Annotated in this window: 51 protein-coding genes, 1 tRNA gene, 1 pseudogene and 1 riboswitch (2 of these 54 only partly in view); of the genes and pseudogenes, 12 read left to right on the plus strand and 41 right to left on the minus strand. The window is 71.7% G+C overall.

Features of this window, described 5'->3' with window-relative positions:
- From SSP08S_RS21230 to SSP08S_RS21290, 13 genes are all read right to left on the minus strand, one after another.
- Window positions 1–172: the beginning of a right-handed parallel beta-helix repeat-containing protein gene (locus SSP08S_RS21230; protein ID WP_019069642.1), read on the minus strand. 1,364 nt of this gene lie to the left of the window's left edge; only the first 172 of its 1,536 coding nucleotides appear in the window; its start codon is at window positions 170–172; its stop codon lies beyond the left edge, outside the window.
- Entirely contained in the window at window positions 169–2,136 is a 1,968-nt protein-coding gene (locus SSP08S_RS21235) for a heparinase II/III family protein (RefSeq protein ID WP_019069643.1), read from the minus strand. Before SSP08S_RS21235 ends, SSP08S_RS21230 begins: the two co-directional genes overlap by 4 nt.
- On the minus strand, window positions 2,133–4,322 hold the full coding sequence (locus tag SSP08S_RS21240) for a bi-domain-containing oxidoreductase (protein WP_019069644.1): 2,190 nt from the start codon (window positions 4,320–4,322) through the stop codon (window positions 2,133–2,135). Before SSP08S_RS21240 ends, SSP08S_RS21235 begins: the two co-directional genes overlap by 4 nt.
- A 15-nt stretch (window positions 4,323–4,337) precedes the next feature.
- Window positions 4,338–6,272 carry an asparagine synthase (glutamine-hydrolyzing) gene (gene asnB / locus SSP08S_RS21245; protein ID WP_019069645.1) on the minus strand — a complete coding sequence of 645 codons (1,935 nt, stop codon included), beginning with the start codon at window positions 6,270–6,272 and terminating at the stop codon, window positions 4,338–4,340.
- A 2-nt stretch (window positions 6,273–6,274) separates the two neighbouring features.
- Window positions 6,275–7,795 (minus strand): Wzz/FepE/Etk N-terminal domain-containing protein, encoded by a 1,521-nt coding sequence (locus SSP08S_RS21250; RefSeq protein WP_019069646.1) that lies wholly within the window; start codon window positions 7,793–7,795, stop codon window positions 6,275–6,277.
- Window positions 7,792–9,159 carry a Wzz/FepE/Etk N-terminal domain-containing protein gene (locus SSP08S_RS21255; protein ID WP_019069647.1) on the minus strand — a complete coding sequence of 456 codons (1,368 nt, stop codon included), beginning with the start codon at window positions 9,157–9,159 and terminating at the stop codon, window positions 7,792–7,794. The genes SSP08S_RS21250 and SSP08S_RS21255 overlap by 4 nt, the downstream gene beginning before the upstream one ends.
- Complete coding sequence (locus SSP08S_RS21260) at window positions 9,156–10,421, minus strand: glycosyltransferase family 4 protein (protein ID WP_026178701.1); 1,266 nt, start codon at window positions 10,419–10,421, stop codon at window positions 9,156–9,158. Before SSP08S_RS21260 ends, SSP08S_RS21255 begins: the two co-directional genes overlap by 4 nt.
- A complete protein-coding gene (locus SSP08S_RS21265) occupies window positions 10,411–11,727 on the minus strand; it encodes a nucleotide sugar dehydrogenase (RefSeq protein WP_019069649.1) in 1,317 nt (438 codons plus the stop codon). Before SSP08S_RS21265 ends, SSP08S_RS21260 begins: the two co-directional genes overlap by 11 nt.
- 70 nt (window positions 11,728–11,797) lie before the next feature.
- Window positions 11,798–13,297, minus strand: coding sequence for a sugar transferase (locus SSP08S_RS21270; RefSeq protein WP_078532480.1), 1,500 nt, complete (start codon window positions 13,295–13,297; stop codon window positions 11,798–11,800).
- Between the two features lie 767 nt (window positions 13,298–14,064).
- A complete protein-coding gene (locus tag SSP08S_RS21275) occupies window positions 14,065–15,018 on the minus strand; it encodes an ornithine cyclodeaminase family protein (RefSeq protein ID WP_019069651.1) in 954 nt (317 codons plus the stop codon).
- Between the two features lie 115 nt (window positions 15,019–15,133).
- The gene (locus tag SSP08S_RS64535; RefSeq protein WP_078532481.1) at window positions 15,134–15,352 is read right to left on the minus strand and encodes an SDR family oxidoreductase; all 219 of its coding nucleotides are present in this window, start codon (window positions 15,350–15,352) and stop codon (window positions 15,134–15,136) included.
- 15 nt (window positions 15,353–15,367) lie between these two features.
- Window positions 15,368–15,616, minus strand: coding sequence for an SDR family NAD(P)-dependent oxidoreductase (locus tag SSP08S_RS64540; RefSeq protein ID WP_369407095.1), 249 nt, complete (start codon window positions 15,614–15,616; stop codon window positions 15,368–15,370).
- Between the two features lie 120 nt (window positions 15,617–15,736).
- Window positions 15,737–15,810: transfer RNA gene (locus SSP08S_RS21290), tRNA-Pro, on the minus strand.
- 157 nt (window positions 15,811–15,967) lie between these two features.
- Here SSP08S_RS21290 and SSP08S_RS21295 point away from each other — a divergent pair.
- Both SSP08S_RS21295 and SSP08S_RS21300 read left to right on the plus strand, forming a co-directional pair.
- A complete protein-coding gene (locus SSP08S_RS21295) occupies window positions 15,968–16,675 on the plus strand; it encodes a thiamine pyrophosphate-binding protein (RefSeq protein ID WP_019069654.1) in 708 nt (235 codons plus the stop codon).
- Window positions 16,676–16,727: 52 nt separating this feature from the next.
- Window positions 16,728–17,648, plus strand: coding sequence for a transketolase family protein (locus tag SSP08S_RS21300; RefSeq protein ID WP_019069655.1), 921 nt, complete (start codon window positions 16,728–16,730; stop codon window positions 17,646–17,648).
- A gap of 31 nt (window positions 17,649–17,679) precedes the next feature.
- Here the strand turns inward: SSP08S_RS21300 and SSP08S_RS21305 are convergent, their stop codons facing one another.
- From SSP08S_RS21305 to SSP08S_RS21345, 9 genes are all read right to left on the minus strand, one after another.
- Entirely contained in the window at window positions 17,680–18,039 is a 360-nt protein-coding gene (locus SSP08S_RS21305) for an MmcQ/YjbR family DNA-binding protein (RefSeq protein WP_019069656.1), read from the minus strand.
- A 30-nt stretch (window positions 18,040–18,069) separates the two neighbouring features.
- A complete protein-coding gene (locus SSP08S_RS21310) occupies window positions 18,070–18,609 on the minus strand; it encodes a GNAT family N-acetyltransferase (RefSeq protein WP_019069657.1) in 540 nt (179 codons plus the stop codon).
- Window positions 18,606–19,184, minus strand: a complete 579-nt coding sequence (locus SSP08S_RS21315; protein WP_019069658.1) for a helix-turn-helix domain-containing protein — start codon at window positions 19,182–19,184, stop codon at window positions 18,606–18,608. Before SSP08S_RS21315 ends, SSP08S_RS21310 begins: the two co-directional genes overlap by 4 nt.
- Window positions 19,185–19,219: 35 nt before the next feature.
- A complete protein-coding gene (locus SSP08S_RS21320; RefSeq protein ID WP_019069659.1) occupies window positions 19,220–20,122 on the minus strand; it encodes a LysR family transcriptional regulator in 903 nt (300 codons plus the stop codon).
- A 67-nt stretch (window positions 20,123–20,189) separates the two neighbouring features.
- The gene (locus SSP08S_RS21325; RefSeq protein WP_019069660.1) at window positions 20,190–21,383 is read right to left on the minus strand and encodes a glycine C-acetyltransferase; all 1,194 of its coding nucleotides are present in this window, start codon (window positions 21,381–21,383) and stop codon (window positions 20,190–20,192) included.
- 55 nt (window positions 21,384–21,438) lie between these two features.
- The gene (gene tdh / locus SSP08S_RS21330; protein ID WP_019069661.1) at window positions 21,439–22,467 is read right to left on the minus strand and encodes an L-threonine 3-dehydrogenase; all 1,029 of its coding nucleotides are present in this window, start codon (window positions 22,465–22,467) and stop codon (window positions 21,439–21,441) included.
- Between the two features lie 152 nt (window positions 22,468–22,619).
- Window positions 22,620–22,994: a YybH family protein gene (locus SSP08S_RS21335; protein ID WP_019069662.1), complete on the minus strand. Its 375-nt coding sequence runs from the start codon at window positions 22,992–22,994 to the stop codon at window positions 22,620–22,622.
- A gap of 15 nt (window positions 22,995–23,009) precedes the next feature.
- Window positions 23,010–23,723 (minus strand): SDR family NAD(P)-dependent oxidoreductase, encoded by a 714-nt coding sequence (locus tag SSP08S_RS21340; RefSeq protein WP_019069663.1) that lies wholly within the window; start codon window positions 23,721–23,723, stop codon window positions 23,010–23,012.
- A 171-nt stretch (window positions 23,724–23,894) separates the two neighbouring features.
- Entirely contained in the window at window positions 23,895–24,815 is a 921-nt protein-coding gene (locus SSP08S_RS21345) for a LysR family transcriptional regulator (RefSeq protein ID WP_026178702.1), read from the minus strand.
- 139 nt (window positions 24,816–24,954) lie between these two features.
- Between SSP08S_RS21345 and SSP08S_RS21350 the strand changes: the two genes are divergently transcribed.
- Both SSP08S_RS21350 and SSP08S_RS55635 read left to right on the plus strand, forming a co-directional pair.
- A complete protein-coding gene (locus SSP08S_RS21350; RefSeq protein ID WP_026178703.1) occupies window positions 24,955–25,248 on the plus strand; it encodes a muconolactone Delta-isomerase family protein in 294 nt (97 codons plus the stop codon).
- 30 nt (window positions 25,249–25,278) lie between these two features.
- Window positions 25,279–26,546, plus strand: a pseudogene (locus tag SSP08S_RS55635) (YbfB/YjiJ family MFS transporter).
- Window positions 26,547–26,601: 55 nt separating this feature from the next.
- Here the strand turns inward: SSP08S_RS55635 and SSP08S_RS21360 are convergent.
- The 6 genes from SSP08S_RS21360 to SSP08S_RS21385 form a co-directional block, all read right to left on the minus strand.
- A complete protein-coding gene (locus SSP08S_RS21360; RefSeq protein ID WP_019069666.1) occupies window positions 26,602–27,201 on the minus strand; it encodes a TetR/AcrR family transcriptional regulator in 600 nt (199 codons plus the stop codon).
- A gap of 23 nt (window positions 27,202–27,224) precedes the next feature.
- Window positions 27,225–27,800 (minus strand): GAF domain-containing protein, encoded by a 576-nt coding sequence (locus tag SSP08S_RS21365; RefSeq protein ID WP_019069667.1) that lies wholly within the window; start codon window positions 27,798–27,800, stop codon window positions 27,225–27,227.
- A gap of 61 nt (window positions 27,801–27,861) precedes the next feature.
- On the minus strand, window positions 27,862–28,479 hold the full coding sequence (locus SSP08S_RS21370; RefSeq protein WP_019069668.1) for a GTP-binding protein: 618 nt from the start codon (window positions 28,477–28,479) through the stop codon (window positions 27,862–27,864).
- Window positions 28,457–28,828 carry a DUF742 domain-containing protein gene (locus SSP08S_RS21375; RefSeq protein WP_019069669.1) on the minus strand — a complete coding sequence of 124 codons (372 nt, stop codon included), beginning with the start codon at window positions 28,826–28,828 and terminating at the stop codon, window positions 28,457–28,459. The genes SSP08S_RS21370 and SSP08S_RS21375 overlap by 23 nt, the downstream gene beginning before the upstream one ends.
- Window positions 28,829–28,830: 2 nt before the next feature.
- Window positions 28,831–29,265 (minus strand): roadblock/LC7 domain-containing protein, encoded by a 435-nt coding sequence (locus SSP08S_RS21380; RefSeq protein WP_019069670.1) that lies wholly within the window; start codon window positions 29,263–29,265, stop codon window positions 28,831–28,833.
- 95 nt (window positions 29,266–29,360) lie between these two features.
- Window positions 29,361–31,442 (minus strand): sensor histidine kinase, encoded by a 2,082-nt coding sequence (locus SSP08S_RS21385; protein ID WP_026178704.1) that lies wholly within the window; start codon window positions 31,440–31,442, stop codon window positions 29,361–29,363.
- A gap of 530 nt (window positions 31,443–31,972) precedes the next feature.
- On the opposite strand from SSP08S_RS21385, the gene SSP08S_RS21390 reads away from it, so the two are divergent.
- Complete coding sequence (locus SSP08S_RS21390) at window positions 31,973–32,377, plus strand: hypothetical protein (protein WP_245607930.1); 405 nt, start codon at window positions 31,973–31,975, stop codon at window positions 32,375–32,377.
- A gap of 64 nt (window positions 32,378–32,441) precedes the next feature.
- On the opposite strand, the gene SSP08S_RS21395 is transcribed toward SSP08S_RS21390, so the two are convergent.
- The gene (locus SSP08S_RS21395) at window positions 32,442–33,635 is read right to left on the minus strand and encodes an MBL fold metallo-hydrolase (RefSeq protein WP_019069673.1); all 1,194 of its coding nucleotides are present in this window, start codon (window positions 33,633–33,635) and stop codon (window positions 32,442–32,444) included.
- A 209-nt stretch (window positions 33,636–33,844) separates the two neighbouring features.
- Here SSP08S_RS21395 and SSP08S_RS21400 point away from each other — a divergent pair, with 209 nt between their 5' ends.
- On the plus strand, window positions 33,845–35,023 hold the full coding sequence (locus tag SSP08S_RS21400) for a Glu/Leu/Phe/Val dehydrogenase dimerization domain-containing protein (protein ID WP_019069674.1): 1,179 nt from the start codon (window positions 33,845–33,847) through the stop codon (window positions 35,021–35,023).
- 44 nt (window positions 35,024–35,067) lie between these two features.
- On the plus strand, window positions 35,068–35,682 hold the full coding sequence (locus tag SSP08S_RS21405; protein WP_078532483.1) for a TetR/AcrR family transcriptional regulator: 615 nt from the start codon (window positions 35,068–35,070) through the stop codon (window positions 35,680–35,682).
- 234 nt (window positions 35,683–35,916) lie between these two features.
- Here SSP08S_RS21405 and SSP08S_RS21410 read toward each other — a convergent pair whose 3' ends face one another.
- The 4 genes from SSP08S_RS21410 to SSP08S_RS55640 form a co-directional block, all read right to left on the minus strand.
- Window positions 35,917–36,702 (minus strand): SGNH/GDSL hydrolase family protein, encoded by a 786-nt coding sequence (locus tag SSP08S_RS21410; protein WP_019069676.1) that lies wholly within the window; start codon window positions 36,700–36,702, stop codon window positions 35,917–35,919.
- A gap of 188 nt (window positions 36,703–36,890) precedes the next feature.
- Window positions 36,891–37,802: a M23 family metallopeptidase gene (locus tag SSP08S_RS21415; protein ID WP_019069677.1), complete on the minus strand. Its 912-nt coding sequence runs from the start codon at window positions 37,800–37,802 to the stop codon at window positions 36,891–36,893.
- 4 nt (window positions 37,803–37,806) lie between these two features.
- Window positions 37,807–37,969: riboswitch (cyclic di-AMP (ydaO/yuaA leader) on the minus strand.
- 301 nt (window positions 37,970–38,270) lie between these two features.
- Entirely contained in the window at window positions 38,271–40,343 is a 2,073-nt protein-coding gene (locus SSP08S_RS21420; protein ID WP_019069678.1) for an alpha-galactosidase, read from the minus strand.
- A 121-nt stretch (window positions 40,344–40,464) separates the two neighbouring features.
- The gene (locus SSP08S_RS55640; protein WP_051105951.1) at window positions 40,465–43,599 is read right to left on the minus strand and encodes an AfsR/SARP family transcriptional regulator; all 3,135 of its coding nucleotides are present in this window, start codon (window positions 43,597–43,599) and stop codon (window positions 40,465–40,467) included.
- Between the two features lie 158 nt (window positions 43,600–43,757).
- On the opposite strand from SSP08S_RS55640, the gene SSP08S_RS21430 reads away from it, so the two are divergent.
- Both SSP08S_RS21430 and SSP08S_RS21435 read left to right on the plus strand, forming a co-directional pair.
- On the plus strand, window positions 43,758–44,051 hold the full coding sequence (locus tag SSP08S_RS21430) for a winged helix-turn-helix transcriptional regulator (protein WP_019069679.1): 294 nt from the start codon (window positions 43,758–43,760) through the stop codon (window positions 44,049–44,051).
- Between the two features lie 123 nt (window positions 44,052–44,174).
- Window positions 44,175–45,203, plus strand: a complete 1,029-nt coding sequence (locus SSP08S_RS21435; protein ID WP_019069680.1) for a zinc-binding alcohol dehydrogenase family protein — start codon at window positions 44,175–44,177, stop codon at window positions 45,201–45,203.
- Window positions 45,204–45,587: 384 nt separating this feature from the next.
- Here the strand turns inward: SSP08S_RS21435 and SSP08S_RS21445 are convergent, their stop codons facing one another.
- The 5 genes from SSP08S_RS21445 to SSP08S_RS21465 all read right to left on the minus strand — a co-directional run bounded on the left by SSP08S_RS21445 (window position 45,588) and on the right by SSP08S_RS21465 (window position 52,445).
- Window positions 45,588–46,520, minus strand: a complete 933-nt coding sequence (locus tag SSP08S_RS21445) for a catalase family peroxidase (protein WP_019069682.1) — start codon at window positions 46,518–46,520, stop codon at window positions 45,588–45,590.
- Between the two features lie 180 nt (window positions 46,521–46,700).
- Window positions 46,701–47,276, minus strand: a complete 576-nt coding sequence (locus tag SSP08S_RS21450) for a sigma-70 family RNA polymerase sigma factor (protein ID WP_019069683.1) — start codon at window positions 47,274–47,276, stop codon at window positions 46,701–46,703.
- A gap of 177 nt (window positions 47,277–47,453) precedes the next feature.
- The gene (locus SSP08S_RS55645) at window positions 47,454–47,720 is read right to left on the minus strand and encodes an anti-sigma factor family protein (RefSeq protein WP_019069684.1); all 267 of its coding nucleotides are present in this window, start codon (window positions 47,718–47,720) and stop codon (window positions 47,454–47,456) included.
- Window positions 47,721–47,766: 46 nt separating this feature from the next.
- Entirely contained in the window at window positions 47,767–49,161 is a 1,395-nt protein-coding gene (locus tag SSP08S_RS21460) for an FAD-binding oxidoreductase (protein WP_019069685.1), read from the minus strand.
- Window positions 49,162–49,322: 161 nt separating this feature from the next.
- Window positions 49,323–52,445 (minus strand): AfsR/SARP family transcriptional regulator, encoded by a 3,123-nt coding sequence (locus SSP08S_RS21465; RefSeq protein WP_102133387.1) that lies wholly within the window; start codon window positions 52,443–52,445, stop codon window positions 49,323–49,325.
- A 137-nt stretch (window positions 52,446–52,582) separates the two neighbouring features.
- Between SSP08S_RS21465 and SSP08S_RS21470 the strand changes: the two genes are divergently transcribed.
- From SSP08S_RS21470 to SSP08S_RS21480, 3 genes are all read left to right on the plus strand, one after another.
- Window positions 52,583–52,879: a Dabb family protein gene (locus SSP08S_RS21470; RefSeq protein ID WP_019069687.1), complete on the plus strand. Its 297-nt coding sequence runs from the start codon at window positions 52,583–52,585 to the stop codon at window positions 52,877–52,879.
- A 110-nt stretch (window positions 52,880–52,989) separates the two neighbouring features.
- Complete coding sequence (locus SSP08S_RS21475; RefSeq protein WP_026178707.1) at window positions 52,990–53,784, plus strand: SDR family NAD(P)-dependent oxidoreductase; 795 nt, start codon at window positions 52,990–52,992, stop codon at window positions 53,782–53,784.
- 123 nt (window positions 53,785–53,907) lie between these two features.
- Window positions 53,908–54,705: a tyrosine-protein phosphatase gene (locus SSP08S_RS21480; protein WP_019069689.1), complete on the plus strand. Its 798-nt coding sequence runs from the start codon at window positions 53,908–53,910 to the stop codon at window positions 54,703–54,705.
- An 18-nt stretch (window positions 54,706–54,723) separates the two neighbouring features.
- Here the strand turns inward: SSP08S_RS21480 and SSP08S_RS55650 are convergent, their stop codons facing one another.
- The 3 genes from SSP08S_RS55650 to SSP08S_RS21495 all read right to left on the minus strand — a co-directional run.
- A complete protein-coding gene (locus tag SSP08S_RS55650; RefSeq protein ID WP_019069690.1) occupies window positions 54,724–54,849 on the minus strand; it encodes a DUF6126 family protein in 126 nt (41 codons plus the stop codon).
- A complete protein-coding gene (locus SSP08S_RS21490) occupies window positions 54,846–55,484 on the minus strand; it encodes a helix-turn-helix domain-containing protein (RefSeq protein ID WP_019069691.1) in 639 nt (212 codons plus the stop codon). The genes SSP08S_RS55650 and SSP08S_RS21490 overlap by 4 nt, the downstream gene beginning before the upstream one ends.
- A gap of 74 nt (window positions 55,485–55,558) precedes the next feature.
- Window positions 55,559–56,247 carry the 3' end of an aspartate aminotransferase family protein gene (locus SSP08S_RS21495; RefSeq protein ID WP_019069692.1) on the minus strand. The gene runs 697 nt beyond the window's last position, so the window shows 689 of its 1,386 coding nt (coding positions 698–1,386); the start codon falls outside the window, past its right edge — the gene reads right to left on this strand; the stop codon is at window positions 55,559–55,561.

The raw sequence follows: 56,247 nt of genomic DNA on the forward strand, positions 1-56,247 counted from the left end.
CTGCGGCGGGGTTGGCGCACACCCGGGCCACGGACCGGGCGGCGGACGTGGCCGTGGACGGCGCGGCGTGCGGCTTCGTCGCGGCCGGGGCGCTCGACGTGCTGTCGCAGCCGGTGACCGTCAGCAGGAGCAGCGCCAGCGGTACGACCGCCGGCGCCCAGTGCCGTCTCATGTTCCCCACGCGCCCCCCTGGCCGCGGAACCCGAGCACGGTGGTGAATCCGTCCGTGCCGTCGGCGAATCCGCTGCCGATCAGCGTGGTGGTGGGTTCCTTGCGCCCGAATCCGGCGGAGTACCAGCCCAGCGGCGGTTCGCTCTCGCCGCGGTGCGCCCGCCAGGACAGCTGCTCCGGCAGGTCGAGCACCGCGGAACGCCCCTCGCCGTCCCGGATCCAGGTGAGCACCGCGCGGTGCCCCACCAGGTCCGCGGCGATCGCCGGGCCGAGATGGAACGCCAGTCGCACGTCCCGGCGCGGTCCGGTCACCTCGTCGACGATCTTCAACTCCTGGCTCGCGGCCGTGAGTTCCACCCGGCGGCGGTGCACCGAGCCCTGGTAGCCGTCGTGCTCGGCGGCCCAACGGGCCACCCCCGCACCGGAGTTGTCCACGTCCAGGACGCGGGTGCGGGCGTGCCGGGTCCACAGGAACGGGCCGCCGGACACGGACTGGTCGGCGCCGTCCAGTTCCAGGGTGTTGTGGCCGAGGGTCGACCGGAAGTACCGCCGCCACTCGGGCTGTCCGTGGTAGCAGTACGTCCCCGGGTCGGCGAGCACGTCGATCCCGTCGTGCCTCACCTCAACGGACAGCGCGTCGGCGTGGGCGTGGGCGGCGATGGACAGGAAGCCGTGCGGGCCGCCGTCGCAGCGGCACCAGATCTCCTCCGGGCCGCGCAGGACGGTGAGCCCCGCGTCGGCGAAGCGGTCGGGCCTGGCCGCCGGGCGGGCGGTCGCGTCCTTCGCGTACGGCTTGATGAGCGCGGCCAGCAGTGGGGTACGCACGTCGGTGGCGGTGACCGTCGGCCACCAGTCGAGCCGGCCGAACACGGCGTCTCCGGTGGCCAGGAGCGAGCCCCAGCGGTCGGTGCCCTCGCCGTCCAGGATCAGGCCGAAGCCGTCGTCCGCGTCCCCCTGGCGGGGCGGCCGCAGCCGGTTGTCCACCACGGCCGCGAGCGCGTCGGTCATCCGCAGCAGCACCAGCCGGAGCGACTCGGGCACCGGCACGTCGGCGGCGTCGGCCTCGGCCAGCGCGGCCAGGCCGAGTTCCAGGACGAGTCCGTGGTACTCGGTGGCCAGCTCGCGGTTGAGGCCGGAGTCGAAGGTGTTGGCGCGCAGCTCCCGCTCCAGCGAGCGCAGCGCGTCGGAGCGCCAACGCGCCGAGGAGGGGAACCAGTTGAACGCGCAGGCCGCGGCGAACTGCCCGGCGGTCTCGGCGATGACGTGGTTGTTCGCCGAGGAACCCCGGCTGGGGAAGGCGGCCAGCCAGCGCTGGTGGTGCCAGATCTGGTTCAGCGCGACCGGGTTGTCCTCGAACAGCTCGGCCGCGCCCGGCCAGCCGTCGAGCAGCCGGCGGACCCACACCCAGGACAGCAGCCGGATGCCCAGCTCGATACCGCTGATCCAGTGCACGCCCCGCAGCGGCGGGTTGGCCGCCCACCACGACCGCAGGTGCGCGGCGACACGCTCGGCGTACCGCTCGTCCCCCGTGACCGCGTGGGCGGCGGCGAGCACGGTGAGGTACTGGTGCCGGGACGGCTCCCAGATCTGCTTGATGTCCCCGGCCACGTTCTCGTCGCGGTACGGCACGTCGAAGGCGTAGCCCGACGGGGCCCGGCGCCCGGTCTTCGGGTCGTGGAACCAGTCCGGGTCGACGAGGTCGTCGCGCTCGACTCCGAAGAACTCGGCGTGCCCGGTCATCAGTCGGTCCGCCTCGGCGACAAGGCGTTTCGCGGCGTCCGGCGCCACTTCGGCGACCGTGCCCGCGGGCAGGACCGCGGTGAACCGGGCGCCGGTGATACTCGGGCAGTCCGGCTGCGCCGACCGCCACCGGCGTCTGCGCACGGTGTCGCCCGCCCGGCCCGCGATCTCGCGCGGGCCCATCCGGGAGAGCCGGCGCAGGTACCAGCCCGCGCTCATGGTCATGGCGTCCTCGCCAACATCACCGGAGCACCGGCGCCCAGACCGGTCCCCACGGCGAGGGTGGCCGCCGTGGTGGCGACCAGCGACTCCAGCGGCACCGGCATGGGTCCGCCGGTCCGAACGGCCTTGATGAACGCGGCGAGTTCGGCGTTCTGCCCCTTGTCCCGGGCCTTGGGCAGCCGCGAACTGACCCACTTCTTGGGGCCGTGGACCGAGGCACGCACGAAGTCGTCGAGCTTCAGCACTTTGCCGTCCCCGACCATGTCCAGGGTCTCCTTGGGGAAGCCGGAGGCGCCGGAGGTGACGTAGCTGATGGTGGCGGTGGAGCCGTCCGGGTAGCGCAGGACGACCTGGAGGTCCTCGTTGCCGGGCGCGGCCGTCGCGTACACGGAGACCGGGTCGGCGTCGAGGAGCCAGCTCGCCGTGTCGATGAAGTGGCCGCCCTCACCGGCGAACCGCGAGCCCTCGGCGCCCTGTTGGAGGTACCAGCTGCCGTGCTGGAGCTTGCCCGCGTTGACGAGGTAGCGCAGGCTCGCCGGACCGGTCCGGGCGCCGAACCGCTCCTTGGCCTCCGTCAGCAGCGGTGCGAAGCGGCGGTTGAAGCCCACCTGGAGGCGGTCGTTGCCGGACTCCTCCACCGTCGCGAGGACGCCGGCCAGCTCCTCCTCGGTGAGGGCGAGGGGCTTCTCCACGAACACGGTCTTGCCGGCCAGCAGGGCCTGCCGGGTCAGTTCGGCGTGCGAGCTGTGCCGGGTGACCACGAACACCGCGTCCACGGACTTGTCGCCGAGGACGGCGTCGAGGTCGGTGGTCGCCTTGGCGAAGCCGAACTTCCGCTGCGCGTTGGCCCCGGACAGCGCCGTCGTGGTGACGACGGTCGCCAGCTCGACGCCCTCGCGCCGGGCGAGATGCGGCAGCAGCATCGACGTCGCGTAGTTGCCCGCGCCGACGAACGCGAGGCGCACCGGAGTCTTCGCGGACCGGGCCGGGGTGGACGTCGTCTCGCTGCGGCGGACCGTGGGCACGGCCACCGACGGGGCCACCGGCTCCCCCGCTTCCTCCGTCTGCTCGGGGTAGCGGAACAGCACGGCCACGGCCTTCAACTCGCCGTCCTTCAGCCGCTGGTACGTCTCGACGGCGTCGTCGAAGTCGGCGATGTGGGAGACCAGGGGCTCCACGTCGACGCGGCCCCGGGCGACGAGGTCGAGGAAGCAGGCCAGGTTGCGGCGCTCGGTCCAGCGGACGTAGCCGATCGGGTAGTCGCGTCCCTCCAGCTCGTACGACGGGTCGTAGCGGCCGGGGCCGTAGGAGCGCGAGAAGCGGACGTCGAGTTCCTTCTCGTAGTACGCGTTCCAGGGGAGGTCGAGGCGGCACTTGCCGATGTCGACGACCCGGCCGCGGTCCCGGGCGAGGCGGGCGGCCAGCTCGACGGGCTGGTTGCTGCCGCCGCCGGCGGCCAGGAACACCTGGTCCACGCCGTGGCCGTCGGTGAGTTCGGCGACGGCCGCTTCCACGGCGGCGGAGGCGGGGTCGCCGCAGGCCGCGGCGCCCAGGCGCTCGGCGAGTTCGCAGCGGCTGGGGTCGGGGTCGGCACCGACCACGCGGACTCCGGCGGCGGTGAGGAGCTGGACCACCAGCTGTCCGATCAGGCCGAGGCCGATGACGAGCGCGACCTCGCCGAGCTGCGGTTCGCCCTGACGCACGCCCTGCATCGCGATCGAGCCGACGGTGCCGAAGGCGGCGTGCTGTGGGGCGAGGCCGTCGGGGACCGGGGCGTAGAGGTTCTTCGGGACCCAGTTCAACTCGGCGTGCAGCGCGTGCTCGTTGCCCGCGCAGGCCACCAGGTCGCCGACCTTCACGTCGTCGATCCCGGCGCCGACCTGCTCGACGACCCCGCACAGCGAATAGCCCAGCGGGGTGTAGGAGTCCAGCTTGCCCATCACCTTGCGGTAGGTGGCGGGCAGTCCGTTGGTGGCCACGCTCTGCATGACCTTGGCCACCTGGTCAGGCCGGGAACGGGCCTTGCCCAGCATCGACATGCCGGCCTCGGAGACCTTCATGAGCTCGGTGCCGGTGGATATCAGCGAGTAGGCGCTGCGCACCAGCACCCCGCCCGGCTTGCACCCCGGTACCGGAACGTCGAGCACCGCCAGCTCGCCGCTCTTGTAGTTCTGTACAACCTGCTTCACCAGAACTCCTGATTCCTAAGCCGTCGACCGAGTGCTCTGGGCGGAGCCAGAGGTCGCGTCGCGATACCAGTACTCGAGGGTCAGTACGTGCCACAGATGCTTGGAGTAGTCCGCCTGTCCTGCGGCGTCCTCGGCGACCATCCGGGCCAGCGCGTCACGGCGCAGCAGCCCGGACCGGACGAGCTCGCCGTCGTTGACCACCTCGCGCACCAGCGGTGCCAGGTCCCGGCTCATCCAGGCCCGCAGCGGGGCGCTGAACAGGCCCTTGGGCCGGTACACGATCTCCTTGGGGAGGATCGAGGTGGCCGCCTCCTTGAGGACGGCCTTGCCCTGCCGGCCGACGATCTTGCGGTTGCCGGGTACGGCGAACGCCGCCTTGACGACCTCGATGTCGACGTACGGCGTCCGGACCTCGGTGGAGGCGGCCATGCTGGAGCGGTCCGTGTACGTGAGGTTCAGGCCCGGCAGGAACATGCGGGAGTCGGTCAGGCACATGCGGTTGACGAAGTCGTCGAGGTCGTTGTCCTGGTAGACGTCCGTGTGCTCGGTGATCACGTCGTCGACCGTCCCGGCCAGGTCCGGATCGATCAGCGCGAGCAGCTCGTCCTGGTCGTACATGGTGTAGCTGCGCCGGAACGCGGTCTCCTCCGGCAGATCGGCGAAGGAGAGGAACCGCTTCGCGAAACGCACCGACCGGTAGCCCCGGGTGGCCGAGGCGACCGGCAGCCGGTCCACGACCCCGGACACCCCGCGCCGCAGGGGTCGCGGGACGCGCTGGTAGCGCAGCGCCAGCAGGTTGGCGAAGTGCTTGCGGTACCCCGCGAAGAGCTCGTCGGCGCCCATGCCCGAGAGCATCACCTTGACCCCGGCCTCCCGGGCGGCCATGCAGATCAGGTAGGTGTTGATCGCGGCGGGGTCGCCGATCGGCTCGTCCAGGCTGTACGTCATCTGCGGCAGCAGGTCGAGCACGTTGGGCGCGATCTCGATCTCGTGCAGGTCGACGCCGAACTGCTGGGCGACCTGCCGGGCGTAGCGCAGGTCGTCGGGCATCGCCTCGAACTTGGCGTCCTCGGCGCGGAATCCGATCGTGTAGGCGGAGATCCCCGGCTGGTGGCGGGCCGCCAGCGCGGTGAGATAGCTGGAGTCGAGGCCGCCGGAGAGGAAGGTCGCCACCGGCACGTCGGAGATCAGGTGGCGGCGGGTGGACTCCTCGACGATGGCGGCGAGGTCCGGCCGCTCACCGGCCAGGGCGCGGTCCCGGCCCTCGGCGGCGACGTCCTTCAGGTTCCAGAAGCTGCCGCGCTCCACCCGGCCGTCGGGCCGGCAGCGCAGCCAGCTGCCCGGCGGCAGCTTCTCCGCCTCGCGGAACGCGCAGCGCGAGTCCGGCACCCAGTAGTAGAGGAGGGAGGCCACCAGCGCCGCCTGGTCCACCTCCAGCTTCTTGCCGGTCGCGGCGGCGAGCGCCTTGAGCTCGGAGGCGAACATCAGGCCCTCGCCCCGCCGGAGCAGGAACAGCGGCTTGATGCCGAGCTGGTCGCGGACGAGCACCAGGTCACCGGTGCGCTCGTCGAAGATGCCGAAGGCGAACATGCCGCGCAGCCGGGGCAGACAGTCGGTGCCCCAGCGCCGCCAGGCCTCCAGGACCACCTCGGTGTCGGAGGTGCCGCGGAAGCGGACCCCGGTGGCCTCCAACTCGGCGCGGAGTTCGGGCGCGTTGTACAGCTCGCCGTTGTACGTCAGGGCGAGGCCGTCCGAGACCATCGGCTGGGCGCCGGTCTCCGACAGGTCGACGATGGCCAGCCGGCGGTGTCCGAGCTGCACTTCGCCGTCACCCAGGGGGTGGCCGTAGCGGCCCGAGCCGTCGGGGCCGCGGTGGGCGAGGGTGTCGGTGAGCCGGTCGGTGACGGCCTTGCCGTCCGGCCATCGGTACGTGCCCGCGATGCCACACACGTCTACCGCACCTCCTGGTCGTTGTCCGGGACCCGCGCGGCCCGTATCGGCTGGCGTTCGGTGAGCCGCCTGCCGGTCGCGTTCTGCCAGGTCGGCGGCTCGGTCCGGCCGCGCAGGGCGTTGGCCAGCCCGTCCCACAGGGTGCCGTCGGTCCGGTCGCGCGGATCGGGGTCGATCAGTACGACGCCGATCACCGGGATGCGCTGGTCGGCGAGCTGCCGGGCCACGGTGTGCAGCCAGGCGGCGTTGCCGTGCCCGGCGCGGACGACGAGCACGGTGCGGGTGCCGAGGTACTGGAGGTCGGTCCACGCCGTGCCGGGTGCCACCGAGCCGACGCCGATCCGCTGGTCCCGCGGGGACACGGTCGCGGCCTTCTCGCCGCCGACCACGGTGGGGTCCCCCGGTTTCGGGCGGCGGCCCGAGAGCTGGGTGCCGGGGAGGCCGTCGACGACGGTCACCGGACCGTCCTCCCCCAGTGCCCGGGCGAGACCGAGGGCGATCCCGGCCGTGCTGCGGGCGCAGCCGAGTTCCAGCAGCGACAGCGGTTCCGCCGCGCCGCGCGAGGTGCGGGCCAGCGTGGTGGTGAGGCGTTCGCGTGCCACCCGGGTCCGCCTGCGCTGCCACACCCTGCCGGAGCGGCGGGGCAGTTCGGCGATGACCGAGGCGCCGAGGTTCGCCGCGATGTCCCGGCGCAGCACGGGCCGGTCCGTGACGACCACGCCGACCGCGGCGAGCGCCAGGCCGAGGAAGAGCCCGAGGACGAGGCCGACCACGCCGTCGGTGACGAGCGCCTTGGGCAGCGAGTGCGCCACCGGGCGCGGGGCGTCCACGATCTGGGTGCCGGCGACGAGCTGGGGCGCTCCGACGCGGGCCTCCTCGGCGCGCTGGCCGAAGTCGGAGATCTGCGAGGTGAGTTCGGCCCGCCGGGCGAACAGCGACTCCAGGTTCGCCGCGTCCTTGGGGTCGCTGTCGGGCGACCGGCCGCCGATCGACTTGTTGACGTCGGCGAGCTCCGCCTGCATCCGGGCCTGCTGATCGAGCAGGCCCTGGGCGTTGGCGTTCGCGATGTCGTTGATGCGCTTGGCGTGGTCCGCGACGAACGCCTGGGCCAGTGCCTTGGCCCGGGCCACCGCCTCCGCGTCGGTCTTGCCCGTCACATCGATCTCGAGGACGTTGTTGGTGAGTCCGGTGCCCCGGTAGTCCTTCATGAAGTCCTCGGGTTTCTCCGGGGACTTGAGGATCTTCAGGGCCGCACCGGCGATCCGCGAGGTAGCCAGCAGCTGGGCGTCGGTGCGGATCAGTGTTCCGGTGTCGTTCGGCTGGTCCTCCTGGTGCGCGACCAGCACCTTGGTCACGGCGGCCGGGGCCGGTGGCATGAGGACCGCCACGGCCGCGCCGGCCAGCATCCCGAGGAGCGCCATGGCACCCCACAGGCGGCGGCGTCTGCGCACCGCGACCACCAGTGCCTGGAGGTCGAGGAGCGGGGTGGCGGCCGACGACTCCGAAGTCGTGCTCGTCGTCACGCTGGATCTCCTGTCGCGTGGCCGTGTACCGCGAACGTCAAAGTGGCGTCGTCGGAAAGTCGGTCGGCGGTTTCCGTCGGGCGGGTGCGGACCGTGCCGGCGACGACGACGCCGACGAGCTCGTGCCCGCCGTCCGCGCACGCCTCGGCGATGCCGGCGAGTTCGGCGGCGGTCCAGCTCCCCGCGCTGAGGACGGCGAGGGCACCGGACTCGGCCTCGCGGTCCGGCACGATCGGCCGGTCCACCGAGACCTCCACGACCCGCAGCCGGGGGTCGTTGGTGGCCTCGGCGACGAGCTGTCCGGCGGCCAGCCGGGCGACCTCGTCTCCTTCCGGTACGACGACCAGCAGCCGCCGGGGGGCGGGCAGTTGATCTCTGAGGCGGGCGCACACCCGCCGGTAGCGGATCCGCCGCTCGGCCTCGTCGCCGGACCGCTGCGGGGGCGGTACGTCCCACCGGACGTCCATGCCGAGCAGCCGGCGGAGCCGGGCCCGCGTGCCGTGGCTGTCGGGCCGGTGCCCGTGCCGTTCGCCGGGCACGTCGACGGTGCCGAGGAACGGCGAGCCGAGCGCGGCGGCGATCTCCGGTTCGGTGCGCAGTCTGCGGCTCACCCGGGCGGCAGCGAGATGGGCGACGACCGCGAGCACGAAGAACAGCAGCGCCCCGGCGACGACGAGTTGCATGCGCGTCGGCGCCGCCGCTCCGGTCGGCCGGGGGGCCGGACCCATGACGACCATGCTGGCCTTGGCGGACGCCGGGTTGGCCTCCTCCAGCTTCTTCATGGCGTCCTGGAGCCCGGTGCGCAGTCCCTCCAGCTCGGTGCGGGCCTGCACGCCCTCGACGGTCTGCCCCGGGTCCGCCGCCTCGGCCAGGTCGGTGATACGGCGGTTGGTCTCGGCCACCTGCTTGCGCAGCGCCTCGGTCGCCGTGTCCGCCGCGGGGTCGGTGCTGCCGCCCGCGATGCGGGTGGCGAAGGTGACGAACTGCTGGGCCAGCTGGTCGGAGAGCCGCTGGGCGCGCTCCGGGGTGTCGGCCGTACCGGAAACCTTGATGATGTTCCCGTCGTCCGCCTTGGCACTGACGTCCTTCTGCAGCTCGGTGCCGCTGACGCCCCACTTCAGCGCGTCGGCCGCGCGGTCGACCACCGCCGAACTGGTGGCGATGTCCACCTGGGTCAGCAGTTCGCGCTCTTCCCACTGGCCCGGCAGCAGCACCGATGCCTCTGCCGTGTAGCGCGGCGGAAGCAGCAGCACCGAGGTGCCGTAGCCGAAGAGCGCGCCCGCTACGGCGAGGACGGCCAGGAGCCGCCACCGCCGACGGAGAATCCGTCCGATCGTGACCAGGCGGATCGTGTCGTCATTCAATGGTGCGGCCTCTTCCCCGTACGGACCGGCCCACCCGCGGACACCGGGGCTTGGTCCCGGCAGGCGGCGGCATAGGCGGCGAGCAGTGACGCTTGCGAGTTCTCCCAGGACAGCGGTCCGCTGATCCGCTCCTGGCCGGTCTTCCCCATCCGGGCCCGCTTCTCCGGGTCGTCGAGGAGCAGCGCGATCAGCTTGGCGAACTGGGCCTCGTCGTTGGCGGGCGCGTAGACGGCGGCGTCACCGGCGGAGACGCGTGCCTCCCGAAGGTCGAACGAGACGATGGGCCGTCCCATCGCCATGTACTCCAGGACCTTGTTCATGGTCGACACGTCGTTGAGCGGGTTGTGCGGGTCGGGGGAAAGGCAGACGTCGGCGGTGCACAGGTAGCGCACCAGGTCGGCGTCCGGGATGCGTCCGGTGAACTGCACCTGGTCGGTCAGACCGAGCTCCCGGGACAGTTCGACCATCGCGTCGAAGGCGTCGCCGGCGCCGACGAAGACCGCGTGCCAGTCGGTGCGTCCGACCTCGTCGCGGAGTTTCGCCAGGGCCCGCAGGGCGTAGTCGACGCCGTCCTGGGGGCCCATGACGCCGAGGTAGCACAGCAGATGGGGCTTGCCGCGCTTCAACTCCGTCTCCGGGGGCACCGGTTGGAAACGGTCGGTCGCGGGCGCGCTGCGCACCACGAAGACGTCCTCGGGCCGCTTGCCACCGCGGCTCAGCGCGACGTCCTTGTAGCTCTCGTTGGTGGCGAGCACGATGTCCGCGGCCCGGTAGGTGCGCCGCTCCAGCGCGCACACGGCGCGGTAGAGGAGGTCCTCGCCACGGTCGAAGCGGGAGAGGTAGAGCTCGGGCACCAGGTCGTGCTGGTCGAAGACGAAGCGCGCGCCGCGCCGCTTCATCCACAGGGCCGGCAGAAACAGCAGGTCGGGCGGGTTGCAGGCGTGCACCACGTCGACCGGGCCGACCTTGCGGGCCAGCCGGAGCGTGTGCCACAGCGCCGATCCGTACTCCCGCAGATAGCCGGCGGGACCTCCGGTGGCCGCGCGCAACGGGTAGCGGTGGATCCGCACCCCGTCGATCACCGCCTCCGCCTCCGTGTCCCGCTTCTCCCCCTGGGGGCAGATGACGTGCACTTCCCAGCCCGCGTCGCGCAGCGTGGTGCACTCCTGCCACACCCGTCGGTCGAAGGGGACCGACAGGTTCTCCACCAGGATCAGCGCGCGACGCTTCGTGCCGTCGCCACTGGTCTCGTTACCAAGCAAGGCCTATGTACCCCGGTTCGGTCCGGCGCGCGTCGGCGTCGGGAAGGCGGATGAGGTCGATGATCGCCGGGTCGCCCGTGTGGGGCAGCGCCGACAGTACGGTCGCGTCCTTGGTGCCCACCAGGCACACCTCGGCGTGGTCCAGCACCTCGTCGACGGAGTCGGCGAGCAGTTGCGCGAGGTGCGGCAGGCGGCTCTCGATGTACTCGCGGTTGGCGCCGAGCAGCCGGGAGAGGCTCACGTTGGCGTCGTAGATCTTGAGGTCGTAGCCCTTGCCGAAGAGCCGCTCGGCGAGTTCGACGAGCGGGCTCTCGCGGAGGTCGTCGGTGCCAGGCTTGAAGGAGAGTCCGAACAGGCCCACCTTGCGCTTGCCGCTGCGCTCGACCAGGTCCACCGCGCGCTGGAGGTGGTCGGCGTTGGAGGCGAGCACGTGGGAGAGGATGGGCACCGAGACGTCGGCCCGCTGTGCCGCGAAGACCAGGCTGCGCAGGTCCTTGGGCAGGCAGGAGCCGCCGAAGGCGAAGCCGGGGCGCAGGTAGGCGGGGCTGATGTTCAGCTTGCGGTCGGCGAGGAAGACGTCCATCACCTGGTGCGAGTCCACGCCGAGGGCCTGGCACACGGCTCCCAGTTCGTTCGCGAAGCCGATCTTGAGGCCGTGGAAGGCGTTGTCCGCGTACTTGATCGCCTCGGCCGTCGGGATCGGCACCCGGAACACCTCGCCGGGCAGGCCGTCGTAGAGCGCCGCGACCGCGTCGCCACTGGCCGGGTCGAGTTCGCCGATGACGGTCTTCGGCGGGTCGAAGAAGTCCTTGACGCTGGTGCCCTCGCGCAGGAACTCCGGGTTGACCGCGACCCCGATGTCCACACCTGCGGTGCCGCCGACGTGCTTCTCCAGGATCGGCACCAGCAGGTTCAGGCAGGTGCCGGGGAGCATGGTGCTGCGGAACACGACGGTCTGGCGGCCGCCCCGCTCGGCGAGCGCGGCGCCGATCTCCTCGGTGACCCGCTCCAAGTAGGTGGTGCACAGGCTGCCGTTGGGCTCCGACGGGGTGCCCACGCAGATCAGCGACACCTCGCTGTCCGCGATCGCCTCGCGGACGTCGCGGGTGGCGCGCAGGGCTCCGGTGCGTACGACTTCGGCGATGAGTTCGCCGATACGTTCCTCCACCACGGGTGCCTTGCCGTCGTTGACCAGGTCGACCTTCACCTGGTTGACGTCCACCCCGATGACCTCGTGGCCCATGCTGGCCAGGCACGCGGCCGACACACAGCCCACGTAGCCGAGCCCGAAGACGCTGACTCTCATGACCGGTCTCTCCCCCCAGGCAGGCCCCTGCGGCCTGCGGTCCGCGCGCCGGTCGGACGACCCCCGCGCATCAGTAGGCCCCCTGCCCGTGGATCACGGCACGCAAGGTCTTCCACAAGATCACTGTGTCGAGGGCGAGCGACCAGTCCTCGACGTACCTCAGGTCGAGGCGGACGGCCTCCTCCCACGGCAGGTCGCTGCGTCCGCTGATCTGCCACAGGCCGGTGAGCCCGGGTTTGACCAGCAGCCGTCTTCGGATGTCCGGGTCGTACGCGGCGGACTCCTCCGGCAGCGGGGGCCGGGGTCCGACGAGCGACATGGATCCGGTGAGTACGTTGAAGAGCTGCGGGAGTTCGTCGATCGAGTACCGGCGCAGCACCGTGCCGACCCGGGTCACCCGGGGATCGCGGCGGAGCTTGAACAGCAGGCCCGCGCCCTCGTTGCGGTCGGCCAGTTCCGCGCGTGCCCGGTGGGCGTCGGCGACCATGCTGCGGAACTTGAGCATGGTGAACTCGTGGCCGTCCTTGCCGACCCGGCGCTGGCGGTAGAACACTCCGCCCCGGCTGTCCATCAGCACGAACAGCGCGACGAGGACCATCAGCGGCGCGAACACGATCAGCAGGATCGCGGCGCCCAGCCGGTCGACGACCCCTTTGATCGCCCGGCGGCCTCCGGTGAAGGTCGGCATGCTGACCCGCAGCAGCGGTATCCCGAGCACCGCGTCGACGTGCAGGCGGGGGCCGGCCACCTCCATCAGCACGGGGGCGACGATCATCTCGGCGTCGCTGCCCTCGAGGTTCCAGGCCAGGCGCTGCAGGCGGTCCGGTGACCAGTGCGGGTCCGGGGTGACCGCGACGACCCGGTAGCCGTCGTGGCGTACGTGCTTGGCGACGTCCTCCAGCAGCCCTATGACCGGCACGCCGTCCAACTGGTCGCCGTCCAGGCCGCCTTGATCGCCGTCGACGCCGCGGCCGTCCGTCGTGCACACGGCCTCCACCCGCCAGCCGAGGTGCGGGAACTTGCGGGTCCTGCTGATCAGATCGCGCACGGTCGCCGGGCTCCCGGCGGCGAGCACCGGTCTCAGGCAGCGTCCTTCGTTGCGCTGTTTGTGCAGCCGGAGACGGAGCACATACCGCTCCGTCATGGTGACGATCGCGATCGCGGGGATCGCGACGAAGATCCAGAGCTTGATGTTGGTCGAGGTCAGAGCGATCCCGCCGAGCGCCAGGACGACGGTCGCCGTGAACAGTGAGCGTCCCAGCCGGCGAAATTCCTCGGCGCCCTGCCCGAGTACGGCCGGGGACCAAGCGCGGCTCACCGCCAGCGCGCCCAGCACCAGCAGCTGGGTGCCGAAGGCGAGGATGCCCCACTTCTCATGCCAGTTGGCCGCGTCCCGGGCCCCGAAGAAGTCACCGATCGACGCCACCACACAGGCGGTCGCCACGGTGTCGCTGATGATCACGGTACGTCTGTACCGCTGTTCCCATTCGATCGCCGGCTGGCCGATCGCCCCGTTCGCCAGACGCTCTCGCGCCGACGGAAAAGGGCCGACTATTCCCCCCTGCCGCACAGAACCCCCCAAGGTCCCCAGTGGTTTGACGTGGTCGCCGCACACTGTTCGTCCCCTGCGGGAGGCCCCCGCCCCCCGCACTGCAGCTCCCCCACGGAAGCTCGCACTCCGCTGTTCCCCCTCGGGAAGTCCGCGCCCCCGGCGCGTGACGTCCCGCCCAAGTCAGATCCTCGCGAACAACCCACCCTGGCAACACCGGACCCGTAGGTCCTGCCAGTCTCTTGAGGCGCACGGGAACCCGTCGCGGCCTCGGATGCTCTCCATGCCCCAAGCCCCCCTCGGGCTAACAGAGTTGATCACCCCCACGTCCGGCACGAGAGCCACAACCGCTGGCCATCCGTATCGCCGGACCCATAGATCATCTTTCGCCGCCTGGTGTCACACCGGGCGAAGCAAGGTCAATCTAGACCATGTGTGCCCGCCTGGAGAGAGGTCTGTGTGGAATTTGTGCACAACATTTGACGCCGAGTCGATAGATCTCCGACTGCCCGCAGGTGCGCCGGGGACGGAAAACACGCCCTGCGCCCAGTGACGGCGGGAGTTCTCCGGACCGTTGGCACTGGCAACCCAGGTGCCCTGACGCTGATCGACACTGATCGACTGTGCCAGGAAAGGGGAGTTGATCGCTCCGGGTACGGCCGGGGCAGTTGGCGCGAACCCGTCGGCCCGGCGTTCGCGGACCTGGCCGGCGATTGGCGGGAAAGCGACCGTCGCCGGGGAGTCGGAGGCCGTGGCGACCGACGGCCGGAGGTTCCGGTCCCGCCGGATCACGTGCCGCGCTGGTGCTGTTCGACGAGTTCCTCGGCCACGACCAGGTCCTGCCAGGACATTCCCACGCTCTTGAAGACCGCGGTGCGGTCCGGGGGAAGCGTGCGTGTGCCCCGGACGACGTCCGCCATCGGGATCAGCTCGTCGGTGTGGAGGTGACCCTCGCGGATCGCCAGCACGACGTCGCCCGCCTCGCGCAACGCCGTGCGCACGTCCTCGACGACGACGTCTGCGCGAGCCATCAACGGGCCGTCCAGTTCACGCGCTTCGGGTTCGTGGGATCCCACCGCGATCACGACCGTGCCGTCGGTCAGCTGCGCGGAGTCGAACAGCGGGGTACGGGCGCCGGTGGCGCAGACCACGACCTGTGCCCGCCCGAGCCGCGCCGCCACGTCCGCCGAGTCCGCGGCGACGACGGTGGCGTGGGGCGACAGCTGCTCGCGGGCCCGGTCGGGGTGGCGTACCACGTAGGTGACGTCGGCCAGTTCGACCGCGTCGACGGCCCGGAGCGCGTCCACGCGACCGACCGCCTGGGGGCCCGCGCCGAAGACCACCAGCTCGATCGGCCGCGTGAACCGGGTGAGCAGCGGAGCGGTCGCCGCGACGGAGACGGCCGGTGTCCGGAGGTTCGTCACCGCGATCCCGTCCATGATCGCCCGCAGTTCGAGCGTCTCCGCACCGAACAGCAGGTAGGCGCCCTGGATTCGGGGCAGTCCTCGGCTCGGATTCCCCGCGGCGAGCGTCACCGTTTTCAGGCCTACGGCGGACGGCCCCGCCGACGGCATGAGCAGCAACTGGCCGCCGGCCACTTCGAGTACGGACCGTTGCAGGTCTTTGCTCGGCTCCAGTCCCGCCCGGAGCGCGCGGGTCAGGGCCGCTGCCGCCTGCGAGCGGGTCAGTGCCCGCCCGACGTCGGCGGCGGAGAGGATCGGAAGGTGCTCGAGTGATGTCATCGCAGTGCGAACCCTGCCCCGGAGGGTCCCCGAGATCAACGGTGAACCGACTCGATCCCCGTACCGGTCGCTCTCGGCGTCGGCGGCCGGCGTTCCGTCGTCCGCGCTCGAAGGCTCAGGCGCCCAGCCCCAGTCCGCCGTCGACATGGAGCTCCGCTCCGGTCATGTAGCGGGATTCGTCGCCGGCGAGCCAGAGCACGAGGGAGGCGATCTCCTCCGGCTCGGCCGGGCGCTTGAGGAACGTCCGGTCCAGCAGCTGCCGGCGCATGTCCTCGGGCATGTCCTCCAGCATCTCGGTGCGGACCAGGCCGGGCGACACGAGGTTCGCCGTGATGCCGTAGGCGGCGCATTAGCGGGCGACGCTGCGGGCGAGGCCGACCAGGCCCGCCTTGGACGCGGCGTAGTTGCCCGCGCCCCGTCGGCCCGCCGCGCCCATGACGGACGAGATGAAGACCATCCGGCCGTGCCGGATCCGGACCATGCCGCGGCCGGCGCGCCTGGCGACCCGGAAGGCCGGGGACGCACCCGGCCGTGGACCGCCACCCTGCGCGCCCGCGGTGACAATCCGGTGACGACCGGCATATGCCCTTACGCCCACCGGAGCCGCCCTGTCACCACCCCGTCACCGGCCCCGCCTCCTCCGGGCGGCCATGCCGGAACGGTCAAAGGGCGGTCTCGGATTTCTCCGAAACCGCCCTTCACCTACGACTCTGTCGAGTCGGGACGACAGGATTTGAACCTGCGACCCCTTGACCCCCAGTCAAGTGCGCTACCAAGCTGCGCCACGTCCCGTTGCCCATCTGACCTGGGGTTTCCCCTGGTCGAACGCGCATGGAAACAATACCGCACTCGCGTCGGTGATCGCGCACGCCTTTATCGGGGGCCGACCTGCGGCCGTCCCCCTGCCGCGCTTGACCTGAAGTTTGGTTGAGGTTGCACGATCGTCCGTATGACCATCACCGCGGAACAAAGTCACCCGTACACGCACGGCGACCTGCACCGGCTCATGGGCCTGATGACCGGGGACGAGAAGCACGGTCCGGCCGCGACCTCGACGCTGGACGTGCTGTGGGTGCTCTACGACCGGGTGCTGCGGGTCGGCCCGGAACGCATGGACGACCCGGAACGGGACCGGTTCCTGCTCTCCAAGGGGCACGGGCCGATGGCGTACTACGCCGTGCTCGCCGCCAAGGGATTCGTCCCGGTGGAATGGCTCCCAGCCTTCGGCTCCTACGACTCCCCGCTCGGCCACCACCCCGACCGGGTGCTGGTGCCGGGCGCCGAGATCGGCAGCGGGTCGCTGGGGCACGGGCTGCCGATCGCCGTCGGGACGGCACTGGGACTGCGCGCCCAGGGGCGGACCGAGCCCCGGGTCTGGGTGCTGGTGGGGGACGCCGAGCTGGACGAGGGCAGCAACCACGAGGCCATCGCCTTCGCCGGGCCCGCCGGACTGGACCGGCTGCACACCGTCGTCGTCGACAACTCCTCCGCCACTCACGCCCGGCCCGGCGGCATCGCCGCCCGCTTCGAGGCCGCGGGCTGGTCGACCGCGACGGTCGACGGCCGCGATCACGACGCGCTGTACGCCGCCTTCACCGCGCCGCATCCCGGCCGGCCGCATGCGGTCGTGGCCCAGGTGGAGCCCAAGTCCGTGTGACCGTCCGCCCCCCTCAGCCGCAGTTCAAGAGTTCAAGAAGGGCCTTCTCTCCATGGACACCATGCGTGACCGTTTCGCCCCTGTCGTCTCCCGGCTCCTCGACGAGGATCCACGCGTCGCGGTCGTCCTCGCCGAGATCGGCGTGGCCACTCTCGCCGAGGCGCGACTCCGCCACCCGGACCGGGTGATCAACGTCGGCATCCGCGAGCAGCTGCTCGTCGGGGCGGGCGCGGGGCTCGCGCTGACCGGGATGCGCCCCGTCCTGCACACCTTCGCGAGCTTTCTCGTCGAGCGGCCCTTCGAGCAGGTCAAGCTGGACCTCGGGCACCAGGGCGCCGGCGCGGTGCTGGTGAGCGCGTCGGCCTCGTTCGACTGGCCCGCGGGCGGGCTGACGCACATGGCTCCGGGCGATGTGGCGCTCCTCGACACGCTCGACGGCTGGACCGTGCAGGTGCCGGGCCACCCGGACGAGGCCGAGACCCTGCTGCGGCACGCGGTCGCCGCGGGCGACGACAAGGTGTACGTACGGCTGTCCGTCCAGGCGAACGCCGACGCCCTCCCGGTCGACGGCGAGCGCTTCCTCACCGTCCGCGAGGGCCGCTCCGGGGTGGTCGTCGCGGTCGGGCCGATGCTCGACGCCGTACTCGACGCGACCGAGGGCCTCGATGTCACCGTCCTGTACGCCACGACCGTACGGCCCTTCGACGCGACCGCGCTGCGCCGGGCCACGCGGACGGCCGGGACGGACGTAGTCCTCGTCGAGCCGTATCTCGCCGGCACCTCGACAGCCGCCGCGAACGACGCGCTCGCCGACCTGCCCCACCGGGTCCTGGGCCTGGGCGTGGCCCGCCCCGAACTGCGGCGCTACGGCACGGTCGAGGAACACCTGTCCGCCCATGGGCTCGACGCCCGGTCACTGCGCGAACGCATCGCCGGTTTCGTCGGGCGCGGCCGCGCCGGTACGCGGGGCTGAGACCCGCCGCCCAACTCCGCGCCGCCGCAGCTCAGTCGGCGGACGGCAGGCCCAACTCCGGGTAGGACTCCAGGAGTCGGGGCGGGGCCGCCTGGCGCCAGGAGTCGGCGAGGATGTCGCGCAGTTCCTCCTCGCTGTCCAGCGCGGCGAGCCGGGCCCGGACCCAGGCGAAACCCGCCTCGTGATCGGCGACCCAGAACTTCTCGGGCTCGGCCAGGACGAGTTCGTCGCGCTCCTCCTTGGGACAGCGCACGGCGATGGAGGTCTCCTCCTCGGGCACGGTGACGAACATCTTCCCGGCGACCCGGAACGTGGGCATGCCCCAGGCGAGCTTCTCCGTCGTGTCCGGGAGGGAGAGGGCGATACGGCGTACGTCTTCGGCATCCGGCATGACACGCAAGATAGCGGCCGGCACTGACAATCACCTGGTGGGAGTGTGTACCCCCGCCCCCACCCGCTTGTAGTAGAGCGTCGTCGGCCGCAGCACCCCGCCCGGGCTCGCCGCGTAGTCGGGGATGACGCCGGCCCGGATCCACCCGGCCGAGTCGTAGAGGTGCTCGGCGGCGCTGTCCGTCTCGGTGTCCAGGTGGAGGAGGGTGATGCCGGCCGCCACCGCCGCGTTCTCCGCGACGGTCAGGAGTTCGCGCCCGAGGCCCCGACCGCGGGCGTCCCGGTGCACCATCAGCTTGACCAGTTCGGCGCGGTGGCGGCTGTTGGGCTTGTCGGCGAAGGCCAGGCTCACCGTGCCGACGACCCGGTCGCCGTCCCGCGCCACCCACACGGCGAGCCGCCCGGCGCCCACCCCGCCGGCACGCTCCCGCCACCAGGCGACCGCCACCGCCCGGTCGAGGGGCGCGAGGAATCCGATCGACGCTCCGTCGTGCACGGTGTCGATCAGCAGGTCCGCCAACTCCTCGACCACTGCGAGCAGTTGGGGTGCGCTCAGCTGCTCCGTCCTCATGGCAGCACCACCGCCAGTACATAGCGGACCGCATCCGGACCCGGGCACCGGAACCGTGTCGGGCCCCACACCCGCAGCCGTAGACAGTCGCCGGTGTCGAGATGGTGGTCGGTGTGCCCGGCCATCACGTCGAGCGCGCCTTCCAGGACCCAGATGTGCTGTTCGAGGCCGGGGACGGGCGGGCGGTCGTAGGCGATGTCGGCGCCCGCCGTGAGCCGGCCCTCGACGAGTTCGCCCCGCAGGCCGGTGTGCGGGGGCGACACGGAGCGTCGTACGAAGCCGGAGGCGCGGTCCTCCCACAGGGGCTGGTCGGCGGCGCGCAGCAGCGGGGTGGGCACGGCCTCCACCTCGCTGAGGAGCTGGGACATGGTGCGGCCGTAGACGCCGCACAGGCGGTTGAGGAGGGAGGCGGTGGGGCTGGTCTCGGCGCGTTCGGCGCGGGAGAGGGTCGACCGGCTGATCCCGCTGCGGTCCGCCAACTCCCCCAGGGACCAGCCGTGTTGGACCCGCAGTTCGGCCAGGCGGGCGCCGAGGCGGGCGTCCATCGGGTCCGGAGCCTCGTCTTCGTGCTTCATATCCGGGACGGTATCCCGGATATGAAACGGCGAGGTTACGTCCTGGCCACTTCCGCCAGCGCGTCCAGCACTGGGCGGATCAGCGGATGCTCCTCCGTGCCGCGTCGTACGGCCGCGAAGACCCGGCGCGTCGGCGCCACCCCGTCGACGGGCCGGACGACGACTCCCGTCAGGTCCATGCCGCGCAGGGCGGAGCGCGGGACGAGGGCGACACCCGCGTCGGCGGACGCGAGAGCGACCACGGCCCGGAAGTCGTCCGAAGAGTGCTCCAAGCGGGGCTGGAATCCGGCGTTCTCGCAGGCCAGGACGACGACCTCGTGGCAGGGGTTGCCGGGGTAGGGGCCGATCCACGGGTCCTTGGCCAGTTCGGCGAGGGGGACCTCGTCGGCGCCGGCGAGGCGGTGGGCGAGCGGGACGACCGCGTCGAAGGGCTCGGCGTAGAGCGGGACGTGGATGAGGCGCGGGTCGTCGGCGGGCGGGGCGCCGCGGTACTCGACGGCGACCGCGACATCCACCTGCCGGTCAAGGACCATCGGCAGACTGGCGTCGCCCTCGGCGTCCTGGACGCGGATCCGGATGCCGGGCGCGAGCGAAGAGAGTCGGACCACTGCCGGTGCTACGACCTGTGCGATACCCGTCGCGAACGCGGCCACCGTCACCGTGCCGGCCTCGCCCGAGCTGTAGGCGGCGAGTTCCGCCTCGGCCCGCTCCAGCTGGGCGAGGACGACGTTGGTGTGGCCGAGCAGGATCTCGCCGGCCGGGGTCAGCCGTACCCCCTTGGCGCCGCGCTCGACCAGGCGGTGGCCGGTCTCCTGTTCCAGGGCGGCGAGCTGCTGGGAGACCGCCGAGGGGGTGAGGTACAGCGCGGCGGCCGCCGCCGTCACGGTGCGGTGGTCGGCCACCGCACGGAGGATATGGAGCCGCCGCGCTTCGATCATGGGACCGATTATCGCAATATGTCCAAGCTCTTCGGCTCCCTCGGGCTCATCGGGTTCCCGGCCGCCTTCAGGCCTCCAGCTCCGCGCGGGCCGCGACGAACGCGTCCACCGCCCGGTTCACGTCCTCCGTCGAGTGCGCGGCGGACAGCTGGACCCTGATACGGGCCTTGCCCTGCGGGACGACCGGGTACGAGAAGCCGATCACATACACGCCCCGCTCCAGCAGCAGTTCCGCCATCCGGCCGGCCACCGCCGCGTCGCCGATCATCACGGGCGCGATGGCGTGGTCGCCGGGGAGGATGTCGAAGCCCTCCTCGGTCATCCGGCGCCTGAACAGGGCGGTGTTCTCGGCGAGTTGGACGCGCAGGTCGTCCGCCGACTCCAGCAGGTCGAGCACCTTGAGCGAGGCGGCGGCGATCACCGGGGCGAGGGTGTTCGAGAAGAGGTACGGCCGTGAGCGCTGGCGGAGCAGTGCGACGATCTCGGCGCGGGCGGCGACGTAACCGCCGGAGGCGCCGCCGAGCGCCTTGCCGAGGGTGCCGGTGATGATGTCGACGCGGTCCATGACGCCGTGCAGTTCGGGGGTGCCCCGGCCGCCGGGGCCGACGAAGCCGACGGCGTGCGAGTCGTCGACCATGACCATCGCGTCGTAGCGGTCGGCGAGGTCGCAGATCTCGCGCAGCGGGGCGACGTAGCCGTCCATGGAGAAGACGCCGTCGGTGACGATCAGCTTGCGCCGGGCGCCGGCCGCTTCCTTCAACTGCTGTTCCAGGTCGGCCATGTCACGGTTGGCGTACCGGTAGCGCCGGGCCTTGGAGAGGCGGATGCCGTCGATGATCGACGCGTGGTTGAGGGCGTCGGAGACGACCGCGTCCTCCGGGCCCAACAGGGTTTCGAAGACACCGCCATTGGCGTCGAAGCAGGAGGAGTAGAGGATCGTGTCCTCCTGGCCGAGGAACGCGGAGAGGCGGGCCTCAAGTTCCTTGTGGACTTCCTGAGTTCCGCAGATGAAGCGCACGGACGCCATGCCGTAGCCCCAGCGGTCGAGGGCCGCGTGGGCGGCGGCGACGACCTCGGGGTGGTCGGCGAGGCCGAGGTAGTTGTTCGCGCAGAAGTTGAGGACCTCGCCGGGACGGCCGCCCGAGGTGACGTTCACGGTGGCCGACTGCGGGGAGCCGATCACACGCTCGGGCTTGTGGAGTCCGGCGGCGCGGATCTCGTCGAGGGTGGTGCGGAGGTCGTCGCGCACGGAGTCGAACATGGGGGAAGCTCCTAAAGTTCCTTCGGCGAAAGGGAGTTACGCGGTCGGACGGGAGTCACGCGGTCCAGTCGAGGATGACCTTGCCGCCGCGTCCGCTCGCCGCGTCCTCGAACGCCGCCTCGAAGTCGCGGTATCCGTACCGGCCGGTGATCACGGGCGCGAGGTCGAGGCCGCCTTCCAGCAGGACCGACATCGCGTACCACGTCTCGAACATCTCACGGCCGTAGATGCCCTTGATGGTGAGCATCGAGGTGACGACGCGGGACCAGTCGACGGGGAACTCCTCGGAGGGCAGTCCCAGCATGGCGATCCGGCCGCCGTGGGTCATGTTGGCGATCATGTCGCGCATGGCCTCTGGGCGGCCGGACATCTCCAGGCCGATGTCGAAGCCCTCGCGGAGGCCCAACTCCCGCTGTCCGTCGGCGATCTGAGCGTCCGTCACGTTCAGGGCGAGGCTCACGCCGATCTTGCGGGCCAGGGCGAGGCGTTCCTCGCTGACGTCGGTCACCATGATGTTCCGCGCCCCGGCGTGCCGGGCAACTGCCGCCGCCATCAGGCCGATCGGGCCCGCCCCGGTGATCAGTACGTCCTCGCCGACGAGCGGGAACGACAGCGCGGTGTGCACGGCGTTGCCGAACGGGTCGAAGATCGCGGCCACATCGAGGTCGACGGGGACGCGGTGCACCCACACGTTGGCGGCGGGCAGCGTGACGTACTCCGCGAAGGCGCCGTCCCGGCCGACGCCGAGTCCGACCGTGGCACGGCACAGGTGGCGGCGCCCGGCCAGGCAGTTGCGGCACTTGCCGCACACCAAGTGGCCCTCGCCGCTGACCAGTTCACCGACGGCGATGTCGGCGACGTCCCGGCCGGTCCCGACCACCTCGCCGACGAACTCGTGCCCGAGCACGAGCGGTGTGCGGATCGCCTGCTGCGCCCAGCCGTCCCAGGACCGGATGTGCAGGTCGGTGCCGCAGATCCCGGTGCGCAGCACCTTGATCAGTACGTCGCCGGGTCCGACGGCGGGTTCCGGAACGTCCACGAGCCACAGCCCGGGCTCCGCCTTCTCCTTGACCAGCGCCTTCAACGCTACGGCTCCTGTGCGTGAGGCCCGGGCGCGGGCACGGCAAGCGTGCCCGTTCCGGGTGAGGGGTGGATTGTGCTAGCAATCTGCCCTACCGGAAGGCCCGGGTCCATCGAGGTTTTCTTAAGCGGTGTCGCAGCTTTCCTTCACACCTGTCACCCGGGCAGCCGCGAGACCTGGTAATGCGCGATGTACCAGCCGTCCCCCAGCCGCCGCACCAGCACGGCGAGCTTGACGTCGACCGGCGGCCGGTCGGTGAACGTGAACTCCGTGTCCAGATAGCCGAGTACGAGGTCGTCGGCGTATCGCCGGGTCTCCAGGAGGTCGTAGGCCGCCTTCATGCCGAGCGGCTGGGAGGCGTAGTACTCGGCGACGCCCGCCCGGCCGACGGCGTAGGGGTGCAGCCCCTGGAAGATCGCGTCCTCGGTGAAGAGCCGGGCCACCGCCTCCGGGTCATGGGCGTCCACGGCCGCTTTCCAGGGGTCGAGGACACCGCGCAGGACGAGTTCGTCGTCGTTGCCGCTGTTCATCTCCGTCGGCCTTTCTCAGTGACCGGCGCTCATGCCGCCGTCGACATGGAGGATCTCGCCGGTGACGAAGGGAGCGTTCTCCAAGAAGAGCACGGCGTCGACGATGTCGCTCACCTCACCCATCCGGCCGACCGGGTGCAGGGCGGAGAGGAAGTCGTGGGTCTCCTCCGCGTGCATCGGAGTCTTGATGGTGCCCGGCGACACGGCGTTGACGCGGATGCCCCGGGTGGCGTACTCGATGGCGAGAGACTTGGTGGCGGACTGGATTCCGCCCTTGGTCAGCGAGGCCAGCACGGAGGGGACGCGGGCGTCCGCGTTGTCGACCAGGCTGGTGGTGACGCTGACGATGTGGCCGCCGCCCCGGGCGAGCAGGTGCGGAACGGCCAGCTGGGTGAGCCGGAAGAACCCGGCCAGGTTGATGCCGAGCACGCTCGCGTAGTCGTAGGCCGTGTAGTCCGTGAAGGGCTTGGCGACGAACACGCCCGCGTTGTTGACCACGGTGTCGATCCGGCCGAACCGCTCGATCGCGGCGGCCACGACCCGCTCGGCGGTCGCCGGGTCGGCGATGTCGCCCCGGACGGTCAGGATGTCCGCGTCGTCGGCGGGGGCGATGGTGCGCGAGGTGGCGACGACCGCGTATCCGAGCTTGCGGTAGGCGTCGACGACGCCCGCTCCGATGCCCTGCGAGGCGCCGGTGACGATCGCGACCTTCTGGTTCCGAGTGCTCATGACGTCCTTCTCCGAAGTGGTGAGTGCGGTGCTCCCGGTCGGCCGTTTTACTAGCCGACCGGTCGCCTATGTGTGAACGTAGGCGACCCGGAGAGGTGAAAGCAAAGGTCAGAAGGGCTTTTCCCAGGACCGGAATCCTCGCTACTGAGAGGCCCGGCCTCCCAGTCCACGTCAGCGGTGCGGGTCGCCCTCGGGCAGCCAGGCGTCCGGGGCGCGCAGCCCGAGGTCGCCGACGCCGTCGCACAGCGCGTCCACGGCGGCGAGTACGGCGGCACGCGTCTCGCCCTCGCGCCACACCAGCGACCAGGTCCAGTGGACCGCCGGCCCGACGACCTCGCGCCGTACGAGGTCGGGCGGCAGCGGAGTGGTCTGTCCCTTGGGCGAGTTGACGACCGGACGGCGGCTGCGGCGCACGTGGTCGAAGAAGGCGGGGCCGGTGATCCCGCCGTCGGAGATCGGCACCGCGTGCGCCCCGGTGTCGTGGGCCAGCTGCTCGGCGTAGACGTTCCAGGACGACCAGGACTGGGTGTCGTCGTCGAGGAGGACGGAGGTGTCCCGGGCGCGTACGTCACCGGTGTCGGCGCCGGTGGCCACCGCGTACAGCCGGTCGGCGCCGAGCAGCCGGGCCCGCAGGCCGTGCCGCTTCAGGTCCTCGTCCCGTACCCAGCACACCGCGAGGTCCAGGCTGCCGTCCGCGACCCGGGCGGCCTGGGTGTGCGAGGGCGCGATCCACGCGTCCACATGGACCTGGGCCACACCGGCGGTGCGCGCGGTCAGGTCGGCGGGGAGCCAGTTGACGTAGCCGAGCCGGACCGGCTCCGAGCCCGCCAGCCGGCCTGCCCGGCGCCGGAGGTCGTCGGCGCGTTCCAGCAGGGCGCGGGTGTGCGGGAGCAGCGCGGCTCCGGCCGGGGTGAGGGAGACCGAGCGGCGGTCGCGGTCGAAGAGCCGTACGCCCAGATCGCGTTCGAGGGCCTTGATCTGCTGGGAGAGGGAGGGGCCCGCGATCAGGAGGCGGTCGGCGGCCCGGCCGAAGTTCAGCTCCTCGGCGACGGCGACGAAGTACCTCAGTTGGCGCAGCTCCACGCACGTCATGCTACGCGTGGCTGGGAGGCCGTATCTCTCAGCAGGGAGCAAGCCCGTCGTGGCGGCGGCGCCGGTCCCGGGCCACGATGAGGGCATGGAGACCCGGCACCCTGTCGCCTGGCCGGGCGGGCCCGAACGGAGCGAGGTCATGCGAGAGTTCCTGGTCGAGATCACCACCACCGTCCCCGAGGGCACCGCCAGGGACGAGGTCGACCGGCGCCGCGCCGCCGAGGCCGTCCGCTCCCACGAACTGGCCGCCGCCGGTCACCTGGGACGGCTGTGGCGCCCGGTCGGCGAACGGCGCAGCATCGGCATCTGGCTCGCGGACGACGAGGACCAACTCCACGAGAAGGTACTCGGCACGCTGCCCCTCGCCCCTTGGATGACCTTCGCCGTCACCCCACTGGAACCGCACCCGAACGACCCCGGCCATGCGGAGTAACTCGCCCTGTCTGTAAGGGATTTGGCTGTCATGAGCTCCAGCGCTCCGGTCTCCTCGGGCCGGGCGGACGGCCCGCTCCTGTCGCCCTGGGCGCATGTCGTGCGGGTCGCCGCGGCGCTCGCGGCGGGCATGGGGGTCGGCCGCTTCGTCTACACCCCGATCCTTCCGCTGATGCACGCCCAGGCCGGGCTGTCCACCGACGCCGGGGCCCACCTGGCCACCGCCAACTACGTCGGCTATCTCATCGGCGCGCTCGCCGGCACCCTCTCCCCGCCCTGGTCCGCTCCCGCGCGGCCCTGCGCGGCTCGCTCGTCCTGCTGGTCTGCACGCTGGCCGCGATGACCGCCACGGACCACACCGGGGTGTGGCTCACGCTGCGGCTGCCGGCGGGCGCGGCAAGCGCGCTGATCTTCGTCGTCGCGGTCAACTCGCTCCTCGGCCACCTCCGGGGCCACCCGCCGCACCTGCCCGGCTGGGGCTTCGGCGGTGTCGGCGCCGGCATCGCGCTCTCCGGACTCCTGGTCCTCGCCCTGCGCCCGGTCGCGGACTGGCGGACCGCGTGGTGGGCATCGGCCGCGCTCGCCGCCGTCCTGGCGGCGGCCTCGTGGAATCTACGGCCGGAGGTGCCGACCGCGACTGTGTCTGCCGCGCACATGTCGCAAGACCCTACGACGCCCGTCGACCGCCGTTTCGCCGCCCTGTTCGTCAGCTACACCCTGGAGGGCGTCGGCTACATCGTCGCCGGGACCTTCCTGGTCGCGGCGATCGCGCAGGGCTCCCCGGGCCGGCTCGGCGGCGGGGCGTGGGTGCTCGTCGGACTGGCCGCCGTACCGTCCTCCGCGCTCTGGGCCCGGCTCGGCCGCCGCTGGTCGCGGCCCGGGCTGCTGCTGGTGGCGCTGGTGATCCAGGCGGTCGGCATCGCGCTGCCCGCGCTGGTCGGCGGGGTGGCCGCGGCCCTGGCCTCGGCGCTGCTGTTCGGCGCGACCTTCATCGGCGTCAGCACCCTCGCCCTGGCCACCGGGACCCAGTTGCGCTTCCCGCGCGCGGTGGCGCTGCTGACCGCCGGCTACTCCGTCGGCCAGATCCTCGGCCCGCTCGCCGTCGCCCCGCTGCTGCGCCACGGCTACCGCCCGGCCCTGCTCCTGGCCGCCGTGGTGGTCCTCGCCGCGGCCGTCGCCGCCGCCGTCCTGCGGTCCGGTTTCCCGCACCACGCGGTGGCGGTACGGCAGTCCGTGCCGGAGCGGGCCCGAGCAGGGCACAGCAGTCAACCCACAGCAGGGGGCTCAGCCACCCGGTAGTCCTCGCCACCGCCCTGTGGATCGACGGACCGTGCCCGCCGACGCCGGCCGCCGGTCAAGCGGCGCGAGCCCCCAGCAGGGCGAGGCAGTTGGTCCAAAGGGGGCTCAGCCGCCCGGTGTTGTTGTAGAGCTTGGCGAACATCACCTGGCCCTCGAGCTGCGCGACGACGGACCGCGCGGCCTCCTTGGTGTCGGTGACGGTGACGTCCCCGCGGTCGCGGGCCGCGGTGACGACCGCGTCGACCATCTGCACCTGGGCGTCGAAGATCTCCTGGAGCCGCACACGGACGGTCTCGGTCTGATTGCTCATCTCCAGGCTGAGATTGCCGAACAGACAGCCCAGTACGGTCCCGCAGCCCTGCTGTCCGGCACGCAGACCGGCCTCCGTCTCCTCGAACAGCCGCCGCAGCCGCTCCAGCGGTGCGGCGTCCCCACCGAGGACACGGGCCCACTCCCGCCGCTGCTCCGCCCAGTGCTCGTCGACGACGGCCAGGGCGAGGGCCTCCTTCGACTCGTAGAAGTAGTAGAAGCTGCCCTTCGGCACCCCGGCCGCCCGGCAGATCTCGGCCACTCCGAGCGCCGAGTAGCCGCGCTCCTCGAAGAGCGACCGCCCGGCGGCGAGGATCTTCTCTCCGGCATCACTGGTTCTGCCCATACGACGACTATACGACCGGTCGGCTATGGACCGCCGAGGTGCTCCAGCCGGGGCACCAGCTCCGCCGCGGTCGACTTGATCGTCTCCAGCCCCGGCCTCCCCCACGGCCGCGGCTCCGTGTCGACGACACACACGGTGCCCAGCACCATCCCCGTGGAGTCGATGAGCGGCGCGCCCAGATAGGAACGGATGCCGAACTCGTCGACGACCGGATTCCCCGCGAACCGCGGATAGTCGCAGACATCCTCAAGAACCAGCGCTTTGCGTCGGACCACCACATGGGGGCAGAACCCGTATTCACGCGCCAACTCCCGGCCCACCTCGGGTTTGGCGTGCTCCCCTCCCGTGGCGGCCCGGGGCAGCCCCGCACCGCCCGGTGTGTGCAGACCGGCGAAGAACTGCCGGTTCTCGTCGATGAAGTTGACCATGGCGTACGGCGCCCCGGTCAGCTCGGCGAGCCGGTCCGCGAAGGCGTCCAGCGCCGGGTCCGGGTGCTCCCCCAGGCCCAACCCCCGCAGCCGCCGCACCCGCCCGGGCGCCTCCTTGTCCTCGGGCGTGAGCAGCAGACGACCGGCCGGACGCGGCGGGTCGTAGCTCATGGGCGTACTCCGTCCCTGTGGACGTATGGCATGGAGGAACTCCGTGAAGGGTGTGCGGGGATCACATGTGGGCACCATGGCTCGGCGCGTGCGCCGGGGCGTGCTCGATGAGATGGCGTACAAGGGTCAGCAGGGTCTGCACCCCGGAACTGGAGATCCGCGCGTCGCAGCGCACGACCGGGATCCCCGGGTCGAGGTCTATGGCGGCCCGCACCTCCTCGGGGTCGTAGCGGTAGGAGCCGTCGAACTCGTTGATCGCGATGATGAATCCGAGGCCGCGCTGCTCGAAGAAGTCGACGGCGGCGAAGCACTCCTCCAGACGGCGGGTGTCGGCGAGGATGACCGCGCCGAGCGCGCCCTCGGACAGTTCGTCCCACATGAACCAGAACCGCTCCTGTCCGGGCGTGCCGAACAGATAGAGCACGTGTTCCGGGTCGAGGGTGATCCGGCCGAAGTCCATCGCCACGGTCGTCTCGACCTTGTTCTCGATGCCTTCGAGATCGTCGGTCGCGGCACTGACCGTGGTGAGCAGCTCCTCCGTACTGAGCGGCGCGATCTCGCTCACCGCGCCGACGAAGGTCGTCTTGCCGACGCCGAAGCCGCCCGCCACCAGGATCTTCAGTGCGGTGGGGAAGGGATCGTGGCCGCTCTCGTAGTCAGAGCTGTCGTCGTAGTCCATCGAGCACTGCCTCCAGAAGAGACCGGTCAGTGGGGTTGTGGTGGAACTCGGGCGGCTTGGTGGTCAGCGCTCCGCAGTCGACCAGGTCCGACAGCAGCACCTTGGTGACCACCGCCGGCAGCTTCAGGTGGGCGGCGACCTCGGCGACCGAGACGGGCGCGCGGCACAGGTCGAGCGCCTGCGCGTGCTCGGGGCCGAGGTAGCCGAGGGGGGTGTTGCCGGTGGCCATCACCTGCGACAGGAGGTCGAGCGCGACGGACGGCCGGGTACGGCCGTTGCTGACCGTGAAGGGGCGCACAAGACGTCCGGCCGCGTCGTCCAACCAGGGCCCGTCGCCGGCCGTCGCCACGCTCAAGGCCTCATCGCGGGGGATTCGACGGCGTGCTGGCGGGGCGCGGTCACGAGGTAGGGGCGGACGCTCTTGACCAGCATCGCCATCTCGTAGCCCAGCACGGCCGCGTCGGCCTCGCGGCCGGCCAGCACGGCGAGACAGGTGCCGGAGCCGGCGGTGGTGACGAAGAGCAGCGTCGAGTCGAGCTCGACGACGACCTGCCGGACGTCCCCGCCGTCACCGAAGCGGACGCCCGCGCTCCGGCCGAGGGAGTACAGGCCGGAGGCCAGGGCCGCCATGTGGTCGGCGCTGTCGGGGTCGAGGCCGTGGACCGACTTCACGAGGCCGTCGCAGGAGAGCAGTACCGCGCTGGTGGTGTGCGGTACGCGCTGCACGAGGCCGCTCATCAGCCAGTCGAGATCGGATACATGGCCGGTCGGCGCGTCGCTCGCCATGGTGGATCGACTCCTTGGGGTACGAAGGTCTGCGGGAGCGCGGGTGGGGGTGGGGCGGTGGGACGCCGTGGTCGTGGGGGTGGGGGCGTGCGTGGTCATCCGGCTGATGCGCTCCCGTCGTGCCGGGCGGTGAGGTCGTGACCGGGCACATGCGCGTGCGCTTCGGATATGGGCGCCGCGTCCATGTGGGGGGCGAGGGCGAGGGGCGGCATTTCCGTGTGGGCCGCGGGGGTGTGGTCGGAACCCATGGGGGGTGTGCTCATGTAGACCCCGCCCGTGTGGACTTCGGTCGAGCGCGGGAACTCCGTACGGTCTGTCTCCGTGTGGGCGGACTCCACGTGCGGCACGTCCGTATGCGACGACGCCATGTCGGCCTCCTCCACCGACTCCGTTGCCTCCATGTGCTGTTGTGCCTCGGCCAGGCCGATCCCGCGTTGGAAGGCCGCCATCAGACCCGGGTCGTGGCCGGCGGCCTGCTCAAAGTCCTGGCGGGGTGCGGGGCCGCCGCGGAGCTGGGGTGCGATGTGCTCCTGGGCGCGGCGCCGGGGCAGCTGGGGCGGCTTGCCCATGGTGCCGCGGACCGCGCCGCCGCCTCGCGGGACGGGCGGTGTGGTCACGTTCGTCGCGACGGTCTGCCGGTCGTCGGGCCGGATGCCGGGTACGGCCTCCGCCGGATTGGCCCGCTCCACGTGGGCCCCGCGCACGGGCAGCGGCACCGGTCCGCTGCCGTTCGGCACGGGCGCGACGGGCGGTGCGGAGTCCCGTCGTTGATGCCGCCCGGGTGCCCCGGACTCACGCTGGGGCCGCCCCGGCGCGGCGGGCGTCGCCGCGGGCGCACCCTGCCGACCGGCGGCACGCCGACCGCCCGGGGCCCCGCCCGTCCCACCCTGCGGAGACTGCTGCGGAGGCAGCAGCGGCCGCCCGCCGCCCAAGGTGTCCTCCGGCTGCCCTACGGCTCCGGGGGCGCCCGGTGCCGTGCCCAACAGGGCCTGTGGCACGACGAGTACGGCCTGTACGCCGCCGTAGATGTTGTTCTGGAGGCGGACGTGGATGCCGTGGCGGCGGGCGAGTTGGGAGACCACGAACAGGCCGATGCGGCCGTCGGCCAGCAGGCTGGCGACGTTGACCTGGTCGGGGTCGGTGAGCAGGGCGTTCATCCGGCTCTGTTCGCCGACGGGCATGCCCAGGCCGCGGTCCTCCACCTCGACGGCGAGGCCCGAGGTCACGAGGTTGGCGCGGAGCAGGACCTGGGTGTGCGGGGCGGAGAACACCGTGGCGTTCTCGACGAGTTCGGCCAGCAGGTGGATCACGTCGGCGACGGCGTGCCCGCGCAGGGTGCCGTCGATGGGCGGCACGAGTTTGACGCGGGAGTACTGCTCGACCTCGGCGATGGCGGAGCGCAGCACCTCGGTCATGGAGACCGGGTTGCTCCACTGTCTGCGGGAGACGGCGCCGCCGAGGACGGCGAGGTTCTCGGCGTGGCGGCGGATGCGGGTGGCGAGGTGGTCGACGTGGAAGAGGCCCTTGAGCAGGTCGGGGTCCTCGATCTCGCTCTCCAGTTCGTCGAGGATGGAGATTTCCCGGTGCACGAGGGACTGAAGGCGCCGGGCGAGGTTGACGAAGACCTCGACCTTCTGTTCGCTGCCGGCCTGGCTGGAGAGCTGGGAGGCGGACACGACGGCGGTGACGGCGCCGTCGTGGGCGCGGGCCAGGTCGGCGGCGAGCAGGTCGAAGTCGTCGGCGTCCCCCGGCGGCCGGCTCCGCGGCTTGCGCTGGGGCGGGCCCTCGCCGCGGCGCAACGCCTCGACCAGGTCGCGCAGATCGGCCTCGCCGCGCGCGCTGTCGCGGCGCAGGGCGCCGATGCGGTCGCTGACGGAACCGGCCGCGCGACCGGCGGCCACGGCGGCGATCAGGATGCCCGCGCAGGTCACCGCCGTGGCTCCGGCGAGGACGCCCCAGAGGGTGAGGCTGTTGCGTGCTCCGGTGGAGCGGACGGTGAACAGGACGGCCGCGCTGGCGCTCAGCGCGACCGCGACGGGCGGCAGCACGGCGAGACGCAGGAGCTGGGATCGTATGTGCGTCTCGGGCAGTGCGGGCACGGGGCGGGCGGCCGGTCGCCCGTGCCGGCCGCCCTCACGGCGGTCTGCGCGTGCGGCCGGTGCACGGAGTTGAGACATCTGCGTCCTCGTACTGGTGCGTCGGACCTGTTTGCTCGCGCGGGGTGCGCGATTCGGGCATACGCCATCGCGGTGCCGGTCGGGAGAGTCGAAGAATTCGGCCCTGCGTCGCCCGGCGGACACTCACAGTAGTCGTCAACGCATCAGGTGCGGTGGGCAGTTGACAAAGTCCCCCGGGGAGCGTCCCGCTCTGGTATGAGGCCTCGCACGACAGACCGATAACTCCGGCGGCCGCATGCCGAAGAAGGACAAAGAATCGATCGCCCCTGATCGGAACCGGTCACGAACGGGCGCCGGGGGTCGGGGAGTTCGATGCGGCCCGGCTCCGCCGTTCGCCCGCTCCGGGCTCGGCGGCAGGGTCGGTGGAGCGATTTCGGCGGGTCCGTCCCGCCCTCCGCCGCAGCCCCGGAAGGTCACGGGCAGTGTCCGCCGGAGGCCTGCGGCCGAGCATGCGGAACCGATCCTGTCCGGGTGTTGTCCGGACAGGAGTGGCGACTCTTCTGATTCTGATCCTGTTTCTCTCGCCGTTCGTGACACCGTTCGTGTTCGTGGCCGCGGCCGTGGGTCTCGCCTGGCGGGCCTTCCACCGGCTGCCGGTCAGCGGGTGGTGGCGGCTGCCGAGCGTCGGGACCTGCGCGCTGGTGGCGGTGCTGGCCGGCTCGGCGGCGCTCGGCGCGTACACGTGGGGCGCCATGTCGGGGTTCTACATCCTGGACCCGGACCAGATGTGCGCGGCGAGGGGTGCGGCGGGCGATCACGTCGTGACACGGATGACGTTGCCGGTCAGTGCGCAGTGCGTCACGTCGGGCGGCGTGGGCACGGAGCTGGTGCCGGGCTGGGTGAACCCGGTGATCTTCCTGGGACTCCCCCTGCTGGTGCTCGCGCTCACGACGGGGAGCTACGTGGGAGTACGGCGGCTCCGCGCCCTGCGGTGAGACGTCCCCTTCGACGACGCGGCGGATCCGGCCTTCGACGCCGTCGAGGGGACTGTCGCCCGGGTCAGCGCTCGTTCGCCAGGTCGAGTTCCGCCTGGGTGGCCGCCGCCTTCGGCTCCGGCTCGGCACCCCGCCAGGGACGCGCGAGCGTGCCCCCGTAGGGCAGCCACCAGCGGTCCGTGGTCAGCTCGGCACCCGGCTCGAAGGGCTCGCCCGGCCTCGGGGTGGCCACCGCCTGGCCCGCCGCTGCCGCCGCGTCCGCGGTCCACTCGCCGGGCTCGGCCCACGCGTGCAGCGCCAGATTGAACGTGCCCCAGTGGATGGGCAGCAGCACCCCGTGCGCCTGCCCGCCCTGGAGGTCGAGGTGGGCGCGCATGCCCTCCTCGGGCGTCATGTGGATGTCGGGCCAGAACTCGCTGTAGGCGCCGATCTGGATCATCGTGGCGTCGAACGGGCCGTGCGCCGCGCCGATGTCCTTGAAGCCCTCGAAGTAGCCGGTGTCGCCGCTGTGGTAGATCCGGTGCTCGTCACCGGCGACGACCCAGGAGGCCCAGAGGGTGTGCTGGGTGTTGCGCAGGCCCCGGCCGCAGAAGTGGCGGGCCGGGGTCGCGGTCAGGGTGAGGCCGCCGACCTTGGTCTCCTCGTTCCAGTCCAGCTCGCGCAGCCGGTCCGGGGAGACGCCCCAGTGCTCCAGGTGGGCGCCGACGCCCAGCGGCACGGCGAACAGGGTGTCCGTGTCGGCCAGCGCCTTGATCGAGGGCATGTCCAGGTGGTCGTAGTGGTCGTGCGAGATCACCACGACGTCGACGGGACCGAGGGCGGCCAGCGGCAGGGGCACCGGGTGCAGCCGCTTGGGGCCGGCGAACGGGAACGGGGAGCAGCGCTCGCCCCAGACCGGGTCGAAGAGGACCCGGTGGCCGTCGATCTCCGCCAGCACGCTGGAGTGGCCCATCCAGGTCAGGCGCAGCCCGGTGGCGGCGGGTTTGGCCAGGTCGGCGAGGGTGGTGGCGTGCACGGGCAGGGTGCCGTCGGGGGCGCGGCGGACGCGTGCCTCCTTGTCCAGGTAGGCCTTGCCCATCTCGCGCATCGTGCCGCCGGACGGGCGGACGTTCGTGTTGCCCCCGGGGTTCTGGAAGACCCCGTCCTTGAAGTGGGGCGATCTGCGGATGCGCGCCAGGCGCTCGCCGCTCGGGTCCGCGCCGAAGGCCGCGGGCTGCAGCGCGCGGAGCCCGGAGCTCAGGGTACGGATTCCGGTCACGATGCCTCCAGGTGGAGTCGGTCAGGCTTTCCATTATGGTCGACCCCTGTGACAACGCCGGTGCATCGGCTTCTCGGGGCCGTCATTCCAAGGAAAGACCAAAGTTCCGCGCCCGTGGTTGACACCGCGGCGCGGAATTCGATCTTCCGTTGACAGGACACGCCCCCACTTCCGATACTGACTCGCCGTTCAGTACCCGAGGAGTCCGTATGACCGCCCCCTTGATGTCGCTCACCTGGACCGACCACGTCACCGGCCGCCAGGGCTTCCTGGTCGTCGACCGGCTGGTGCGCGGGGTGTCCAGCGGCGGGCTGCGGATGCGGCCGGGCTGCACCCTCGACGAGGTGGCGGGGCTCGCCCGCGGCATGACCATGAAAGAGGCGCTGCACTACGACCCGGCGGGCCGGTACATCCCCCTGGGCGGCGCCAAGGGCGGCATCGACTGCGACCCCCAGGACCCGGAGTCGTACGGCCTCCTCGTGCGGTATCTGCGGGCCGTGCGGCCGTACGTCGAGAGTTTCTGGACGACGGGTGAGGACCTCGGGCTCAGCCAGGACCTGGTGGACCGGGCCGCCGCGGAGGCGGGGCTGGTGTCGTCGATCCAGGCCGTGTATCCGCTGCTCGACGACGAGGCCGCGGCGCGGCGGCGGCTCGCGGACGCGTTCGCGGTCGAGGTGGACGGGATCGGGCTCGACGAGCTGGTCGGCGGCTGCGGGGTCGCCGAGTCGGTGCTCGCGGCGCTGGACCGGGCGGATGTGCCGTACGCGGGGACGCGGGTCGCCGTGCAGGGTCTGGGCACCATGGGCGGGGCCACGGCGCGGTTCCTCACGCGCGCGGGGCTGACGATCGTGGCCGTCGCCGACGTCAAGGGGACGATCGTGAACCCGGCCGGGCTCGACGTGGACGCGCTGCTCGCGGCGCGGGACTCGTACGGCACCGTGGACCGGTCCGTGCTGCGCCCCGGCGACCGCGAACTCCCGGGCGGGGACTGGCTGTCCGTCGAGGCGGAGGTGCTGGTTCCGGCGGCGGTGTCGTACGCGGTCGACACCACGAACCAGGGGGCGGTCACCGCCCGCTGGATCGTCGAGGCTGCCAACATGCCGGTACTTCCCGAGGCTGAGGAGCTGCTCTCCGCGCGCGGGGTCGTCGTACTGCCGGACGTGGTCGTGAACTCCGGGACGAACGCCTGGTGGTGGTGGACCCTGTTCGGCGACATCGGTGCGGACGCGGACGAGGCGTTCGCCCACACCCGGCGTTCGATGCGCGCCCTGATCGAGCTGATGCTGTCCCGTGCGGAGGCCGACAGCACGACACCTCGAGCCGCCGCGCACGCCATCGTCGCGGACCGGCTGCCGGTCATCGCGGAGCGGTTCGGCTGGTACCGGTGAGGTACGGGCCAACGCCTTCGCCGACCACGGAATAGGGTGGCCGGGTGGCGAGAGTGCGGTTGGGTGTGGCGGAGCGGCGTGCGGAGTTGCTGCGGGCCGCCGTCGAGCAGATCGAGGCGCGGGGTGTGGCGGCGGTCAGGATCGCCGACGTGGCCTCGGCGCTCGGGGTGAGCAACGCGCTGGTGCTCTATCACTTCTCGACCAAGGAGAAGCTGGTCGCCGCCGCGTTCACCCATGCCGCCGAGGACGATCTCGCGCATCTGCGCAAGCTGCTCGGCCGCCGTACGACGGCGCTGCGCCGGCTGCGGGCGGCGGTGCGCTGGTACGCGCCGACCGGGCAGGCCAAGGGCTGGCGGCTGTGGATCGAGGGCTGGGCGGCGGCGCTGCGCGAACCGGCCCTGCTGGAGGTGACGCGTGATCTCGACCGGCAGTGGAAGCAGGCCCTCGCGGAGGTCGTCGCCGAGGGAGTGATCGCGGGCGAGTTCCACTGCCCGGACCCGAACGCCACGGCGCTGCGCCTCACGGCCCTCCTGGACGGCCTGGCCGTACAGATGACGGCGTACGCGGGCGCGGTCTCGCGGACGCGGGCCCTGGAGTGGGTCGACGAGGCGCTCGCGCGGGAACTCGGCCTGGAGCGGGCGGCGTTGACCGCGTCCTGAGCCGACCCTCCGCAGACCTGCGGTCCCGTCCGTGGACGGCGAGGAGCGCACGACGGCAAGTTGGGGCAACAGGACGGCCACGTGTGCGCGTACGGACATCGCGGCGAGGGCCGGATCCCCTCGTCCGGCAGAGCGGCCACGCGCGCGGGCCCACGGGTCCGTCCGCCGTTCACCGCTCCAGCGCGGCCACCTCACCGGCCACGTCCGTCGGCACTCCCTGGGCCTCTCGCCCCGTCAGGCCACCCAATCGATCCGCATCTTGATGTCGTCGGGCGACAGCGCGCCCTTGGCCTCCACATGGTCGCCCGAGGACTCGCCGCGCAGGCGGCGGCCGATCCACGGCACCAGGTACTCGCGCGCCCAGTGGACGTCGTCGCGGCGGATGTCGAGCGTGCCGCGCGGCGGGAGCGGCGGCCAGGGTTGGTCGGGGTCGGCCGGGACCTCGACGCCGAGGACCTGGCCTGCGCGGAGCGCCACGCGCGTGTGGCCCTCGGGAGAGAGGTGGAGCCGGTCGCCGTCCCAGGCCCGCCGGTCCTGGACCGTCTTGAGGGACCACAGGTCGAGCACCGGGCAGCCGTAGCGGTCGGCGATGGCCCGCACATGTCCGTTGTAGGTGGCGATCTTGCCGCGCAGATGCTTGAGCACCGGCACACCGCGGGTGTCGAAGCCGGTCGTCACCAGGACGGTGCCGACGGCGGAGGTGAGGTCGGCGACCGCGCGTTCGAAGCGCTCGGCGACCTCGTCGGGGTCGGTGCCGGGACGGATGATGTCGTTGCCGCCCGCGCAGAAGGAGACCAGGTCGGGACCGATCTCCTTGGCCCGGGTGAGCTGGTCGGCCACGATCTGGTCGAGCAGTTTCCCGCGCACCGCGAGGTTGGTGTACTCGAAGTCGCCCTCGGGCCGCCGGTCCGCGAGCAGTACCGCGAACCGGTCGGCCCAGCCGACCATCGCCCCGTCGGGCCCGGGGTCGCCGACGCCCTCGGTGAAGCTGTCCCCCACCGCCACGTACGACCCGATCACTGATCTGTTGTCACTCTTCGAATCGTTAGCCACGGCAACCATGGTTCACCCTGGACTGTGACCTACGCGATCGTATTTTGGGGTTGACGGGCGGTGAGATAAGCCACTTGTAAAGGGTTGTCCAAAGTCGGAATAAGCCCCTGGTCAGGGACGTTGACCCCGGGAACTGCCCTGCGCCGGCCCCGATGTCAGCCGACGGTGACGCCGTGCGAACGGAGATAGGCGACCGGGTCCACGTCCGAGCCGTAGTACGGAGTGGTCCGGATCTCGAAGTGCAGGTGCGGGCCGGTGACGTTGCCGGTCGCGCCGGAGAGGCCGATCTGCTGGCCCTCGGTCACGGTCTGGCCGGCCGAGACGGACAGCTGCGACATGTGGGCGTACTGCGAGTACTCGCCGTCCGCGTGCCGGATGACGACCTCGTTGCCGTAGGCGCCGTCGTAGGCCGCGGAGACGACCGTGCCCGCGGCGACCGCCTTGACGGTGGTGCCGGTCGGGACGACGAAGTCGACGCCCGTGTGGTAGCCGCTGGACCACATGCTGCCCGCGACGTGGTAGCCCGTGCCGATGGTGCCGCCGGTCACGGGGAGGGTGTAGCCGCTGGAGGTGCCGGCGGTGTCGGCGCTCTGGGTGGCGGTCGTCTTCTTCGAGGAGGAGGACGAACCGGAGGACGAACCGGACGACTTGGTCGTGCTCGTGCCCGAGTCCGTGCTCGTCGTGGCCTTCTTGCCGAGGGAGAGCTTGAGGCCCGGGTGGATCAGCGACGGGTCGGCGCCGATGGCCTCGCGGTTGTCCTGGTAGATCTTCTTCCAGCCGCCGGTGACGTCCTGGTCCTCGGCGATCTTCGCGAGCCAGTCGCCCGCCTTCACCGAATACGTCTTGACGCCTTCGGTCCTGGCGGTCGCCGCCTTCTCCGTCACCGTCTTCTCGGCCGCCGGAATCGACTGAACGGCCTTTTCCGGAGCGGAAGTCGAAGGGGCGGCATGGGCACCGGTGGCCCCCATGAGCGGAAGGGCGAGCGCCGCGCCGCCGGTTCCGGCTACGGCTATCGAACGGCTGAGGCGCTGGGACTTGGGACGGCGGTGCTTACCCTTCGCGGGCATGACGAATTCCTCTCCGGCGCCTGCGAGGTGAGCTGTCGGGTGCGGGCTGGAGATGCCCGGCCGCGCGCTGGTCGCGGCTTTACCCCAAGCCCGTTCCGGAGACCGGAACAGGCGTCCTACCTGTGGGTCCCCCGCTCCTGCCGCATACGGGTGGGTGTGTGCGGAGTCCGGTCGGCGGCAGGATTGGGCGTCCGTCCGGATTGGTGGCGAACGTAAGCGAGGAAGACGCAAAGGGACAAGCAGGAGGTTCCACGGTTTTGTGTTTCTTGTGACTTCCTGCGGGAATTCACAGTCACCCTCCGTGAATTCCCACCGGACTTCGACCTCAATTCCCCTGGAAAAGCATGTCAATTACGTGAACATGACGAGCGACGTACGGTCACGGATATGACGCTGCTCACGTACAACCCCTCAGGTTCCCTTATTCCAGAGCGAGTTGTAACGAAGGCTGCAATTCGGACAGAAGGCTCAGATACGACGCAGCCGGAGAACCGTCGCATCGAGGTCACCGCGCAGCCCGGTCCGCAGCCCGTGGTGCAACAGCACGGCACCCCGGTGGACTTCGCCCGTTTCGAGGCATTCGTACGACGCTGTCGGGTCGAGCCCGCGCAGCCGGAGCGCAGGTACCGGCTCGCCGTAGTGCTGCGCCTGGAGCAGGGCGAGGACGACGCTCTCGTCACCGCGCGTGTACTGCACGGCGCTCAGTCCGCCGGTCGGCGGGCGCAGCCGGTGGAGGTCGCCGCGCTGCACGAGCGGCCGGATCTCCTTGTACAGGGCGATCCACTCGCGGGCCTCGGCGAGTTCCTCCTCGGTCCACTCGGAGAGGTCGCCGCCCACGCCGAGCACTCCGGCCATGGCGCTCACGAACCGGAAGCGCAGGCTGCTGACCCGGTCGTTGAGCTGGGTGTTGGGGCTGTCGGTGACCCAGGCGGCCATCACGCGCGCGGGGTGGATCTGGCTGAAGCCGTGCTGGATGGCGAGCCGGTCGAGCGGGTCGGTGTTGTCCGAGGTCCACACCTGGTCCGTACGGCTGAGGATGCCGAGGTCGATCCGGCCGCCGCCGCCCGAGCAGGACTCGAAGGCCACGCCGGGGTGGGCCTCCCGCAGCCGGTCCAACAGGGCGTACAGGGCGCGCACATGGTCGACCCAGAGGCGCTGCGGATAGGCGTCGCCGGGCCAGCCCGCGTCGGTGAAGCAGCGGTTGAAGTCCCACTTCACATAGTCGATGGGGGCGCTGGAGAGGAGTCCGTCGAGCTGCTCCCAGAGGTACTCCTGGACATCCTCGCGGGCGAGGTTGAGGACGAGCTGATTGCGGAACTCCGTCCGCTTTCGTCCCTCTTGGTACTGCACCCAGTCCGGGTGGGCGCGGTACAGGTCGCTGTCCGGGTTGATCATCTCGGGCTCGACCCAGATGCCGAACTGCATGCCCAGGGAGTGGACGCGGTCCGCGAGGGGCTTGAGGCCGGCGGGGAAGCGGTCCGGGTTGGGGGTCCAGTCGCCGAGTCCGGCGCGGTCGCTGGTGCGGGCGCCGAACCAGCCGTCGTCGACCACGAACAGCTCGACGCCGGCCGCCGCCGCACGCTGCGCGAGGACCTCCTGCTGCTCCTCGGAGATGTCGAACTGGGTGGCCTCCCAGGAGTTGTAGAGCACCGGCCGGTCCTTGTCCGCGTCCGGGATGACGTACGTCCGCTGGTAGGCGTGCCAGGTGCGGCTGGCGCCGCCGAAGCCTGCGTCGCTCCACAGGGCGGCGAAGAGGGGTGTCGTGAAGGACTCCCCGGCCGCGAGGATCAGCAGCCCGGACTCGTCGTAGCCCGCGCCGCCGGTGATCTGCACGCGCGCGTCCGGGAGTTGGGCCACGGCGATGCGCCAGGACCCCGACCAGCCGAGGGCGCAGCCGTAGACCTCGCCGCGTTCCTCGGTCGCGTCGGTGTCGAGGGCGACCCAGGGGAGGTACTGGTGTCCGGTGTGGCCGCGGCGGCTGCCGATGACCTTCTCACCGTAGGTGAGGGGGGAGCGCACCAGCCGCGACTCGGCGGCCCAGCGCCCGTGCACGTGCGACAGCTGCCACTCCTCGCGGTCGGGCAGTGTCCAGGTCGCGGAGTCGGCGCGCAGCAGCTCCAGCGGCTCGGCCCCCTCGTTGTCGAGGACGGTCCAGCGCTCCACGACGTCGCCGCGCGTGCGGTAGTGCAGGGTGATCGTCAGTCCCGCGTCGCGGAAGCGGAGCCGCAGCTCGTCGCCGTCCGTGTCGTAGCGGTCGAAGGTCCACTCGGTGCCGCGCCGCTCCGGGGTGCGCACCGACAGGGCGGGCCGGACGAAGCGGGGGCCGCCCTCGACCGGGTACTCCTCGTGCCCGTCGAGCGGGGCCTCGAAGGAGGCTCCGCCGGGGAGCGGACGGGCGGCCAGTTCCTCGGCGTCGGCGAGCGCGATACGGGGACCCCAGTGGAGATGGAGCAGTTCGTCGCGCTCGGTGAGATGGACGGCGTAACTGCTCGTGGGTCCGGACAGCACCCACGTACGGCCGTTCTCGGCGGTCTCCAGCATCAAGTCCCTCACAGATTCGAACAAGTCCACTCAAGCGCCAACATCATCAATGGTGGGGGACCTGCGAGGCAACGCCTGTGGAGAACTCATAACCTGTGGAAACCCGTGTCACGCGTCCGGGTCAGCGATGCCGGCCCGGTCCGGTCAGCACTCCGCTGAAGCCGGCCAGCACGGAGGGGTTGTCCGCGAGCCAGGCCCGTACCCGGTCCGCCCCGTGCCCGTCGGCCGGCCCGGACCGGAAACAGGTGTCCAGGGTGTCGAGCAGAGCGCCGACCGCGCGGCGGGCCAGTGGCTCGCGCACCCGGTCGTGCGCCTTGGCGGCGCGGTCCCTCCACAGCCGTGTCTCGTCGGCCGCCGCCGAAGGAGCGGGCGGGCCGAAGGCCGCGACGGCCACCATGCCGAGGGCGGCCATCGCCCTGCGGTCGAGCGGTGCCGTGGGGCTGTCCCAGACTCCGGCGAAGACCGTCCGGGCCTCCGGGAAGCGGTTCCCGTGGAAGGCGAGCGCTCCGCGCAGGACGGCCGCGGCGGCACGCACGTCGTCCGCGCCCAGTTCGTCGGCGAGCCGCGCCACTTCCGCGAGCCGGTGTTCGGCCGTCGCGATCGCGCCCTCCCCGATGTCCAGGCAGACGATCCGCAGCGCGGTGTAGGCGTAGAGCGCACGCGCGCCGATGGGGCGCAGGAGGTGGACCGCCTCGGTCCAGTGCGCGCGGGCCCGGTCGCGGAAGCCGCCGCTCTCGTCCGCGTCGCCGCGGAGCACGAGGGAGAACGCCCGCGCGTAGTCGTCGTCCGCGGCGCGCGCCGCCGAGACAGCGGTACGGCCGTGGGCGCGGGCGCCGTCGATGTCGCCGCGCTGGAGGCAGTACGTCGTCCAGTTGGTCTGGAGGACCGCCCGGTCCCAGTGGAAGGCGGTGCCCGCGATGCCGTTCTCGGCCCGTACGAAGAGGTCCTCCACGTCGTCGTGGCGTCCGCTCAGCATGGCGTGGAACGGTTCGTGGCAGGCTCCCAGGACGGCGAGGTCGGGGTTCTTCGCCCGCCGGCACGTCACCTGGTACTGGTCGATGAAGAGGCCGGCCTCGGCGTGCCGGCCGACGACGTGACTGAGCCAGACGAGCCAGGTGAGGGCGCGGAAGAGCGCCAACTCGTCCTCCTCCGTGGGCTCCACGACGTCGTAGGCGCGCAGGCTGCGCCGGAGGCGGTCGATGCCCTCCTCCTCCCGGCCGCTGATGGTCCAGTAGTAGGCGCGTCCCGCTTCCAGGCCCAGTGCCTCGGCCGTTCTCGCCCGGGCCATCAGGAGGTCGGAGGCCGCCCGGACGTTGGCGGACTCCGCGGTGTGCCGGCTGATCCACTCCCCTTGGGCGCCGGGTGCGCTGTCGTGCACGAAGCGCAGGGCCCACGCCATGAAGCGTTCCTCCGCCTCGGCCTCCCGGCCTTCGGCCCGGAGCCGGTCCAGCGCGTACTCGCGGACCGTCTCCAGCATCCGCAGCCGGCTCCCGTCGGGAGTCTGAACGGTGAACAGGAGGGATTTGTCGACCAGTTGGGCCAGTACGCGCAGGGTCTCGTGGCGGTCCGCGCCAGGGAGGGAGAGTGCCGTCTCCGCCGTGTCGAGGGAGCAACCGCCCACGTACAGGGCGAGTTCGGTCAGCACCCGCTGTTCGGTGGCGTCCAGGAGGGCGTAGCTCCAGTCGAGGACGGCGCGCAGGGTGCGGTGCCGGGCGGGCGCGGTGCGCTTGCCCTTGGCGAGCAGGGTGAAGCGGTTGTCGAGGCGGCGTTCGATCTCGGGCACGGGCAGCAACCGCACGTGCGCGGCGGCGAGTTCGACCGCGAGCGGCAGGCCGTCGAGTCCCCGGCACAGCGAACGGACGTCGTCCAGCGCCGGCCCCTCCGCGCTGAAGTTCGGGTCGATCATGAGGGCCCGGGTGCCGAACAGTTCGGCGGCCTCGCCGTCGGACATCGGCGCCAGCGGGAACAGCCTTTCGCCCGCGACGGCCAGCGGCGCCCTGCTGGTGGCCAGGACGGTGAGCGCGGGGCAACGGCCGAGCAGGACCGCCACGAGCGGGGCGACCGTGTCGAGCAGATGCTCGCAGTTGTCGAGCACCAGCACAGCCTGACGGCCCGTCAAGAACGAGGTGAGCCGGTGCACATAGTCGTGGGGCGGCTGGTCGGGCCGTACCGAGGCGTCCGACAGACCCAGCACCGCGGCGATCGCCGGAAGGACACCCGTGCCGTCCGCCGCGGCCAGGTCGACCCACCACATGGCGTCGTACGAGGACGTCAGCGACGCACAGGTCTCCAGCACCAGCCGCGTCTTGCCGACACCGCCCGGCCCTACGACGGTCACCAGCCGCTCCCGCTCCAGGGCCGCCCGCAACCCGTCGAGGTCCGCCGCACGGCCGACGAACGGACCGAGGGGATGGTCGGGCCCGCCCCGGCCGGGTGCCGGGCGCGAGTCGGCGCGTGCCGGGAACAGTCGTACGGCGTCCGTGGCCGCCGTCCCTGGAGACCGATCGCGGGTGAGCAACTCCTCGTACAGGGACCGCAGTTCCGGAGAAGGGTCGACGCCCAGTTCGGAGCGGAGCAGTCGGCGGCCCGCCTCGTAGACGTCCAGGGCCTCGGCGTGGCGCCCGCCGCGGTGGAGGGCGAGCATCAGGCGGGCCCGGGACCGTTCGCGCAGGGGTGCTGCGGAGACAAGTGCCGTGAGTTCGGGGACCAGTTCGGCGGCGCGGCCGAGTTCGAGACCGGCGGCGGCCGCGTCCTCCCGTGCGCCCAGGCGCAGTTCTTCCAGACGCAGCCGCTCGGCGTCGAAGACCCGGCCCTTCAGGTCGTCCAGGGCGCGGCCCCGCCAGAGCTCAAGTCCCTTGCGCAGAGCGTCTTCCGCCTTGCGGTACGCGCCCGCCGCCAGGTGCTCGCGCCCCTCCCGGACCGCGGCCTCGAAACGGACCGTGTCGAGTTCGTCCTCCGGGGCCGGCACCAACTGGTAGCCGCCGTAACGGGATTGGAGGCGCCGGTCCCCGCCGTGCGCCGCGAGTGCCGCGCGCAGCTTCGTCATCTGGACCTGGAGCGCGTTGACGGGGTCCTTCGCGCCGCGCTCCTCCCAGAGTTCGTCGATGAGCGTGTCGCGGTGCACCACCGCTCCCCCGGCCAGCAGCAGTCGGGCGACGATCGCGCGGGAGACGGCACCCGGCAGAGCGACGGCACGGCTCGCGTCGGCCAGTTCCAGACGGCCGAGGAGTCGGAAGTGGATGCCGCCATCGTTCATGTCTCGACCTTCACGCACGTCGGCCACCGTACGGAAGCGGTGGCGGTTACCCGCAAGGGTTGCTGGTACCCGTTGGGTACCATCGCAGGATGACGAAGACATCGGGCCTCTGCGACGACCCCAAGAGCGTCTATCTTGCCGCCTGCCCCTGCCGCGACATGCTGGACCTGCTCGCCAACAAGTGGAGCGCCCTCGCCCTCGGCGCCCTGGAGGACGGCCCGCAGCGCTTCGGCGCGCTGCGCTCCCGGCTCCAGGGCGTGAGCCCCAAGGTTCTCACCCAGACGCTGCGCCGCCTGGAGGACTACGGCCTGGTCGACCGCCGGATCTACGCCGAGGTGCCGCCCCGGGTCGAGTACAGCCTGACCCCGCTCGGCCTGGACGCCTGCGCGCCACTCGCCCATCTGCGAACCTGGGTGGAGCAGAACATCGACCGTTTCCCCGACGCCGCCTGACCTGACCAGGACACTTCCCAATGGGAAGCAGCCTCCCTTGATGGTTACTACCTCCCGATGGATACCTTTCGGAGCGTGGCCGCGGCCCTTCACCGGCCACCGCACGAATCGAGGAGATCCATGATGAGCGTGACCCCGAAGACCATGCCCGCCGTCGGCTACCTCAAGAGCCTGCCGATCGACGACGACGAGAGCCTGCTGGACCTCGAACTGCCCGTCCCCCAGCCAGGACCGCACGATCTCCTGGTCCGGGTCGAGGCGATCGCGGTCAACCCGGTGGACTACAAGGTCCGCCAGGGCAACGACCCGGGCGGCGAGCCCAAGGTGCTGGGCTGGGACGCCGCCGGCACGGTCGTCGCGGTCGGCGACCGGGTGGAGCTGTTCGAGGTCGGCGACGAGGTCTTCTACGCCGGCGCGATCGACCGGCCGGGCACCAACTCGCGCTTCCACACCGTCGACGAGCGCATCGCCGGCCGCAAGCCCCGCACGCTCTCCTTCGCCGAGGCGGCGGCGCTGCCGCTGACCTCGCTCACCGCCTGGGAGGGCCTGTTCGAACGCCTGGGCCTGCGCCAGAGCCCGGAACAGACCGGCACGCTGCTGGTGACCGCGGCGGCCGGCGGGGTCGGGGCCATGGTGGCCCAGCTGGCCCGGGCCCTCACCGGCCTGACCGTGATCGGTACCGCCTCCCGCCCGGAGACCGTCGAGTTCGCCCGCCGTATGGGCGTGACCCATGTGGTCGACCACCATCACCCCCTGCCCGCGCAGGTAACCGAGGTGGCACCCGATGGGGTGAACCACATCTTCGGCACCGCCGGCACGGACCGGAACCTCGCCGCGTACGCCGAGATCCTCAAGCCGTTCGGCTCGCTCCTCGCCATCGACGACTTCGGCGCCGTGGAGATCGGGCTGCTGAAGTCGAAGAGCATCTCCTTCCACTGGGAGCTCATGTTCACCCGCTCCCTGTACCGGACCCCGGACCAGGTGGCGCAGCACCACATCCTCGGCGAGATCGCCCGGCTGGCGGACGCGGGCAGCCTGCGCACCACGGCCACCCGGGACCTCGGCACGATCAACGCCGCCCATCTGCGCGAGGCGCACCGCGTCCTGGAATCCGGCGCCGCCATCGGCAAGGTGACGCTCACCGGATTCTGATCCGGGTGTGAACCTCCTCCTTCCTCGTCCCGTTTACCAAGCGGAAGAGGAAAAGGCTTTCTCGTAACCATGGAAAGGTGACGAGCATGCGGGTCATGAGGTTCACGCCGGAGCAGCGCATTGACCACCTGCTCCGCTGGGCGGCGGAATGGAACGGGACGCGACGGGGCCGAAGTATGTGGGCCTACTCGCTCAGCCTGGGGGGCTCCCATGCCCTGCTGAACGACTGGGTCAACAACGAGCGGCTCATGGATCTCCTCACCTCCGAGGAGAGGAGATCCGTATATGAGGCGCGTGAGCGGGCGAGACAATAGCCTTCCCCGGCATTCCGAAGAGCGGCGGGCACCGGATGTTTCCGGTGCCCGCCGCTCTTCTCCGTCCTGTTCAGCGATTCCGGCTGCGCCTGCGGTAGGACTCGGCGTACGCCCGGGCGCGGAAGGCGAGCACCGGGTCGTCGGAGAGCTCTGTCCCGGCGGTGACCCGGGTGGGGTCGAAGCGCTGCGCGGCCCAGTGGTCCTGGTCGTCGACCGGCGCGGTGATTTCCAGGCGTCCGGCGGTGATCTCCTTGCGCCCCTCCGGCCAGGCTACGGCGGGGTCGTGCGTCGGATCGTCCTCCTCGGCCAGCTGGACCTGGAGTGTGAACGCCACCGGGCCCTGACCGAGGCGCTGATGGAGTTCCTCGGTCAGGTACTGGTCCGGGCGGCCGGCCACCTCCTCGGCGGTCAGTTCCGCGCGGCCGGCCTCCGGCTCCCACCGGTAGCGCACCGGCTGCCTGTTGCCCGCCGCGTCGGTCCAGACGAACGCGTGGATCGCCCAGTAGGCGGCGGTGCCGTAGCCGACCGGTATCGGCGGGACCTGCGTCACGGCCCCGGCGAGGTGCGGATGGGCGGCGACGTAGGCCTGCACCCGGCTCATGTCGGGCGCCCCGGTGGCGGGGTCCGGCCGCAGCGCCTCGGTGAGTTCGAGGAACTGCCCCGGGGTGGAGGCGACGAACAGCGGCACCGTCATCGCCACGAGGTCGGTTTCTCCGCCGTCCGGCAGCTGGAACCGGACGGCCATCCCCCGGGCGACCGGCACGGTGTCGCGTGAGCGCGGATTGCCCTCCGAGTTGGAGAACCGCACGACCACGGGGGTCGGCGATCCCTGGAGATGGGCCGCCGTGGTGAGACCCGCCGCGTCTCCGGTCGGGGTGAATGTCGCCTTGAAGCAGACGCCCCGCGCGCCGGAGCGCCGGTGTCCCGGATACAGGCCGTGCATGCGTTCCATGCTGTCCACGACCTGCTGGGCGGTGGGCAGATCTGCGGGGGTGCTCGACATGTCGTTCCTCCACGACGGAAGTGAGGTGCCGCGAACGCGGCGCCGGGCACCCGAGGGGACGGTGAACCCGGGACCGCGTGTGACGGGCTCGGACGCGCCGCTCGCCGGGCCCGTCACATGCGGTACACGAGGAGGACCGCAGAAACGGTTCACGCACCTGATGCACGCCGCCGGCACCGCCTACGGGGTGTAGCCCCGCTCCGCCAGCGCGGCCCGAAGTGCCTTGAGGGCCAGGTGTGTTCGGGACTTGACCGTGCCCGGCGGGATGCCCAGCATGCTCGCCGTGCGGGCCACGGACTGGTCCAGGAACTCGACGTGGACGAGGATCTCGCGGTGCTGGAGCGTCAGGTCCGCCAGCGCCTCGCGCACGATCTTCCTGGTGAGCGCGGGGGCCATGTGCTCCGGTCCCGGCAGGTCCCGCAGCGCGGTGTCGACCGTCTCCGGAGGGCGGGCCTGCCGGGCGCGGTAGCCGTCGATGACGAGGTTGCGGACCACGGTGACGAGCCAGGGCCGGATGCCCTCGGCCCCGGGGTCGAGGATGTCGGCGTGCTGCCAGGCGCGCAGGACCGCTTCCTGGACCAGGTCCTGGGCCTGGTGGCCGTCGCCCCGGAGCAGTCCGGTGGCCACCCTCAGCAGATACGCGCCGTGCTTGTCGTAGACGGCGCGGATGAACGCCTCGTCCCGTGCCCGGTCACGCGCCCCGCCGTCGGGGCGGGTCGGCCGTATGTCCCGGATCGTTGTGCTGTGTTGCCTCATTGCCACGTTCCCCCAGTGCGCCGTGGGTCCTGCGCGGCGCACCAATTCGTTGAACTCTGAACGGGGAAACCTTGGGAGGGGCCTCTTGCCGGCCGCTTGATGTCCGCTTTCCTCGCCCGCGCCCCTGAGGACAGGCGCGGGAAAGGAAACGGACAGCGGGCACGCGCGCGTGCCGGGTCAGCGCGGGCGGGGTACGGGCGGGTCCTCGGCCAGGGCGGCCCGGACCGCCGCCTCCCGCAGCTCGGCCAGTTTTCCGGACCACTCGCCCAGCAGTTCCTCGTCGGGCAGCAGCCGGACGGCGGCAAGCACGGTGCGGATCTCGTCCACCTCTCCCGCGCAGCCGGGGCACGCCCGCACATGGCGGCCGACGCGTGCGGTCTCTCCGGGGTCGAGGGCCGCCATGGCGTAGGCGGCCAGTTCGGTTGTCTCCTGCTCGCATGTCACCGTGCGGTCTCCAGCCTGCCGACGCCGTCCGTCCCCCGGTCGCGGTCTACTCCGGGGTGACGGTGTGGTTGTTGACCCGGAAGAGGTTCCGCGGGTCGTACTTCCGCTTCAGGCGGCGCAGCCGGGCCAGGTCGGCCTCGGTGAACACGTTCTCCGCCCGGTCCTCCCGGCCGGCGAAGTTCGTGTACGTGAGCCCCGTGGACCACGGGCGCAGCCGCTCGACCATCCCGCCCAGCATCGCCATGCCGGCCTCGACGACGTCCGGCGGGCCGATCGTCGCTCCCCACACGCTGAACACCGCGTCCCGCGCGGCGACGGGAGCAGCCGCGGCCGGCCGGGCCGACAGCGCCCCGCCGAGATGCCTCAGCTCCAGGACCGTGACCAGACCGCCGGCGGCCAACTGGGCGCTCTCCACGAGCGAGTCGACGGCGGCGGCCGGCAACTCGGCCAGCAGGGTGCCCTGTTCCTCGTACGGGAAGGGCTCCGCGGGGTCGGTGTGCACGAGGGCGTACGAGACGTAGGGGTGCCGGGCGACCGTGTCGAGGATCCCCGCGCCGATGGCCCGGAAGGGGGCGATGAGCTTCTCGGCCTCCTCGTCGGTGCCGAGGTGGGTCACCCGGACGTGGGCGAGGAACCGGCCGCGCAGCGGTTCGGGCACCTGCGGGACCGGCGGGAGGTTCAGCACCGCGACCGAGCAGGTGAAGGTGTCGGGCGCGGCCCGGACCACCTCGGGGAAGGCGCGGAGCACGGCCTCGACGTCCTCGGCGGGGAAGTAGATGCCGCCGCCGTAGAAGGAGGTCACGGGGAAGAGCCCGATCTCCAGTGCGGTCACCACACCGAAGTTGCCGCGTCCGCCGCGCAGGGCCCAGAAGAGGTCGGGTTCGTGCTCCGGCGTCACGCGGCGCAGTGTGCCGTCGGGCGTGACCACCTCGATCGCCACGACGTGGTCGGCGGCCCAGCCGTGGGACCGGCCCAGGAAGGGGCTGAGTCCACCGCCGAGGGTGAAGCCCACGACTCCGACGTCCGGGCTGGATCCGTTCAGCGGTGCGAGACCGTCCGCCTGGGCGGGTCCCACGACGTCCGACCAGCGCGCGCCCGCGTCCACGCGGGCCACTCCGCGCTCGATGTCGATGTCGACCGTGCGCATCGCGCCCGTCGTGACGAGCAGGAAGCCGTCCTCGGCCCGGAACGGCTGGTGTCCGGTGGCCATCACCCCGACGGGCAGGTCGTGCCGGGCGGCGAAGGCGACGGCGGTCCTTACGTCGGCGGCGCCGCCGGCCGCGACGACTATTGCGGGCCGTTGCCGCGACCGCAGGTTGAACCCCGCGACCGCCGCCTCGTAGCCCTCGTCGCCCGGGACGAGCACGGATCCCCCGATCCGGTCGGCCAGCTCGGAGACGGCTTCCGCACCGACAACGGTCCGGCCCTGGTACTCGGTCATGCTGCTGTGCCTTTCGTCGGAGCGTCGGCCACCCGGAAAGCAGGCGGAAACGGCTCCCCGACGCGACCGGGTGCCGTCCGATGGCTGCTACGGCGCGCACTCCGAAGAGGTTCACGACATGCGCGTGCCTACTTGACGAAAGCCCGAAAGGTCGAAGGCGGTCAGCAGAAGGCTGCGAGTACCGAGGGGCCGCCCGCGAGCCAGGCGCACACCTGGTCCCTGCCGTCCTGCCCGCCCGCCCCGGACCGGCGGTGGGCGTCGAGCCGGTCCAGCAGTACGCCCACCGCGTGCCGGGCCAGCGGCTCCAGCAGTCCGCCCTGGGTGCGGCGGGCCCGGTCGGTCCAGGTCCGCGCGTCGGCGGCTGCGGTGGGACAGGGCGGCCCGCACGTCGCCAGGACCGCGAGTCCTACGGCGGAGACGGCTCTGCGGTCGGCCGGTGCCGCCGGACAGTGCCAGACCCCGTCGAAGACCCGCTCCGCGTCGGCGAAACGGCCGTCGTGGAACGCCAGCACTCCGCGCAGATTGGCCACGGCCGCCTGGAGGTCGTCCGCGCCGAGTTCGTCCGCGAGCCTGCTCACGTCCACGAGCCGCCCCTCGGCGGTGGCGGACTCGCCCTCGGCGATGTCCAGGCAGGCCAGCCTGAGCACGGTGTACGCCCAGCGGGTGCGCGCCCCGACGGCCCGCAGGATGCCGGCCGCCTCGGTCCACTGCTCGCGGGCCCGGTCGCGCAGGCCGTCGCTCTCGTCCGCGTCGCCGCACAGGGTGAGGGAGAAGACCCTGGCGAAGTCGTCCTCGGCCGCGCGCGAGGCCGCCACGGCGAGCAGTCCGTGCCGACGGGCCCCGTCGACGTCCCCGCGCTGCAGGCAGTAGGTGGACCAGTTCGTCTGCAGGACCGCCCGGTCCCAGTGGAATGCGGTGTGCGCCACGGCGGCCTCCGCCGCGGAGAACCGTTCCTCCACGTCGTCGCGCCCGTCGAGCATCGCGTGCAGCGCGTCGTAGCACAGGCCCAGGACGGCGAGGCCGGGGTTCCTCGCGTGCTGCCAGGCCGCTGTGTGGCGCTCGCCGTAGGAACGGGCTTCCGTGTGGTGTCCGGCGACATGGTTGAGCCAGGTGAGCCAGGCGATGGTGTAAAAGAGCGCCCACTCCTCGTCCTCGGTGGGCTCCGCGGTCCGCCGGCCGGCCGCGGCGTCGTAGGCGAGCAGGGTGCGGTGGAGGCGGTCGATGCCCTCCTCCTCCCGGCCGCAGATGAACCAGAAGTAGCCCAGCCGCGCCTCCAGCAGCAGGGCCTCGGCCTCCCTGGACCTGGCCGTCATCAGGTCCGACGCGGCCCGGATGTTGGCGGACTCCTCGGTGATCCGGCGGGCCCACTCCTTCTGGGCCGGGGACGAGAGGCCCGCGCTGCCGTCGCGGACGAAGTGGGTCGCCCAGGCCATGAGGCGTTCCTCGGCGTCCGGTGCGCGGCCCTCCTCCCGGAGCCGGGCGAGCGCGTACTCGCGGACGGTCTCCAGCATCCGCAGCCGGGTCCCGTCGGGGGTGGAGAACGGGACGACGAGGGACTTGTCGACCAACTGGGCCAGCACGTGCAGGAGTTCGGCACCGTCCGCGCCGTGCAGCGTGGCGGCGGACTCCACCATGTCGAGGGAGCAGCCGCCGACGTAGAGGGACAGTTCGGTGAACAGGCGCTGCTCGGCGGTGTCGAGGAGGGCGTAGCTCCAGTCGAGGACGGCGCGCAGGGTGCGGTGTCTGGCCGGTGCGGTGCGGTCCCCCTTGGTGAGCAGGGCGAAGCGGTTGTCGAGGCGGGCCTCGATCTGCCTCACGGACAGCAACCGGACGTGCGCGGCGGCGAGTTCGACGGCCAGCGGCAGCCCGTCGAGTCTGCGGCACAGGGAGCGGATGTCGCGCAGCGCCGCCTCGTCCGGGGCGAAGGACGGGTCGATCATGGCGGCCCGGGCACCGAACAGGTCGGCGGCCTCCTTGTCCGCCATCGGCGCCAGTGGGTACAGCACCTCGGCCGGGACCTCGAGCGGTGCCCTGCTGGTGGCCAGCACGGTCAGCGCGGGGCACCGGCCGAGCAGCGTCGCCACGAGCGGGGCGACGGCGTCGAGGAGGTGCTCGCAGTTGTCGAGCACGAGCACCGCCTGACGGACCGTCACGAACGAGGTGATCCGGTGCACGTAGTCGTGCGGCGGCTGGTCCGGGCGTACGGACATGTCGGAGAGCCCGAGCGCGGCGGCGACCACGGCGAGCGCGTTGGTGTCGTCGGCGGGGGCCAGGTCGACCCACCAGACATTGCCCCGGGAGGGCTGGAGCAGCGCGCACACCTCCAGCGCCAGCCGCGTCTTGCCGACACCGCCGGGTCCCAGTACGGTCACCAGCCGCTCGCGGTCGACGACTTCGCGCAGCGCGCCGAGTTCCTTGTGCCTGCCGACGAACGGGCCGAGCGGCCGGATCGGACCGCCTTCACCGAGCGCCGGCCTGACGTCCGTGCGCATGGACGACAGCGAGGACGGACAGCCGGACGCGGGGGCGGGCCCTTGGAGCGCCGGGTCCTGGCGGATCATCGCGGTGTGCAGCGAGCGGAGCTCCGACGACGGCACGGCACCGAACTCCGACCGCAGCAGCAGCCGGCCCGTCTCGTAGACCTCCAGGGCCTCGGCGGTCCGCCCGCAGCGGTGCAGCGCGAGCATGAGACGGGCCCGGGAGCGCTCGCGCAGCGGTGCGAGCGACACCAGGGCGGTCAGCTCGGGGACCAGTTCCCGCGCGCGGCCGAGGGCGAGACCGGCGGTGGCCACGTCCTCCAGGGCGCCCAGCCGCAGCTCCTCGAGACGGGTCCGCTCGGCTTCGAAGAACCGTCCCTCCAGGCCGTCCAGGGCGCGGCCCCGCCATAGCGCCAGCGCCGACCGCAGCTCGCCCTCGGCCTTCTCGTACTCCTCCGCCGCCAGATGCTCACGCCCCGCACGGACCCCCGCCTCGAAAGCGGTTGCGTCGATCTCGTCGTCCGGCCCCAGGACGATCCGGTAGCCACCGTGCCCGAACAGCAGACGCGTGTCCTCGCCGCCCGCCGTGAGCGCGGACCGCAGCTTGGCCATCTGGACCTGGAGCGCGTTGACCGGATCCTTGGCCCCGCGCTCCTCCCACAGCTCCTCGATGAGCGTGTCGCGCCGCACGACGGCCCCGTGGGCGAGCAGCAGCCGCCCCACGATCGCCCGGGAGACGGCGCCGGGCAGGGCGATCGCGCCGTTGCCGTTCACCAACTCCGGGCGGCCGAGCAGTCGAAAGAGCATGGCCGCCATTCTGCCGTCGGCGGCCGACCGCGCCGAAAGGGCTTGTCGGCGCGTCGCTCCGGCAGGTGAACCGAGTCGCCGGAGGCTCCGTAGACGTCCACGTCCACCGAACCGCGACATCGACGGCAGGAGCGGAAATGATCCGGAACCTGGTCTTCTTCAAGCTGAACGACGGTCTCACCCGTGAGTCCCCGCAGGTCGTGGAGGGATTCGAGCTGGTACGGAACCTGGAGCGCGAGATCCCCGAGATCCGGCAGTGGGAAGTGGGCTGGCACGCGTTCGACGAGACGCCCGTCTCCTACGATTTCGCCCTGAACAGCCTCTTCGACGACACCGCCGCCTTCCAGCGGTACTTCAACCACCCCGCGCACCTGGCCGCCATCGCCCACTGGATGGACCACGCGACCTGGGTGGTCGTCGACATGCACGTCTGAGGAGCCGGGCAGGGGCCGAAGTGGCGGGCCGGTCGCCCTGCCGCGAGGCTGACGGCAGACGGACCGGCACGCAGGACGGACAGACGGACGCACAGAGGGACTGGTTCCACATGCAGATCGACCTGACGGGACGCACCGCGCTGGTGACGGGTTCGACGCAGGGCATCGGCGCGGCGATCGCCGCCGGACTCGCGCGCTCGGGCGCCCGGGTGGGGGTGAACGGCCGCAACGAACAGCGGGTCGCGGAGGGCGTGGCACGGCTGGCGGCTGAGGTGCCCGGCGGCACCTTCGTACCCGTGGCCGCCGACGTGACGACCGAGGAGGGCGCCACCCGCGTCCTGGAGGCGCTGCCGGAGGTCGACGTCCTCGTCAACAACCTCGGTGTGTTCGGCGCCGCCGACCCGCTGGAGATCAGCGACGAGGAGTGGCGCCGCTATTTCGAGGTGAACGTGCTGGCCGCCGTACGCCTGATCCGTATGTATCTGCCGGGCATGACCGGGCGCGGCTGGGGCCGGATCCAGAACATCGCCAGCGACTCGGCGATCGTCATCCCGGCCGAGATGATCCACTACGGCATGTCCAAGACCGCGCTCCTGGCCGTAGGCCGCGGCTTCGCGAAGCAGGCGGCGGGCACAGGGGTGACGGTCAACTCGGTGATCGCGGGCCCCACGCACACGGGCGGTGTCGAGGACTTCGTCTACGAACTGGTCGACCGCGAGCTGCCGTGGGACGAGGCGCAGCGCGAGTTCATGCGGAAGCACCGGCCGCAGTCCCTGCTGCAACGGCTGATCGAACCCGAGGAGATCGCCAACATGGTCGTCTACCTCAGCTCCGACCAGGCCTCGGCCACGACGGGCGGTGCGCTGCGGGTGGACGGGGGTTACGTCGACTCGATCCTGCCCTGACGCCTCCCGGAAGAGAGCCAGGTCAGCGCCTCTGGGGCATCCCGGGCCGCGGTACGCATGTCGTATCGTCGACAGGGTGCCCGCCGGTGAGCCGCGTCGTCGGGCCGAGTGGGAGGAGCCCTCGTGACGCAGCAGATTCCGTCGACCGAGCCGGAGTTGTCCGGAGTGCGCAATTTCCGGGACGTGGGCGGGCTTCCGACGGTGGACGGACGGCGGGTGCGGCAGGGTGTGCTGTTCCGCAGCGGGCATCTCGCGCACGCGACCGAGGAGGACGCCGTGTTCCTGGCCTCCCTCGGGCTGCACACGATCTTCGACTTCCGCAACGCGTCGGACCAGAAGCTGGAGGGCCCCGACGTCGAGCTGCCCGGCGTGCGCAATGTGAACCTGCCGCTGAGCGATCCGGCGGACGGCTCCGAGTTCTGGAAGATGGTCCGCGACGGCGAGATAGAGCAGTTGCGCGGGATCCTCGGTGACGGCAAGGGTGCCAACCGCATGATCGCCTCGTACCGCACGATCGTCACCCAGCGCACCGCCGAGCACTCCCAGGTGCTGCACGCGCTCGCCGAGGACAGTGTCCCGGCGCTGATGCACTGCGCGGCGGGCAAGGACCGCGCGGGTCTGTCGATAGCCGTGACGCTGCTCGCCCTGGGGGTGGAGCGCGAGGCGATCGTCGCCGACTACCTGGAGTCGAACGCCAAGCACCGCCGCTACAAGGTGCGCCGCAGCGACTCCTCCGCGGCCGGCTACTCCCCCGAGGTGATGGAACTCCTCAGCCCGCTCTTCGACGCCCGCGCCGAGTATCTGACGGCGGCCTTCGACACCGTCGAGGAGACCTGGGGCAGCGTGGACGCCTATCTGGCACAGGGGCTCGGAATCACCCCGGAGATCCGGGAGCGGCTGCGCGAGCGGCTGCTCGACTGAACTCCCGGCCGCGGCGGGCTACTTGGCGCCCACGGAGAACAACAGGTAGATGAAGGCCGCGAAGAGATGGCCGACCGCGATGTAGATGAGGAGCCGTACCCACAGGGCGCGCGGGAACCTGTCCTCGATGTTGTTGCCGCTCATGGTGTGTCTCCGGTGATCGGGCCCAGGCACAGGGTGGCCGTGGGGCTCTGCAGCAGGGTGTGGACGAAGAGCACCTCGACGCCGTCCTCGTCGGCGGCGGCGAGGCGGTGCGGGGTCAGCGAGTCGAAGTGGGCGCTGTCGCCGGGCGCCAGGATGTGCGCGGTGTCCCCGAGCCGCAGCCGCAGCCGCCCCGTGAGGACGTACAGCCATTCCTCGCCGGGGTGCACGCGCACGATGTCGCCCTGGGAGCCGTGCGGGATACGGACGCGCAGCGACTGCATCCCGCGGCCGGGAGCGCCCGCCTGCCAGTACGTCCAGCCGCCCGCCCGGGTCGGTTCCATGTCGGCGGCGCGTACAACCGCTTCCCGGTCGGCAACCGTCTCGCCGAGCAGATCCGAGACTGTCGTACCGTAGATGCGGGCGAGCGCGAGCAGCATCGGCAGCGAGGGCTGGCGCTGCCCGGTCTCCAGGCGGGAGAGATGGGCGGGCGAGAGTCCGGCCGAGCGGGCGGCGGCCTCCAGGGTGAGGGAGGCGCGGCGGCGCAGGGCGCGGAGCTGCGGTGCGACGGTGGCCGGCAGGTCGTCGGCCGGTCCGGCCGGGGGTTCCGGCCCGGTCTCGGTCTCGGAGGAACTCATGTCTCCATTCAGCCGGAGTTTTGCCCCTGCGGCAAATTTCTTGTCACAGAGGCAAAAATCTCGGTTCTCGCAGCTCAGCGGTTGGCGACCGCCTGCTTCACGAGTGTCCTGCTGAAGTCCCACATCAGCCCGCCGCCGCTGTGCGCGTCGTCCATCACGGCCGTGAAGGCCTCGACGAACCGGTCCACCTCGCGCTCCCCGACGATCAGCGGCGGGATCAGCTTGATGACCTCGAGGTGGTCGCCGGAGACCTGGGTGAGGATGCGGTGCCGCTGGAGCAGCGGTACGACCACCATCTGCGCGAACAGTCCCTTGCGCGCGGCCTGGAGCATGGTCCAACGGCTGCGCAGCTTCAGCGACTTGGGCTTCCCGAACTCGATGCCGATCATCAGGCCCCGGCCGCGTACGTCGGCGAGCAGTTCGTACTTGTCGACCAGCGCGGCGAGCCGGGACCTCAACTGGTCCCCTGTTGCACGGGCGTTGGCCACGATCTGCTCGTTCTCCATGACCGACAGGACCGCGAGGCCTGCCGCCATGGCCTGGGCGTTGGACCCGAAGCTCGCCGAGTGGACCAGCACGCGGTCCATGGACGAGTAGACCTTCTTGAAGATCCAGTCCTTGCCGAGGGTCGCGCCGACCGGCACATAACCACCGGACAGCGCCTTCGCCACACACACCAAGTCCGGTTCCACGCCGTCCTCGTGCTGGTAGGCGTAGAAGTCGCCGGTACGGCCGAGACCGGTCTGCACCTCGTCGGCGATGA

The organism is Streptomyces hokutonensis, from assembly GCF_000376565.1.
In the GTDB taxonomy this organism is placed as follows: Bacteria; Actinomycetota; Actinomycetes; order Streptomycetales; family Streptomycetaceae; genus Streptomyces; species Streptomyces hokutonensis.

What these genes read in the sequence shown, in the direction of transcription:
- SSP08S_RS21420 (WP_019069678.1), bottom strand. Translation starts at nt 40,343, where the DNA reads ATGCTGGAGACCGCCGAGAACGGCCGTACGTGGGTGCTGTCCGGACCC.
- SSP08S_RS21315 (WP_019069658.1), bottom strand. Translation starts at nt 19,184, where the DNA reads ATGAAGCACGAAGACGAGGCTCCGGACCCGATGGACGCCCGCCTCGGC.
- SSP08S_RS21385 (WP_026178704.1), bottom strand. Translation starts at nt 31,442, where the DNA reads ATGTCTCAACTCCGTGCACCGGCCGCACGCGCAGACCGCCGTGAGGGC.
- SSP08S_RS21370 (WP_019069668.1), bottom strand. Translation starts at nt 28,479, where the DNA reads ATGGACTACGACGACAGCTCTGACTACGAGAGCGGCCACGATCCCTTC.
- SSP08S_RS21320 (WP_019069659.1), bottom strand. Translation starts at nt 20,122, where the DNA reads ATGATCGAAGCGCGGCGGCTCCATATCCTCCGTGCGGTGGCCGACCAC.
- SSP08S_RS21415 (WP_019069677.1), bottom strand. Translation starts at nt 37,802, where the DNA reads ATGCCCGCGAAGGGTAAGCACCGCCGTCCCAAGTCCCAGCGCCTCAGC.
- SSP08S_RS21305 (WP_019069656.1), bottom strand. Translation starts at nt 18,039, where the DNA reads ATGCCGGATGCCGAAGACGTACGCCGTATCGCCCTCTCCCTCCCGGAC.
- SSP08S_RS21310 (WP_019069657.1), bottom strand. Translation starts at nt 18,609, where the DNA reads ATGAGGACGGAGCAGCTGAGCGCACCCCAACTGCTCGCAGTGGTCGAG.
- SSP08S_RS55650 (WP_019069690.1), bottom strand. Translation starts at nt 54,849, where the DNA reads ATGAGCGGCAACAACATCGAGGACAGGTTCCCGCGCGCCCTGTGGGTA.
- SSP08S_RS21325 (WP_019069660.1), bottom strand. Translation starts at nt 21,383, where the DNA reads ATGTTCGACTCCGTGCGCGACGACCTCCGCACCACCCTCGACGAGATC.
- SSP08S_RS21340 (WP_019069663.1), bottom strand. Translation starts at nt 23,723, where the DNA reads ATGAGCACTCGGAACCAGAAGGTCGCGATCGTCACCGGCGCCTCGCAG.
- SSP08S_RS21275 (WP_019069651.1), bottom strand. Translation starts at nt 15,018, where the DNA reads ATGACATCACTCGAGCACCTTCCGATCCTCTCCGCCGCCGACGTCGGG.
- SSP08S_RS55640 (WP_051105951.1), bottom strand. Translation starts at nt 43,599, where the DNA reads ATGAACGATGGCGGCATCCACTTCCGACTCCTCGGCCGTCTGGAACTG.
- SSP08S_RS21350 (WP_026178703.1), top strand. Translation starts at nt 24,955, where the DNA reads ATGCGAGAGTTCCTGGTCGAGATCACCACCACCGTCCCCGAGGGCACC.
- SSP08S_RS21295 (WP_019069654.1), top strand. Translation starts at nt 15,968, where the DNA reads ATGACCATCACCGCGGAACAAAGTCACCCGTACACGCACGGCGACCTG.
- SSP08S_RS21345 (WP_026178702.1), bottom strand. Translation starts at nt 24,815, where the DNA reads ATGACGTGCGTGGAGCTGCGCCAACTGAGGTACTTCGTCGCCGTCGCC.
- SSP08S_RS21300 (WP_019069655.1), top strand. Translation starts at nt 16,728, where the DNA reads ATGGACACCATGCGTGACCGTTTCGCCCCTGTCGTCTCCCGGCTCCTC.
- SSP08S_RS21465 (WP_102133387.1), bottom strand. Translation starts at nt 52,445, where the DNA reads ATGCTCTTTCGACTGCTCGGCCGCCCGGAGTTGGTGAACGGCAACGGC.
- SSP08S_RS21475 (WP_026178707.1), top strand. Translation starts at nt 52,990, where the DNA reads ATGCAGATCGACCTGACGGGACGCACCGCGCTGGTGACGGGTTCGACG.
- SSP08S_RS21470 (WP_019069687.1), top strand. Translation starts at nt 52,583, where the DNA reads ATGATCCGGAACCTGGTCTTCTTCAAGCTGAACGACGGTCTCACCCGT.
- SSP08S_RS21450 (WP_019069683.1), bottom strand. Translation starts at nt 47,276, where the DNA reads ATGAGGCAACACAGCACAACGATCCGGGACATACGGCCGACCCGCCCC.
- SSP08S_RS21360 (WP_019069666.1), bottom strand. Translation starts at nt 27,201, where the DNA reads ATGGGCAGAACCAGTGATGCCGGAGAGAAGATCCTCGCCGCCGGGCGG.
- SSP08S_RS21380 (WP_019069670.1), bottom strand. Translation starts at nt 29,265, where the DNA reads ATGGCGAGCGACGCGCCGACCGGCCATGTATCCGATCTCGACTGGCTG.
- SSP08S_RS21490 (WP_019069691.1), bottom strand. Translation starts at nt 55,484, where the DNA reads ATGAGTTCCTCCGAGACCGAGACCGGGCCGGAACCCCCGGCCGGACCG.
- SSP08S_RS21435 (WP_019069680.1), top strand. Translation starts at nt 44,175, where the DNA reads ATGAGCGTGACCCCGAAGACCATGCCCGCCGTCGGCTACCTCAAGAGC.
- SSP08S_RS21400 (WP_019069674.1), top strand. Translation starts at nt 33,845, where the DNA reads ATGACCGCCCCCTTGATGTCGCTCACCTGGACCGACCACGTCACCGGC.
- SSP08S_RS21430 (WP_019069679.1), top strand. Translation starts at nt 43,758, where the DNA reads ATGCTGGACCTGCTCGCCAACAAGTGGAGCGCCCTCGCCCTCGGCGCC.
- SSP08S_RS21445 (WP_019069682.1), bottom strand. Translation starts at nt 46,520, where the DNA reads ATGTCGAGCACCCCCGCAGATCTGCCCACCGCCCAGCAGGTCGTGGAC.
- SSP08S_RS21460 (WP_019069685.1), bottom strand. Translation starts at nt 49,161, where the DNA reads ATGACCGAGTACCAGGGCCGGACCGTTGTCGGTGCGGAAGCCGTCTCC.
- SSP08S_RS21265 (WP_019069649.1), bottom strand. Translation starts at nt 11,727, where the DNA reads ATGAGAGTCAGCGTCTTCGGGCTCGGCTACGTGGGCTGTGTGTCGGCC.
- SSP08S_RS21235 (WP_019069643.1), bottom strand. Translation starts at nt 2,136, where the DNA reads ATGACCATGAGCGCGGGCTGGTACCTGCGCCGGCTCTCCCGGATGGGC.
- SSP08S_RS21365 (WP_019069667.1), bottom strand. Translation starts at nt 27,800, where the DNA reads ATGAGCTACGACCCGCCGCGTCCGGCCGGTCGTCTGCTGCTCACGCCC.
- SSP08S_RS21335 (WP_019069662.1), bottom strand. Translation starts at nt 22,994, where the DNA reads ATGAACAGCGGCAACGACGACGAACTCGTCCTGCGCGGTGTCCTCGAC.